Annotated in this window: 54 protein-coding genes and 2 tRNA genes (1 of these 56 running past the window's edge); 39 read left to right on the forward strand and 17 right to left on the reverse strand. The window is 70.6% G+C overall.

From position 1 onward, the window contains the following. The 18 genes from VNR19_RS02975 to VNR19_RS03060 form a co-directional block, all read left to right on the forward strand. Positions 1-138, forward strand: a 138-nt coding sequence (locus tag VNR19_RS02975) for an integrase core domain-containing protein (protein WP_325723455.1), incomplete at its 5' end; no start/stop codon positions are given. 192 nt (positions 139-330) lie between these two features. Further along, positions 331-1089, forward strand: a complete 759-nt coding sequence (locus VNR19_RS02980; RefSeq protein ID WP_325723753.1) for a glucose 1-dehydrogenase — start codon at positions 331-333, stop codon at positions 1087-1089. Beyond that, a complete protein-coding gene (locus VNR19_RS02985; RefSeq protein WP_325723755.1) occupies positions 1086-2537 on the forward strand; it encodes an aldehyde dehydrogenase family protein in 1452 nt (483 codons plus the stop codon). The genes VNR19_RS02980 and VNR19_RS02985 overlap by 4 nt, the downstream gene beginning before the upstream one ends. A 4-nt stretch (positions 2538-2541) precedes the next feature. Then, the gene (locus tag VNR19_RS02990; RefSeq protein WP_325723757.1) at positions 2542-3900 is read left to right on the forward strand and encodes an MmgE/PrpD family protein; all 1359 of its coding nucleotides are present in this window, start codon (positions 2542-2544) and stop codon (positions 3898-3900) included. Between the two features lie 159 nt (positions 3901-4059). Next, positions 4060-5292: an ABC transporter substrate-binding protein gene (locus VNR19_RS02995; protein ID WP_325723759.1), complete on the forward strand. Its 1233-nt coding sequence runs from the start codon at positions 4060-4062 to the stop codon at positions 5290-5292. Positions 5293-5298: 6 nt separating this feature from the next. Next, a complete protein-coding gene (locus VNR19_RS03000) occupies positions 5299-6057 on the forward strand; it encodes an ABC transporter ATP-binding protein (protein WP_325723761.1) in 759 nt (252 codons plus the stop codon). Continuing rightward, positions 6050-6805, forward strand: a complete 756-nt coding sequence (locus tag VNR19_RS03005; RefSeq protein WP_325723763.1) for an ABC transporter ATP-binding protein — start codon at positions 6050-6052, stop codon at positions 6803-6805. The genes VNR19_RS03000 and VNR19_RS03005 overlap by 8 nt, the downstream gene beginning before the upstream one ends. Position 6806: 1 nt before the next feature. Further along, on the forward strand, positions 6807-7685 hold the full coding sequence (locus VNR19_RS03010; protein ID WP_325723765.1) for a branched-chain amino acid ABC transporter permease: 879 nt from the start codon (positions 6807-6809) through the stop codon (positions 7683-7685). A gap of 74 nt (positions 7686-7759) precedes the next feature. Further along, positions 7760-8809 (forward strand): branched-chain amino acid ABC transporter permease, encoded by a 1050-nt coding sequence (locus VNR19_RS03015; protein WP_325723767.1) that lies wholly within the window; start codon positions 7760-7762, stop codon positions 8807-8809. Further along, a complete protein-coding gene (locus tag VNR19_RS03020) occupies positions 8802-9773 on the forward strand; it encodes a cyclase family protein (protein ID WP_325723769.1) in 972 nt (323 codons plus the stop codon). The genes VNR19_RS03015 and VNR19_RS03020 overlap by 8 nt, the downstream gene beginning before the upstream one ends. 40 nt (positions 9774-9813) lie before the next feature. Continuing rightward, positions 9814-10605, forward strand: a complete 792-nt coding sequence (locus VNR19_RS03025; protein WP_325723770.1) for an SDR family NAD(P)-dependent oxidoreductase — start codon at positions 9814-9816, stop codon at positions 10603-10605. A gap of 74 nt (positions 10606-10679) precedes the next feature. Beyond that, positions 10680-11897 carry a CaiB/BaiF CoA transferase family protein gene (locus VNR19_RS03030; RefSeq protein WP_325723771.1) on the forward strand — a complete coding sequence of 406 codons (1218 nt, stop codon included), beginning with the start codon at positions 10680-10682 and terminating at the stop codon, positions 11895-11897. Then, the gene (locus tag VNR19_RS03035; RefSeq protein ID WP_325723773.1) at positions 11894-12778 is read left to right on the forward strand and encodes an amidohydrolase family protein; all 885 of its coding nucleotides are present in this window, start codon (positions 11894-11896) and stop codon (positions 12776-12778) included. Before VNR19_RS03030 ends, VNR19_RS03035 begins: the two co-directional genes overlap by 4 nt. A 50-nt stretch (positions 12779-12828) precedes the next feature. After that, positions 12829-13647, forward strand: a complete 819-nt coding sequence (locus tag VNR19_RS03040) for a GntR family transcriptional regulator (RefSeq protein ID WP_325723775.1) — start codon at positions 12829-12831, stop codon at positions 13645-13647. Then, the gene (locus VNR19_RS03045) at positions 13589-14536 is read left to right on the forward strand and encodes an SDR family NAD(P)-dependent oxidoreductase (RefSeq protein WP_325723777.1); all 948 of its coding nucleotides are present in this window, start codon (positions 13589-13591) and stop codon (positions 14534-14536) included. Before VNR19_RS03040 ends, VNR19_RS03045 begins: the two co-directional genes overlap by 59 nt. Positions 14537-14803: 267 nt before the next feature. After that, positions 14804-14875: transfer RNA gene (locus VNR19_RS03050), tRNA-Glu, on the forward strand. 13 nt (positions 14876-14888) lie between these two features. Next, a tRNA-Glu gene (locus VNR19_RS03055) sits at positions 14889-14965 on the forward strand. A gap of 58 nt (positions 14966-15023) precedes the next feature. Continuing rightward, positions 15024-15332 carry a hypothetical protein gene (locus tag VNR19_RS03060; RefSeq protein WP_325034303.1) on the forward strand — a complete coding sequence of 103 codons (309 nt, stop codon included), beginning with the start codon at positions 15024-15026 and terminating at the stop codon, positions 15330-15332. 73 nt (positions 15333-15405) lie between these two features. Here the strand turns inward: VNR19_RS03060 and VNR19_RS03065 are convergent, their stop codons facing one another. After that, on the reverse strand, positions 15406-15699 hold the full coding sequence (locus VNR19_RS03065) for a DUF4287 domain-containing protein (RefSeq protein ID WP_325723779.1): 294 nt from the start codon (positions 15697-15699) through the stop codon (positions 15406-15408). A gap of 44 nt (positions 15700-15743) precedes the next feature. After that, entirely contained in the window at positions 15744-16139 is a 396-nt protein-coding gene (locus VNR19_RS03070; protein WP_325723781.1) for a cupin domain-containing protein, read from the reverse strand. A 76-nt stretch (positions 16140-16215) separates the two neighbouring features. Between VNR19_RS03070 and VNR19_RS03075 the strand changes: the two genes are divergently transcribed. From VNR19_RS03075 to VNR19_RS03090, 4 genes are all read left to right on the forward strand, one after another. Further along, positions 16216-17205, forward strand: a complete 990-nt coding sequence (locus VNR19_RS03075; RefSeq protein WP_325723783.1) for an ArsR/SmtB family transcription factor — start codon at positions 16216-16218, stop codon at positions 17203-17205. A 181-nt stretch (positions 17206-17386) separates the two neighbouring features. After that, complete coding sequence (locus VNR19_RS03080) at positions 17387-19927, forward strand: ATP-dependent Clp protease ATP-binding subunit (RefSeq protein WP_325723785.1); 2541 nt, start codon at positions 17387-17389, stop codon at positions 19925-19927. Between the two features lie 143 nt (positions 19928-20070). Beyond that, positions 20071-20709: a VOC family protein gene (locus VNR19_RS03085; RefSeq protein ID WP_325723787.1), complete on the forward strand. Its 639-nt coding sequence runs from the start codon at positions 20071-20073 to the stop codon at positions 20707-20709. A gap of 54 nt (positions 20710-20763) precedes the next feature. Next, complete coding sequence (locus VNR19_RS03090; protein WP_325723789.1) at positions 20764-21528, forward strand: LLM class flavin-dependent oxidoreductase; 765 nt, start codon at positions 20764-20766, stop codon at positions 21526-21528. On the opposite strand, the gene VNR19_RS03095 is transcribed toward VNR19_RS03090, so the two are convergent. Beyond that, the gene (locus VNR19_RS03095) at positions 21489-22313 is read right to left on the reverse strand and encodes a DUF2306 domain-containing protein (protein WP_325723791.1); all 825 of its coding nucleotides are present in this window, start codon (positions 22311-22313) and stop codon (positions 21489-21491) included. The two genes, VNR19_RS03090 and VNR19_RS03095, sit on opposite strands and share 40 nt — an antisense overlap. 120 nt (positions 22314-22433) lie before the next feature. Here VNR19_RS03095 and VNR19_RS03100 point away from each other — a divergent pair, with 120 nt between their 5' ends. Further along, complete coding sequence (locus VNR19_RS03100) at positions 22434-23309, forward strand: LLM class flavin-dependent oxidoreductase (RefSeq protein WP_325723793.1); 876 nt, start codon at positions 22434-22436, stop codon at positions 23307-23309. 58 nt (positions 23310-23367) lie between these two features. Continuing rightward, entirely contained in the window at positions 23368-24888 is a 1521-nt protein-coding gene (locus VNR19_RS03105) for an ATP-dependent DNA ligase (RefSeq protein WP_325723795.1), read from the forward strand. A 24-nt stretch (positions 24889-24912) separates the two neighbouring features. On the opposite strand, the gene VNR19_RS03110 is transcribed toward VNR19_RS03105, so the two are convergent. Next, positions 24913-26319: an MDR family MFS transporter gene (locus tag VNR19_RS03110; RefSeq protein WP_325723797.1), complete on the reverse strand. Its 1407-nt coding sequence runs from the start codon at positions 26317-26319 to the stop codon at positions 24913-24915. A 211-nt stretch (positions 26320-26530) separates the two neighbouring features. On the opposite strand from VNR19_RS03110, the gene VNR19_RS03115 reads away from it, so the two are divergent. After that, positions 26531-27397, forward strand: a complete 867-nt coding sequence (locus VNR19_RS03115; RefSeq protein ID WP_325723798.1) for an NAD-dependent deacylase — start codon at positions 26531-26533, stop codon at positions 27395-27397. Positions 27398-27485: 88 nt separating this feature from the next. On the opposite strand, the gene VNR19_RS03120 is transcribed toward VNR19_RS03115, so the two are convergent. The 10 genes from VNR19_RS03120 to VNR19_RS03165 all read right to left on the reverse strand — a co-directional run bounded on the left by VNR19_RS03120 (position 27486) and on the right by VNR19_RS03165 (position 38709). Further along, positions 27486-28757, reverse strand: a complete 1272-nt coding sequence (locus tag VNR19_RS03120; protein ID WP_325723799.1) for a sugar ABC transporter permease — start codon at positions 28755-28757, stop codon at positions 27486-27488. Continuing rightward, entirely contained in the window at positions 28757-29563 is an 807-nt protein-coding gene (locus VNR19_RS03125; RefSeq protein WP_325723801.1) for an ATP-binding cassette domain-containing protein, read from the reverse strand. The genes VNR19_RS03120 and VNR19_RS03125 overlap by 1 nt, the downstream gene beginning before the upstream one ends. 86 nt (positions 29564-29649) lie before the next feature. Beyond that, the gene (locus VNR19_RS03130) at positions 29650-30729 is read right to left on the reverse strand and encodes a sugar ABC transporter substrate-binding protein (RefSeq protein WP_325723803.1); all 1080 of its coding nucleotides are present in this window, start codon (positions 30727-30729) and stop codon (positions 29650-29652) included. Positions 30730-30911: 182 nt separating this feature from the next. After that, positions 30912-32120 (reverse strand): sugar ABC transporter permease, encoded by a 1209-nt coding sequence (locus VNR19_RS03135; RefSeq protein WP_325723805.1) that lies wholly within the window; start codon positions 32118-32120, stop codon positions 30912-30914. Then, the gene (locus tag VNR19_RS03140) at positions 32117-32965 is read right to left on the reverse strand and encodes an ATP-binding cassette domain-containing protein (protein ID WP_325723886.1); all 849 of its coding nucleotides are present in this window, start codon (positions 32963-32965) and stop codon (positions 32117-32119) included. The genes VNR19_RS03135 and VNR19_RS03140 overlap by 4 nt, the downstream gene beginning before the upstream one ends. A gap of 76 nt (positions 32966-33041) precedes the next feature. Beyond that, positions 33042-34088, reverse strand: a complete 1047-nt coding sequence (locus VNR19_RS03145) for a sugar ABC transporter substrate-binding protein (RefSeq protein WP_325723807.1) — start codon at positions 34086-34088, stop codon at positions 33042-33044. A gap of 59 nt (positions 34089-34147) precedes the next feature. Beyond that, positions 34148-35335 (reverse strand): ROK family transcriptional regulator, encoded by a 1188-nt coding sequence (locus VNR19_RS03150; RefSeq protein ID WP_325723809.1) that lies wholly within the window; start codon positions 35333-35335, stop codon positions 34148-34150. A 59-nt stretch (positions 35336-35394) separates the two neighbouring features. After that, complete coding sequence (locus VNR19_RS03155) at positions 35395-36270, reverse strand: NYN domain-containing protein (RefSeq protein ID WP_325723811.1); 876 nt, start codon at positions 36268-36270, stop codon at positions 35395-35397. A gap of 35 nt (positions 36271-36305) precedes the next feature. After that, positions 36306-37304 (reverse strand): Gfo/Idh/MocA family protein, encoded by a 999-nt coding sequence (locus VNR19_RS03160; RefSeq protein WP_325723813.1) that lies wholly within the window; start codon positions 37302-37304, stop codon positions 36306-36308. Between the two features lie 25 nt (positions 37305-37329). Further along, positions 37330-38709: an O-acetylhomoserine aminocarboxypropyltransferase/cysteine synthase family protein gene (locus VNR19_RS03165; RefSeq protein WP_325723815.1), complete on the reverse strand. Its 1380-nt coding sequence runs from the start codon at positions 38707-38709 to the stop codon at positions 37330-37332. A gap of 90 nt (positions 38710-38799) precedes the next feature. Between VNR19_RS03165 and VNR19_RS03170 the strand changes: the two genes are divergently transcribed. Then, a complete protein-coding gene (locus tag VNR19_RS03170; protein ID WP_325723816.1) occupies positions 38800-39648 on the forward strand; it encodes a sulfurtransferase in 849 nt (282 codons plus the stop codon). 5 nt (positions 39649-39653) lie between these two features. Here the strand turns inward: VNR19_RS03170 and VNR19_RS03175 are convergent, their stop codons facing one another. Both VNR19_RS03175 and hrpA read right to left on the reverse strand, forming a co-directional pair. Then, the gene (locus tag VNR19_RS03175; RefSeq protein ID WP_325723818.1) at positions 39654-40595 is read right to left on the reverse strand and encodes a quinone oxidoreductase family protein; all 942 of its coding nucleotides are present in this window, start codon (positions 40593-40595) and stop codon (positions 39654-39656) included. A gap of 10 nt (positions 40596-40605) precedes the next feature. Further along, entirely contained in the window at positions 40606-44601 is a 3996-nt protein-coding gene (hrpA, locus tag VNR19_RS03180; protein ID WP_325723820.1) for an ATP-dependent RNA helicase HrpA, read from the reverse strand. A gap of 82 nt (positions 44602-44683) precedes the next feature. On the opposite strand from hrpA, the gene VNR19_RS03185 reads away from it, so the two are divergent. From VNR19_RS03185 to VNR19_RS03215, 7 genes are read left to right on the forward strand one after another with little or no spacing between them, the layout of a single operon-like run. Further along, positions 44684-45472 (forward strand): CPBP family intramembrane glutamic endopeptidase, encoded by a 789-nt coding sequence (locus tag VNR19_RS03185; protein ID WP_325723822.1) that lies wholly within the window; start codon positions 44684-44686, stop codon positions 45470-45472. 23 nt (positions 45473-45495) lie between these two features. Next, the gene (locus VNR19_RS03190; RefSeq protein WP_325723824.1) at positions 45496-46173 is read left to right on the forward strand and encodes a hypothetical protein; all 678 of its coding nucleotides are present in this window, start codon (positions 45496-45498) and stop codon (positions 46171-46173) included. Continuing rightward, positions 46170-46466: a winged helix-turn-helix domain-containing protein gene (locus VNR19_RS03195; protein WP_325723826.1), complete on the forward strand. Its 297-nt coding sequence runs from the start codon at positions 46170-46172 to the stop codon at positions 46464-46466. Before VNR19_RS03190 ends, VNR19_RS03195 begins: the two co-directional genes overlap by 4 nt. After that, entirely contained in the window at positions 46463-47389 is a 927-nt protein-coding gene (locus VNR19_RS03200; RefSeq protein ID WP_325723828.1) for an ABC transporter ATP-binding protein, read from the forward strand. Before VNR19_RS03195 ends, VNR19_RS03200 begins: the two co-directional genes overlap by 4 nt. Further along, positions 47386-48162 carry an ABC transporter permease gene (locus tag VNR19_RS03205; RefSeq protein ID WP_325723830.1) on the forward strand — a complete coding sequence of 259 codons (777 nt, stop codon included), beginning with the start codon at positions 47386-47388 and terminating at the stop codon, positions 48160-48162. Before VNR19_RS03200 ends, VNR19_RS03205 begins: the two co-directional genes overlap by 4 nt. A 58-nt stretch (positions 48163-48220) precedes the next feature. Then, positions 48221-49057: an aldo/keto reductase gene (locus VNR19_RS03210; protein ID WP_325033185.1), complete on the forward strand. Its 837-nt coding sequence runs from the start codon at positions 48221-48223 to the stop codon at positions 49055-49057. Positions 49058-49077: 20 nt separating this feature from the next. Then, the gene (locus VNR19_RS03215) at positions 49078-50976 is read left to right on the forward strand and encodes a thioredoxin domain-containing protein (RefSeq protein WP_325723832.1); all 1899 of its coding nucleotides are present in this window, start codon (positions 49078-49080) and stop codon (positions 50974-50976) included. 150 nt (positions 50977-51126) lie between these two features. On the opposite strand, the gene VNR19_RS03220 is transcribed toward VNR19_RS03215, so the two are convergent. Continuing rightward, positions 51127-52356, reverse strand: coding sequence for a glutamyl-tRNA reductase (locus tag VNR19_RS03220; RefSeq protein ID WP_325723834.1), 1230 nt, complete (start codon positions 52354-52356; stop codon positions 51127-51129). Between the two features lie 141 nt (positions 52357-52497). On the opposite strand from VNR19_RS03220, the gene VNR19_RS03225 reads away from it, so the two are divergent. The 6 genes from VNR19_RS03225 to hemB form a co-directional block, all read left to right on the forward strand. Beyond that, positions 52498-53046, forward strand: a complete 549-nt coding sequence (locus VNR19_RS03225) for a VOC family protein (RefSeq protein WP_325723836.1) — start codon at positions 52498-52500, stop codon at positions 53044-53046. A gap of 44 nt (positions 53047-53090) precedes the next feature. Further along, a complete protein-coding gene (gene hemE, locus VNR19_RS03230) occupies positions 53091-54158 on the forward strand; it encodes a uroporphyrinogen decarboxylase (protein WP_325723838.1) in 1068 nt (355 codons plus the stop codon). Further along, a complete protein-coding gene (locus VNR19_RS03235; protein ID WP_325723840.1) occupies positions 54151-55425 on the forward strand; it encodes a protoporphyrinogen/coproporphyrinogen oxidase in 1275 nt (424 codons plus the stop codon). Before hemE ends, VNR19_RS03235 begins: the two co-directional genes overlap by 8 nt. Beyond that, positions 55422-56093 carry a hydrogen peroxide-dependent heme synthase gene (hemQ, locus tag VNR19_RS03240; RefSeq protein WP_325723842.1) on the forward strand — a complete coding sequence of 224 codons (672 nt, stop codon included), beginning with the start codon at positions 55422-55424 and terminating at the stop codon, positions 56091-56093. Before VNR19_RS03235 ends, hemQ begins: the two co-directional genes overlap by 4 nt. Before the next feature lie 100 nt (positions 56094-56193). Next, a complete protein-coding gene (gene hemC, locus VNR19_RS03245; RefSeq protein ID WP_325723844.1) occupies positions 56194-57102 on the forward strand; it encodes a hydroxymethylbilane synthase in 909 nt (302 codons plus the stop codon). Positions 57103-57127: 25 nt separating this feature from the next. Beyond that, positions 57128-57134, forward strand: partial view of a porphobilinogen synthase gene (gene hemB / locus VNR19_RS03250; RefSeq protein WP_325723846.1) — the beginning only. It continues 983 nt past the right edge of the window; the window shows 7 of its 990 coding nt (coding positions 1-7); its start codon is at positions 57128-57130; its stop codon lies beyond the right edge, outside the window.

Below are 57134 nucleotides of genomic sequence, written 5' to 3' on the forward strand. Positions count from 1 at the left end.
TACAACAGCGAATCAGCCCGCCGCGCAGCCCTGCCCGCCTGGCTGCACTTCTACAATCACCACAGGCCCCACACTGCGATCGGGAAGCTCCCGCCCATCAGCCGGATCTCAAACAACCTGCCTGGGCAGTACAGCTAGCGCTCGTGCAGAGACCTGGTTGGGTGCCGCTCAGAAGCGGCGACGTGCTGCGCATGGGCGGCTTTGCGTCGACACTTCCGGCGAATCAAACCCCACACACGATCCAGTTTGCGCGTTAAGTCGACACTTTGGCTAGAGTAGGTCGCGGGTGATCGCTTTTGGCACCCGGTGTCACTCGAGGAGGAGTCGCAGATGAGGTTGAACAACGAAGTCGCTCTGATCACCGGAGGCGGATCAGGTATGGGACGCGCCGGCGCAATCCGCTTCGCCGCGGAAGGCGCGCGTGTTGTCGTCGTGGACATCAATCAGCAGGCGGCTGAGGAGACGCGCGACCTCATCGCGCAGGCAGGCGGTGAGGCCATCGCGGTGCGCGCGGACGCCGCGTCTGCGGCCGACAACGAGGCCGCGGTCGCAGCAGCCATCGAGCGTTTCGGCAAGCTGACCATCGTCTGGGCGAACGCGGGCATCCCCGCTCCGGCGACTCCCATCGAGGAGACGGCACCCGAGACCTTCGACCGCCTCTTCGCGGTCAACTCGCGTGGCCCGTGGCTCGCCGCTCGGGCCGCCGCGCCGGCGCTTCGCGAGGCAGGAGGCGGATCCATCGTCATCACCGCGTCACTCTCGGGGCTGAAAGGCCGTCCGGGTAACAGCGCCTACGCGTCCTCCAAGGGCGCCGCGGCCATGCTGACCAAGGCGCTGGCCGTGGAGTTCGCCCCCGATATCCGAGTGAACTCAGTGTGCCCCGTCGCCACGGACACGCCCATGCTCCCCGAGTTCACCAAGACGGCGCCGGACCCCGATGCCGCGCGTGACAAGGTGGTCTCCGGTATCCCGATGAAGCGTCTCGCGACAGCGGATGACATCGCCAACGCGGCGCTCTTCCTCGCCTCGTCGGAGGCCGCAATGATCACGGGCCACAACCTGCCCGTCGACGGAGGCTCGCTCGCATGAGTGGCGTGGAGCTGCTCGAGGCCTACGGGTCCGTCGTCGACGGCGAGCATCGCGTTGGAGGCGACTCCTGGTTCACCACCTACGATCCCGGCACAGGAGAGGCGCTCGCGCGCGTGCACCGCGGTGGCGAGCGCGAGGTGGACATGGCGGTGCGCTCGGCGTACGCCGCATGGCACGCCTGGAAGACTATGCCTGGCGTCGAACGCGGCCGCATCATGCTCAAGGTGTCGGCTGCGCTCCTCGAGAACGCGGAGGGTCTGGCTCGCATAGAGTCCCTCGATAACGGCAAGCCTCTGCGGGGCGCGATGCAGGACATCGCGGTCGCCGCACGCTACTTCGAGTACTACGCAGGCCTCGCCGACAAGCTCCAGGGCGAGACCATCCCGATCGGTGATCAGCACCACTCCTACACGCGGCTCGAGCCGTATGGAGTGACCGGACATGTCGTTCCCTGGAACGCTGCGATGCAGCAGGCGGCGAGGAGTGTCGCTCCCGCGCTCGCGGCCGGCAACACCGCGGTCATCAAGCCCGCCGAGGACACCTCGCTCGCGTGCGTCCATTTCGCTCTGATCGCGGTCGAGGCGGGCCTTCCGGCCGGAGTGATGAACGTTGTGACCGGTCTTGGCGCCGAGGCGGGTGCTGCGCTCGTGCGGCACCGTGACGTCCGCCGCATCACCTTCACCGGCTCGGTCCCGACCGGCCAGGAGGTCATGCGTCAGGCCGCGGCGAACCTCAGCCCGGTCACCCTCGAACTCGGAGGGAAGTCGCCGAACATCGTGTTCGAGGACGCCGACCTCGACGTAGCTGCTGCCGGCTCCGCGATGGCCATCAACGTGAATGCGGGCCAGGTCTGCGCTGCGGGAAGCCGCCTGCTCGCTCACCGCAGCATCCACGACGAGTTGGTGGAGCGCCTCGTGGAGATCGACCGCAAGGTGCGTTTGGGGCACGGGATCGAGGACCCCGACATGGGCCCGATCACGACCGCCGCACAGTTCGCCAAGGTCAAGGACTACCTCGAGCTCGGCGTCTCAGAGGGTGCGCGGGTGGCCGTCGGCGGGGACGTGCCGTCCGATCCGGACCTTCGAGCCGGGCAGTTCATCCTGCCCACGATCTTCACGGGCGTCGACAACGGCATGCGTATCGCACAGGAAGAGATCTTCGGTCCCGTCCTGTGCGTGATCCCCTTCGACACCGAGGAAGAGGCGGTCCGCATAGCCAACGACACCAAGTACGGGCTGACTGCAGGAATCTGGACGAACGACCTCGGGCGTGCACACCGGGTCGCGGCGAGACTCGACGCGGGCCAGGTATCGGTCAACGACTACTTCGCGGGCGGTATCCAGGCTCCCTTCGGCGGGTTCAAGGAAAGCGGATTCGGGCGTGAAAAGGGAGTTGAGGCGATCTATCACTACGTGCAGACCAAGACGGTCAGCATGAAGATCGGGTGACGCGGTGTCTGAGTGGACCGACGGGGCGCTCGACAGCGCACGGCGGCGAGCCCGCTCCTTCGAACGGGGGGCGCTCCCCGCGGACGCCGAACGCGTCGCGAGGCATTGCGTTCTCGACTGGTTCGGGTGTGCGGTGGCCGGGGCGCGCACGGACGCCGCGCGCATCGTGCGGAACGTCACGCCGGCCCACGTCGGCGATGACGCGGCCGGCCTGGTGGGGGTGCGCGGGAGTCGCTCGCTCGCCGACGCCGCCCTCGTGAACGGTGTGGCATCGCACGCCTTGGACTTCGACGACCTCCATCCAGGTATGTCCGCACATGCGGGCGTGGCCATCCTTCCGGCGCTTCTCGCCGTCGGGACTGCCCGCTCGGCGGACCTGGAGGCGGTGCTCGCCGCGCTTGTCGCGGGAGTGGAGTTCGGTGCCGAGGTGGGAAGACTCGTCGGCCAGCGGCATTACGCAGAGGGATGGCATACGACCGGCGCGGTGGGGGCAATCGCGGCGGCCGCGGCGGTCGCACACCTCCTGCGCCTCGATGACGACGGCTGGGGAGCCGCGACAGCGCTCGCGTCGACCATGTCCGGGGGGCTGCGTGCGATGTTCGGCTCGATGGCGAAGCCATTGCACGCCGGTCGTGCGGCCAGCGCCGGTGTTCTCGCCGCACAGCTCGCCGCCGACGGCTTCACAGCTGCCCGCACGGGCCTGACCGGGCCGCTGGGCTTCGTGACCATGTTCGCGTCGGCCCATGCCCTACCGCCGTCCGCCACGACCCCTGCTATCGCACAGACCGTGTTCAAGCTCATGGCGGCCTGCACAGGGACGCACGCCTCGGCGCACAACGCTCGTGAAGCGCTTGCGCGACTGGGTGCCGGGCCTGATGCCGTCTCCCACGTGGAGGTCTTCGTGAGCGCCGAGAACCAGTCGGTGTGCGGCATCGTCGATCCCCGCTCAGGAACCGAGGCGAAGTTCAGTATCCGCACGACGACGGCGCTGGCGTTCCTCGGCTGGGACCTCGCGGACGAATCGACCTATGACCGAAGCGTGAGGGCGGCGGAGGTGAGGGACTACGCGGAACGCATCCACGTCCGGTATACGCCGGAGCTCGAGGGCCGTCCCTTCTTCGCGCGAACGCGGGTGCTCACGGCGAGTGGGGACGAGCTCGTGGTCGAATCCGATGCGAGCCGTCCGAATCCCGACGCGGACGAGCGCGAGGCGGGGCTGCGCCACAAGTTCCACACGCTGGTCGATCCGCTGATCGGATCCGTCGTCGCGGATCGGCTGGACGAGGCGATCTTGACGGGGCGCAACGTCCCTGTTCATGACCTTGTCGCCATGACACGTCCAGAAACGCGCGATAGGACATAGCATCGCTCGCGCAGTTCCTATAGTGTCGACACTATGAGTTGGGGTCGCGGGACGATGCGAAGTGAGAAACGCATCATCACGCGGAAACTCGGGGAAGCGGAGTTGGTCGATAAGGCGGCCTAACTCCTATCTGTACACACAACGCAGGAAGGCTCAATGATGAGAACGCCCAAAATGCTGGCCGCAGGCGCCACGATCCTGGCGATGCTGGCGCTGGCCGGCTGTTCCGGCTCCGCTCAGGCAGGCGGAGCCGAAGAGACTGACGAACCGATCGTCATCGGCGGGGCCATCGGCCTCACTGGTCTCCTCCAGCCCTTCGACGGTCCCACCTGGAACGGCGTGAAGCTCTTCGTCGACCGTCAGAACGAGAAGGGCGGGATCGACGGCCGACTCCTCGAGATCGTCGAGGCCGACACGACCTCCGACCCACAGGGCAGTCGTACGGCGACGCTGGAGGTGCTCGAGAAGGGCGCCGACATCACCTTCCAGAACTGCAACTACGACTTCGGTGCCGCCGGCGGTCAGGCGGCGGTGTCTCAGGGTGTGATCGCGTGGTCGCTCTGCGCCGGCAGCCCGCTGTGGGGTGTGCAGGGTGTCGGCCAGATGGCGTACACCCGCGGACCGCTGACGTACGCCGAGGGCAATGTCGATGCGCGCTTCGCCTCCGAGAACTTCGGGCCCAACGCCTATGTCGTCTGCGACACCTGGCTGGACTACAACATCCAGGTCTGCGAGGGCTTCAAGGACGCGGCCGAGGAATACGGGATCAACATCATCGCGACCTCCGACATCAACACGATGCAGGACGAGAACGTGGCTCCGCTGATCACCGACATCCGGAACACCGCGAACCTCGACTTCGTGCTTCTGGCTGGCGGCCCGCCCTCCTCGGCCGCTGTTGTCCGACAGATCCGGGGCGCCGGCGTTGACGTACCGCTGCTCCTTCCGAGCGCGAACTACGGCCGCTTCTGGTCGGAGAGCCTTCCCGGCATCAACGACGTCTACGTCAGCGCATCCGCTCACACATGGGGGAACGCGGAGGGAGAGGAGTTCGGCGGTGACCCGCGCGACGAAGTGAACGAGCTCGTGCAGCAGTACATCGAGACCTTCGGCTCCAACCCCGACAGCACCAACTTCCTCGAGGGCTACGTCGGCATGGAGATCCTCGCTCAGGCCATCGAGGCGACCGGCGGCACCGACGGTGCGGCGCTCTCCGCCTGGATCGACGAGCAGGGCACGTTCGAGACGGCGTTGGGCACTGTGACGTTCTCGCCCGAGCTGCATTCGGACCCATACCGGGAGTTCGTGTTCATCCAGTACGTCGACGCGTGGCCGACGTTCGTCTCGCTTCTCGCTCCGGCGGGCGAGGTCGACCTCCACCTCGAGGGCTGATTCCCGATGACGAAGCCGTCTTCCTCCACCGGGTATGTCCTTGAGACGCGCGGCGTCAGCGTCGCCTATGCCGGCGTCGCCGCGTTGTCCGATGTCGACCTGGTCCTCGCCCCCGCCGAGATCCTCGGCCTCATCGGGGCGAATGGTGCCGGGAAGACAACCTTCGTCAATGTGATCAGCGGCTTCACCCGGGTGACGTCCGGATCCGTCCTGTTGGACGGGGAGGACGTCACCCGGGCCACCCCGGACAAGCGCGTGCGCAAGGGAATCACGCGCACGTTCCAAGCGGGACGGCTGTTCACCAAGATGACCGTCCGCGAGAACATCGAGGTGGCGGCCCTGGGGGCCGGGTTGCGGTCCGGTGCGGCGCGCGCGAAGGCGCAGGAGCTGATCGCGCTGAGCGGCCTCGCCTCCGTCGCCGACATCCGTGCCGACGTGCTGCCCTACGGATTCGAGCGCAAAGCCGCACTGGCCCGCTCTCTTGCGACGTCGCCCAAGGTGCTGGCCGTCGACGAGCCGGCGGCGGGCCTCAACGAGTCCGAGAGCCAGGAACTCGTCGCCTTCCTGGCGGAGATGCGGGACGCGACTGGCGTCGCCGTCATCATCATCGAGCACGATGTGGGCCTCGTGATGCGCCTCTGCGACCGCGTCCACGTGCTGGCAGAGGGCCGCACCATCTGCGTCGGTGCGCCGGCCGAGGTTCAACAGAGTCCGGAAGTCATCCAGGCCTATCTGGGTACCAGGAGTGTGACTGTCGATGCTTGAGGTGGAAGACCTGACCGTGTCCTATGGCCCGGTCAATGCGGTCCGCGGCGTGAGCTTCACGTTGCAGCCCGGTGAGATCCTCGCCCTGGTCGGACCCAACGGAGCCGGCAAGTCGACGACGCTCATGACCATCGCCGGGGAGAAGCGTGCCGCCGTCCGCCGTGGAAAGGTCCGAGTCGGCGGCCGGGTGCGACTGGACGGGAAGGACATCCTCGATCAGCGCCCCGACCAGATCGTGCGGAGCGGCCTCGCACTGGTGCCCGAACAGCGGCGGATCTTCGGAAGCCTGACCGTCGCCGACAACCTCCTCGTCGCGAGCGCGGTGCGCCGCGACAAGACGGCCGCGCGGCAGGAGACGGACGCCGTGTTCGCGCAATTCCCGGTGCTGGCTCGGGCACGCGACCGGCGCGCGGGACTGCTCTCCGGGGGTCAGCAGCAGCAGCTCGCGATAGCCCGTTCCCTGCTCACGGGCGCGAGAGTCCTCCTGCTCGACGAACCCTCTCTCGGGCTTGCGCCCATCGTGGTGGAAGAGCTGATGGAACTGATCGCGTCGCTCACAGACAACGAGCGAGCTGTGCTCCTCGTCGAGCAGAGCGCGCTGCAGGCACTCGACATCTCATCGCGCGCCCTCCTCCTGCGCAATGGCGAGATCTCGGAAATCGACAACACCCGTGACGGGCAGCAGATGCTCGCCGCCTATTTCGGCATCGACGTCGTCGTTGGCGACGCACCCGCGGATCGGAGCTGATATGGGAGTCCAATACATCATCGACGCCTTGACGGTCGGCGGTCTCTACGCGCTGCTCGCCGTCGGCCTCGCGATGACGTTCGGCGTCGCCCGCCTCATAAACCTGGCCCAGGGCGAGCTCATCATGGTGTCGGCGTACACCATCTACTTGTTCGCTCCGGAGCTGTGGTACCTCGCGATCCCCGCTGCGGTCTGTGTTTCTGTGCTGTTCGCCTTGCTGATGTCGTGGATGCCGTTCAGCTTCCTCCGCGGCGCCGACGAGACGACCTTGCTGGTCGCGTCGTTCGGGGTGTCGCTCGCGCTCCAGGGCGTTGCTGTCGCCATCTTCGGGTCGCGCCCCAAAGGCACCGGATTCGGCAGTGACGTCAGCTCGAGCGTCGAGATACTCGGCCTGTCAGTCTCGCTCCTCGCCCTGATCACTTTCGGGGTCGTCTTGCTCATGCTGCTGCTGCTGACCTTCTTCCTCCGCAACACGGCGGCCGGCGTGTGGATCCGGGCTTCCGCGGAGGACTACGTCATGGCCCAGATGCTGGGGGTCCGCGCGCAGCGGGTGGTCACCATGTCGTTCGTCATCAGCGGCGTCATCGCCGCGCTGACCGGCATCCTGCTTACCGCGCGCAGCGGATCCGTGATGCCCGAGATGGGCGTGCAGCCGCTCCTGCTCGGTCTTGTCGCGGTGGTGCTCGGCGGGCTTCGGAGCCTCCCCGGCGCAGCGGCCGGCGGTTTCCTCCTCGGCGGCCTGACCGTGGCCCTGACCGTTCTGCTTCCGCCTGGCATCGCCGTCTACCGGGACGCGATCCTCTTCACGATCGTCATCCTGGTGCTCCTCGTGAGGCCAGGGGGGATCTTCGTCCGGTCGAGTGCATTGGAGCGAGTGTGATGTCGATCAACATCTCTGCGCGCCTACGGGCTGTTCTTGTCGCGGCCTGGACGCCAGGCGTCCTCCTTGTCGGGGTGGCACTCGCGGCGCTGCTGCTCTCACTGGTTCCGAAGCTCGCCGGCGACGTCGTGCAGGGGTTGATCATGGTCACGCTCGTGGTCGCCATCTACATCTTCGTGGGGAACTCCGGCGTGATCTCCTTCGGGCACGCGGCGTTCATCGCGGTGGGAGCGTACCTCGGCGGAATCCTCGCCATCCCACCGATGCAGCGCGCATTCCTCGTGCCGGGCCTGCCCGACTGGTTGAAGTCGTTCGCCCCCGGGCTGTGGCCGACAGTCATGATTGCCGCGATCGTCGCCGCGGTCGTCGGATACATCGTGGCCCTGCCGCTGGCCAGGCTCGGCGGCATGGCGGCAGCGGTGGCGACGCTCGCGCTGCTGATGATCTCGCAGGTCGTGCTCGTTCACTGGGATGTGCTGTCCAAGGGCGGCGGCACGATCTCGGGCATTCCCGTCGACGTGACGGTGCCGATCGCGCTGGTCGGGGCGGCCGCCGTGATCGTCGCGGCGTGGCTCTTCCAGCGCTCGCCGACCGGCGTGCGCCTCCGTGCCAGCCGGGACGACCAGGTGGCGGCCCGCTCCGTGGGTGTGAAGGTCAGCCGCGAGCGGCGACGGGCGTTCGCGCTCAGCGCGGCGGCCAGCGCCGTCGGCGGGGCCCTCTACGTGCACACGGTGGGAGTCCTGACACCTTCGGACTACTACCTTTCTCTCGGCTTCATCATCCTGGCCTCCCTCGTGATCGGCGGGATGGGGAGCCTCACCGGCGCCGTTGTGGGAGGCGCCCTGCTCGCCGTGCTCGATGTCGGGATGCGACGCATTCAGGTGAGCGGCGGGATCGGGCCGTGGGAGTTCGCCGTTCCCAACGGAATCGCGACGGTCATCATCGCGGCCGTACTCGTCTTCGTCCTGATCCGGCGCCCCGCCGGCATCATGCGCGGGCGCGAGATCAGCGCCCCTGGGTGGCTGTCGACACCCACGAGCATCCGGCCTGACGGCCTCGGGGCAGAGGCCCCGTCCATCCAAGAAGCACCCGTAGAGACAAAGGAGAGTCTGAGCAATGTATGAGGATCTGACTGTCGATGAGTTCGCCGACGTCATCGCCGAGGCCGCGGAGAAGTACCGGAACTGGGGCCGGTGGGGTGAGGACGACCGTGTCGGCACGCTGAACTTCATCGACGATGCGAAGAAGCTGGAGGCGGGCCGCCTGGTAAAGCGTGGTGCGTCGTTCTCTCTGTCCCTCGAACTCGGGCCGAACGGACCGCAGACCGGTTTCATGGGACGTACCAACCCCGTGCACACCTTCACACAGACTGCGGACGACCACATCCACGGCCGGCAGGGGTTCCCGCACGGCGTCGGCGGCTCGGACGACGTGGTGTTCATGGCCCTTCAGTGCGCGACCCACTGGGATGGACTCGGGCACATCTACGACCGTGGCCTGGCCTACAACGGTCGCGTCGCGAACGAGGTGGTGACGCCTGCGGGTGACCTGGTCACGGGCATCGAGCACGCCACCCCGCTCGCCATCTCACGTGGTGTCCTGCTCGACATCGGACGCGCGGTCGGCGGAGGCGAGCTGGAGGACGGCTTCGCGATCACCGAGGAGCACATCCTCGCCACCATCGAGGCGCAGGGCGAGACTTCCCGCGTCGGCCGGGGAGACATCGTCGTGGTGCGCACCGGTCAGCTGGAACGCGCGCGGGCTAACGGCTGGAAGGGATACACCGGGGGAGACGCGCCCGGCTTCTCGTTCTCCACCGCCGACTGGCTGCACCGGAGCGAGATCGCAGCCATCGCGATCGACACGTGGGGCTTCGAAGTGCGTCCTTACGAGGTGCGCGACGCGTTCTCGCCGCTTCACCAGGTCGTCGTCACGAACATGGGGATGATCATCGGCGAGATGTGGGACCCCTCGGAGCTCGCCGAGGACTGCGCCGAGACCGGGGTGTACGACTTCCTCCTCGTTGCCTCACCCCTTCCGTTCACCGGCGCCGTCGGCGCGCCCGTCAGCCCGATCGCGATCAAGTAGCGCGCTGCGTCATCGGTCGGCAGTGAGACAGGAGTCTGCAATGGCAAATGATCTAGAGGGCAAGGTCGTCCTCGTCACAGGGGCTGCCCGCGGCATCGGTGCGGCCATCGTGCAGGAGCTGGCGTGGCGGGGGGCCGACGTGCTGGCCACCGACCGGGTCGCGGAGGCACCGGAGACGCTGAGCCGCGTCGCGGGTGCGCCGGGATCGGCCGTGTTCGAGACACTCGACGTGTCGAAGGACGACGACTGGCAGCGGGTCATCGACGTCGCGAGGGGACGGTTCGGTCGTCTGGACGGCCTCGTGAACAACGTCGGCCTCGTGCTCCGCGACCGCATCGACGTCGTCGAGCCGGAACAATGCGAGCTCGCCTTCTCCGTCACCGTCATGGGCGCACTCCGTGCCATGCGGGCGGCACTTCCGCTCATGGGCGACGGGGGCTCGATCGTCAACATCGGGTCGGTCGCTGCTCTCATCCCCTACCACGCGGTGCCCTACACACTGAGCAAGTGGGCGCTCCGAGGGCTCAGCTCGATCGCCAGCATGGAGTTCGGTGCCCGTGGCATCAGGGTGAACATGGTCCATCCGGGCTACACCGACACCTCCGGAGTGGCCACCGCGCCGGCCGCGTTCCTTGCGGCATCGCTCGACGCCAGCCCGCTGGGACGGGCAGGCCAGCCGTCTGAGATCGCGGCGGTCGTCGCCTTCCTCCTGTCTGATGCCGCGAGCTTCGTCAACGGCGCGGAGATCAGTGTCGACGGCGGCGCCGCGTCGCAGTCCGGTGCCAAGTACCTGTCCGACGCGGTGCGCGCCTCCGCGGGGTCGTCTCCATGACCAGCATGCCCAACCTGCTCAGGCCCGTCGGATCGCCCGCTGGCTCCTCGCTCGATGAAAGGAATCCCCGTCCCATGACGCAGTCAGAACGCGGCCCCCTCGCAGGGGTTCGAGTGCTCGACTTCACACAGTTCCTCTCGGGGCCGTATGCAACCCAGATCCTGGGCGACCTCGGTGCCGAGGTCATCAAGATCGAGCCGCCCGAGGGCGACCTCAGCCGGACCGTGGCGCCGAACTTCGTTCGCGACGACAGCGTCTACTTCCACACCATCAACCGCAACAAGCGCAGCCTCGTGCTCAACCTGAAGCGGCCGGGTGCTCTGGACGTGATCCGCAGGCTCATCGCGGAGAGCGACATCGTGATGGAGAACTTCCGTCCCGGCGTCCTCGATCGCCTGGGGCTGTCGCGCCGGGAGGAGATGGAGCGCGATCCATCGCTCATCTGGTGCTCCATCAGCGGATTCGGTCAGGACGGCCCCGCCCGTGACCTGCCCGCCTATGACATGGTCGTGCAGGCCGCGTCAGGCACGATGAGCCTCACAGGCGAAGAGGGCGGTCGTCCATTGCGTACAGGTGTGCCCGTGGGCGATCTCGCCGCGGGGCTCAACGCGGCGATCGGCGTCCTCGCGGCCCTGGAGCACCGCCGCTCCACCGGTCGGGGCGACTACATCGACGTCTCGATGCTCGACTGCCTCGTTTCAATGCTCAATTATCAGGCGAGCTACTACCTGCACTCAGGTGTGCCGCCCCGCCCGCAGGGCACAGGGCATGATTCGGTACCCACGTATCGCGCCTTCACCTGCGGGGACGGACAGGTGATGGTCACCACCGCGAACACCGAGCGGATGTGGGCGGAGATGGCCCGAGTGCTCGGGCACGAGGAGTTGATCACGGACTCGCGCTTCGTGACCAATGCCGACAGGCTCCGCAACAAGGAAGCGCTGTGGGCGATCATCGAGCCCGCCTTCCTGAGTCACTCGGCTGCAGAGTGGGTGCAACGCTTCAATGCCGCGAGCATCCCGGCCGCCCTGGTGAAGAGCGTTCCCGAAGCGCTGGCCGACCCGCAGGTCGTCCACCGGCAGATGGTCGTCACGCTCGAGGATGGAAAGGGCTCCCGCGTATCGGTGCCGGGCAACCCGATCAAGTTCGAGAAGTCGGCGCGCAAGGAACACGCGTTCCCGCCGCGTCTCGGTGAGGATGGCAAGGACGTCCTCGTCGCAGCGGGACTCGACGACACCGACATCGACCAGTTGGTCGCGGACGGCGCGCTTGTCCCGGGGTGGTCCGCGTGACGGGGGCGATCGACCTCGACTCGATCGTCGCGATCGACGTCCACGTCCACGCGATGCGGCCGGACACGCCAGGAGTTGAGAACGAGGTCAGCCGTCGTACCAGGGAGGACCAAGCGCGACGGTGGAAGTCCGACCTCGTGAACATCACCTTGGACCAGACGGCCGACTACTACCGCGAGCGGCGCATGCTCGCGGTGGTCTTCCCGGTCGACACGGAGCGCCACATGGGCGATTCGCGTGTCCCGAACCTGGACGTGGCGGCCGCCGCGCGTCGGCATCCGGACGTCATGATTCCATTCGCGAGCATCGACCCCAGACGACCCGACGCGATCCGGGAAGCCCGCGATCTCATAGAGAATCACGGCGTCAAGGGCTTCAAGTTCCACCCGAGCATTCAGGGCTTTGCGACGGACGAACCAGCGGCGTATGAACTATATGAAGTCCTGGCCGGCTACGGATCAATCGCGCTCTTCCATTCCGGCCAGACCGGGATCGGGCGCACTTCTCCAGGCGGGGGAGGGGTGCGCCTCAAGCACTCCAACCCCATGCTCCTCGACGACATCGCCGTCGACTTCCCCGAGCTCCGCCTGATCATCGCTCACCCCTCCTTCCCCTGGCAGGCGGAGGCGCTGGCGGTCGCACGCCACAAGCAGAACGTGTTCATCGACTTGTCCGGATGGTCGCCGAAGTACTTCGAAGAGCAACTCGTGCAACACGCGAATTCGCTCATCTCGGACAAGGTCCTCTTCGGCTCGGATTTCCCGGTGCTCACCCCCGACCGGTGGCTGGCCGACGCCGAGACTCGCGGGTTCAAGAGCGAAGTCCTGCCCAAGATCCTCAAATCGAATGCGGCACGGCTCCTCGGATTGGCCGAGGATTGAGACACAGGGGGGCCCGCTTACGAACGCCGATGCTGCGAAGGACGTGACAAATGAGCGTTGACAGGGGAGCACAGGCCACAGCGGTGGGCGCGCAGTACGTAGCGCGCCTCCTTCAGGTGGATGCCGCGAATCCGTCGCTGGTGGACCGGATCGCGATCGATGTCGCGTTGGCCATCGTCGACGGGCGAATCGCGCCCGGAGACAAGGTCGACTCGGTCAGCGTCGCTCGGCGGTACCACTCGAGCCGGACGCCGGCCCGGGAGGCGATGCTGTTGCTCGAGCGCCACGGACTCGTCACAACGGTCCCGCGCCGTCGCCCGCGAGTGACCATCGTGCCGGCGGAGACGATGATGCAGATCTACGACGTCCGTGCGGTGCTCTCCGCTCTGGTGTCGCGCCTCGTGTGCACAAACGCGACCGACGAGGACTTGGAGGAGCTCCGACTCCTGCTCGACGCGATGGGCGAGGCCGCGGCGTCCGGATCCGAGAGCGCGTACTTCTGGGCCAACGTCGCCTACAACGAGCGCTCCGCGGAGATCTCGCGAAACCCGGTCCTCGCGCAGACTCTCGACTCCCTCGGTCTCCGGGTGCTTCGACTGAGGCGGCTGACCTTCAGCATCGAGGGGCAGGTCGAACGGTCGCTCGCGTCGCACCGCCGCATCCAGGACGCATTCGAGGCGCGCGACGCCGATCTGGCTGCGGCGCTCACAAGCTCCGTCATCCGTTCCGCCAAGGAAGCGCTCGCTGCCGACTACGACCGGCACGCGCGGAAGCTCGCCGAACGCGGCCCGTCTCTGCTCGAAGACCGCGATGCCGAGCTCGACGACGGCGAGACGGAGACACGGTCCTCCGAGTCGACGCCGGTATGAGCTGAGGCCGCGGGGCCGGGAAACAAGGGTGCGGCGGTCGCGCAGAGGCGGCGCGCATACATACAGGAAGGGGAGCAGGGTGGTTGATCTTTCGGGGAAGGTAGCGGTCGTGACCGGAGCCGCATCCGGTATCGGTCGTGCGACGGCCGAGCGCCTGTCGCGTGACGGGGCGGCCGTCGTGGCCGTCGACATCAACGGCGAAGCGCTGGATGCCGTGACGGAGTCCCTTCCCGGCGAGTCTCTCGGGGTGGTCGCCGACATCGGCGCGATCGACGGAGTGGACCGGTACATGCAGGAGGGGATCGAACGGTTCGGTCACATTGACCTGTTCCACCTCAACGCCGGCATCGGGGGCACGGTCGGGGCACTCATGCACGACGTGACGCTGGAGGAGTTCGACAAAGTCGTGTCCGTGAACCTCCGCGGCACGTTCCTCGGAACGCAGGCTGCATTGCGGCACCTCACCGCAGCGAAGATCCCCGGATCGGTCGTCATCACCTCTTCCGTGGCGGGCATGCTCGGCAGCGAGCGTCTCGCCGTGTACAACTCCACGAAGCACGCCGTGCTCGGCGTGATGCGGACGGCAGCGGTCCAGGGCGGCCCGGAGGGCATCCGCGTGAACGCCGTCGTCCCAGGCATCATCGAGACTGCTCTGATGCCGGCGATGCTGGCGGCCACGGCCGAAGACCAGCAGGAGAATCCGCTGCTGCGGGCGATCCCGCTCGGACGCGCCGGCAAGCCGGACGAACTCGCGAACCTCGTCGCGTTCCTGTTGAGCGACGAAGCATCGTTCATCACGGGAGCAGCGGTCGTGATCGATGGTGGTGCCAGCGCAGAGAACCCAATGCGGGCGGCCGGCCCGCGGAAGCGGTGGACTCCGCCCAGCTGATTGCTCGGCGCGGTTGCGACGGCGGGCGGTGCATCGATCTCGATCGGCACGCGCCGCCGCCCGCCGGCCCGGTGCTGGCGGCCGCAGGAATATTCGCCCGCCGCCTGGCCTTGTTCATAATGGGTGTCGTCCGCGCGAGGACTCACCCTTCGACGGCAGTCGGCGCGCACCGGCTCCCACGAGGATCGGGCCGTCCTGATCGGGCCATCCGCTCGCGACGAGCGACGAACTCCAGGCGTGAGGGTGGCGCGCCGCGCTGTCACTCAGGGCCCCATCGTCTAGCGGTCAGGACACTGCCCTCTCACGACAGCAGCGCGGGTTCGATTCCCGCTGGGGTCACGATCACAGACTCGGCCGGGTTGCTCTGCTGGTAGGGGCGACTGCGCTTTCACCGCAGGTACGACGCGGGTTCGATTCCCGTCCCGGTCACGATTCGCTCACCGCGAGCGTCTTCCGCAACCGCACATCACGTGAAAGGAGTGACACCATGGCCCACGTCATCACCCTGCCCCGAGAGTTCTTCGGGCGAGCCACGGCCCGCCGGCTGGCGGCCGGCATCAACGACACCGATATCGCGCTGGACGCGGGCAGTGTCCTCCGCCACAACACCCCCGCCCTGGACGAACTGGTCAAGCAGCTCCTCAACGCCGACGTCGAGCGCGTCGTGACGGTGAACGCGAGCCCCACGTTCCAGCGGGCGCTGCAGGTCATCCACCGCGCCCGCACCCGGCCCGAGCGCACGTTCCTGCTCACATTCCGCGACGTGCCCGCCGAGGCGCTGCTGCGCGCCGTGTGAGTCCGGGATGACAACAGACGAAGAGGGGCGGATGCCGCGGCATCCGCCCCCTCTTCACGTCTCCGCGCTCGCGCTAGGTGCGATTCGGATTCGTCGCGGCACCGTCGAGCCACAGCGTGTCGGACTCGTCGCGGTGGACGCCGTCGGTGCCGACGTGCTTCGTGGGGATCTGCGGGCCCTTCGTGATGACGTGCACGAGCGCCATCGCGTGCCCGCGACCGAGGCCGTAGTCGGCCGCGAGCCACTCGATGATCGGCGTCGCCTTCGAGTCGGGGCCGAAGCCCTTCTCGGTGGCGATGTCGACGAGCTGGCGGGGCGTGAGCCCGGTCTTCTTCTCGATCGTGTCGAGGTAGGCCTGGAATGACATGGGTTCCTCCGTGGTGTGTGAGTGGTGCCGGGGGTGGTGCGGGCTTACTCTTCTTCGGCCCAGGTCTGGATGATGACGTCGGATGCGTGGATGCAGAGCACGCGCAGGCGGTCCTCGCCCACGTTCTCGAAGCGGTGCCACACACCGGCCGGACCCGTGACCGTGTCGCCCTCTCGGGCGATCAGCTTGCGGTCGCCGATCGTGATCTCGGCGGTGCCGGCCAACACGACCCACGTCTCGGTGTAGGGGTGCCAGTGCGGGCCGGGGCCTTCGCCGGGCTCGTTGTCGACGAAGAAGTACGAGATGCCGGCGCCGTGATCGCGGCCGACGAACCGGCGCGTGCGCCTCGTGCCGACGCGCAGGGCCTCGGCGGGGATGATCTCCTCGGTGCCGGCGGGTGCGTGCATCGCGGGGGACATGGTGATCTCTGCGGCGTTCATCTGATGTCTCGATTCCTTGCGGTGGTTCGATGTGTAGAGACTGCCGCCGCGGCATCCGCCACCGTAGTCTTTCGATGTGAGTCGAAACTTCGTCGTGTTCCGGCTGGCCGCCGATGACATCTCGGCGATCCGCTTCGGGGTGTCGCCGGGACACGAGCTGTGCCACGCCGTGCGGGTGCTGCAGCGGCCGGCGGAGCATCCGCTGCAATGGGGCTGGTTGCGCAGCGTTCGCTCGAAGGTGCCGCGCGAAGCGTTCGAGCTCTTCGCGGTGCTCGTGCGCGAGCGCGGATACTTCCCCGACTTCCTCACGACGACGCCGACGTGGGACCTCGAGCCCGCCGACGAGGCCGAAAGGCTGCGGGACGTACCCGACGAGCTCATGCGCGTCGACCTCAGCAAGGTCGCTGTGCGCTCGGAGGGGTCACGCAGACGGGCCGTCGAAGCGATGCTCGACAACCTGCCGCGCGCCCGCGCGATGATCGCCGACGCGTGGCTCGAACTGTGGACGGCGCTTCTCGAGCCGGTGTGGCCGCAACTCGAGCGCATGCTGCGTGCCGACATCACCGTCCGTTCGCGCCGCGTCGCGACCGAGGGGCTCGCGAGCATGGTCGAGGGCCTCCATCGCACGGTCGACTGGAGCGCGGGCGGATTGCGCGTCGAGCTCGGATTCCATTCCGAAGTGCTCGACTGCCGCGGATCCGGCATCGTCCTCGTGCCGTCGGTGTTCGCCCAGCAGGGTTGCGCGGTGCTGACCGAACCGCCCGCGCAGCCGACGCTCTTCTATCCGGCGCAGGGCGTAACCGAGCGGTGGGCGGCGGATGCCACGGCTCGCGACGATGCGCTCGCGGCGCTTCTCGGACCGGCGCGCGCCGGCATCCTACTCACCGCGCACGAATCGCGTACGACATCGCAGATCGCCGCCGACGCGGGGCTCGCGCTCTCGACCGCATCGCATCACCTCACCGTGCTGCGCGCCGCCGGTCTCATCGCTAGCCGGCGCGATGGACATCGCGTGCTGCACCTGCGCACTCCGCTCGGCGAGGCGCTCGTGGGCGCCGGGCTCTGACACCCCTCCTCGCGTCGGAAGGGATTCTTCCCGGTGCGGCGTCGCTGCGCCGAGCGTCCGGCATCTCAGCGCTGTTTCGCGTGGTCGGGAATACCGAGGGCGGGGGTGCGTTGAACTTGATACGAATCTGCTCAAGTTTGTAAACTTGACAGCGCAAGACTCAAGTCCAGGAGACCGATTAATGCCTGAAGACACCACTCCCACCGGCGGCTCGTTCGACGAGTTCCTCGCGCGGTACCTCGCGGGTGAGCGGGCACGCGCGGAGCGGTCGATCGACCTCAGCCGCTTCCTGAGCGCACGCACGCAGGAGATCCTGCAGCGCGCCGGCCAGTACGCGCTCTCGCGCGGTCAGCGCGAGCTGGACGCTCTGCACGTGCTGCGCGTGATCGTGGGGGAGTCTCCCGCGCGCGACGCCGTCGAGCGCATCGGCGCCGACCCGCGCGCGATCGCTCGCGCTGCGGACGACCGACTTCCCGCCGCCGGGGCCCCGGCCGACGTCGACGGCGCCGTCGTGACTCCGTCCGTTCAGCGCGCGCTGTTCCACGCGTTCCAGGTCGCCCGTTCGTCCGGCTCGACGTACGTCGACCCCGAGCACCTCTTCTTCGCCCTCGTCCTCGCGCAGGACACTCCGGCCGGCCGCGTGCTGGCCGACGCCGGCGTGACGGCCGAGGCCCTCACGCAGGGCGTCCGCGAGACGGTCGCCCCGAACGGCGCGCCTGCCGGCGACGAGCAGGAGGATGAGGCATCCGAGACGCCCATGCTCGACAAGTACGGCACCGACCTCACCGCGCTCGCCGCGGCGGGCGAGCTCGACCCGGTCATCGGCCGTGCCGATGAGATCGAGCAGACCATCGAGATCCTCAGCCGACGCACCAAGAACAACCCGGTGCTGATCGGCGAGGCGGGCGTCGGCAAGACCGCGATCGTCGAGGGCCTCGCGGCCGCGATCGTGGCGGATGCCGTGCCCGAGCAGCTGCGCGGCAAGCGCGTCATCGCGCTCGATCTTCCCGCGATGCTCGCCGGCACGCGGTTCCGCGGCGACTTCGAGGAGCGCCTCACCAAGACGATGGACGAGATCGCCTCGCTCAAGGGCGAGCTGATCGTGTTCGTCGACGAGGTGCACACCGTCGTCGGCGCGGGCGCCGGCGGCGAGGGCGCGATGGACGCGGGCAACATCCTCAAGCCCCGCCTCGCGCGCGGTGAGCTGCATCTCGTGGGTGCGACGACGCTCAAGGAGTACCGCGTGATCGAGAAGGATCCCGCGCTCGAGCGCCGCTTCCAGCCCGTGAAGGTCGGCGAGCCGTCGATCGAGGACGCGGTGCTGATCCTGCGCGGCCTGAAGCCCGCGTACGAGGAGCACCACGCCGTCACCTACACCGACGAGGCCCTGCGCGCCGCCGTCGAGCTGAGCGACCGGTACCTCACCGAGCGCGTGCTGCCCGACAAGGCGATCGACCTCATCGACCAGGCCGGAGCGCGGCTGCGCCTGCGGCTCGGCGCCAAGGTCGACGTGTCGGAGCTCATGGAGCGTCTGGCGGCCCTCGAGGCCGACAAGAACGCGGCCGTCTCGGCGGAGCACTACGAGGAGGCTTCGCGCATCCGCGATGAGATCGCGACGGTGCAGGCCAAGATCGAGGAGGCGACGGCGACCGGTGGCGGTGCTCTCGAAGCGGTCGTCGACGAGGCCGAGATCGCCGCGGTGATCAGCCGCGCGACGGGCATCCCGGTGAGCCGACTCACCGAGACCGAGCGCGAGCGCCTCGCGAACCTCGAGTCCGAGCTGCACGAGCGTGTCGTCGGGCAGGACGAGGCCGTCGCCGCGGTCGCGAAGGCCGTGCGCCGCAACCGCACCGGCATGGGCGACGCGCGTCGTCCGGTCGGGTCGTTCCTGTTCCTCGGCCCCACCGGCGTCGGCAAGACCGAGCTGGCAAAGGCCCTCGCGGCATCGCTGTTCGACGACGAGAACGCCGTGATCCGGTTCGACATGAGCGAGTTCGGCGAGCGTCACACCGTGTCGCGCCTGGTCGGCGCCCCTCCGGGATACGTCGGCTACGACGAGGCCGGTCAGCTCACCGAGCGCGTGCGTCGCAACCCGTACTCGATCGTGCTGTTCGACGAGATCGAGAAGGCGCACCCCGACGTGTTCAACCTGCTGCTGCAGGTGCTCGACGACGGGCGCCTCACCGACGGCCAGGGTCGCACTGTCGACTTCCGCAACACGGTCGTCGTCATGACGTCGAACCTCGGCAGCGAGTTCCTCGCGTCGCGCGCCGGCGCGATCGGATTCGTCGCCGACGGGGGCGGTGAGACCGGGTTCGGGTCCGAGAAGGATCTGCGCGACCGCGTGTTCGCGAAGCTCCGCGAGGCGATGCGGCCCGAGTTCCTCAACCGCATCGACGAGATCGTGCTGTTCCGCAAGCTCGACCGCGAGCAGCTGCGCGAGATCGTGGCGCTCATGATCCGCGCGACGGCCGACCGCCTCGCGCGTCGCGAGGTCACGATCGATGTGACGGATGCCGCGGTGGACTGGCTGGCCGAGCACGGGTACGAGCCCGAGTACGGTGCTCGTCCGCTCCGCCGGCTGATCCAGCGCGAGGTCGACGACCGCGTGGCCGACCTGTTCGTGACGGGTGCGCTCGCCGACGGCGGGTCGGTGACGGTCGACGTGGCGGGCGACGAGCTCGCGGTGACATCGAACACGGCGGTGCCGCAGGCCGCGTAAGACCGGTCGACACAGGTTCCCGCTCGCAGCGGAACGAGGCCGCCGCCCACTCCGGGTGGCGGCCTTCGTCGCATCCGGACGATCTTGCACATCGAGCAGGAATCGAGAAGTGTGCGACGAGCCACCCGCGTAGCGTCGCCGGTATGAACACGACGGACAACACGACCATCACCTCCATCGATGCGGTGACTCTCGAAGCGCCCGACCCCGAAGCGGCTGCCGCGTTCTACCGGACCGCATTCGGCCTCGACTCGCAGGTGCGCACCCGCGCGGCGCAGTCGGAGACGGGCGGATTCCGCGGCTTCACACTGTCGCTCGTCACGGCTCAGCCGGCGAACGTGCAGGCGCTCTTCGACGCCGCCGTCGCGGCCGGGGCGACGGTCGTGAAGCCGACCGAGAAGTCGCTGTGGGGCTTCGGTGGAGTCGTGCAGGCGCCGGACGGCGCCATCTGGAACCTCGCGAGCTCGACGAAGAAGGACTCGGCACCGGCGACGCGCGAGTTCGAGAGCATCGTGCTGCTGCTCGGGGCCGACGACGTCTCGGCGAGCAAGAAGTTCTACACCGCACGCGGTCTGTCGGTCGCGAAGGGCTTCGGCAGCTACGTCGACTTCGCGCTGCCCTCGAGCCGCATCGGTCTCGGTCTCTACAAGCGGCGTGCGCTCGCGAAGTCGGTCGACGTCGATCCCGCGGGAACGGGTTCGCACCGCTTGCTCATCCACTCCGACGGCGGATCGTTCACCGACCCTGACGGCTTCGAGTGGGCGCCGTCGTCCGCGGGGTGAGGCCGCCCCCGCCCCGGGTGGCGGGGCTTGCCGCATCCGGGGCATGCTCGAAGCATGCCTGAAGCTCTCGTCTCGATCGGCGTCGCCGCGGCCCTCGGCCCCGACACGATCGCCGCGATCGCCCCCGCCGTGGAATCGGCGGGGTTCCACGCCCTCTGGGTCAACGACACTCCGGGCGCCGACGCGCTCGCGGCGGTCGCGGCGGCGGCAGCCGTCACCGACCGGCTCACTCTCGCGACCGGCGTCGTGCCGATGGACCGCCGCCCGCCCCAGTCGATCGCCGACGCGGTGCGTGCGCTCCCGCAGGACCGGCTCGTGCTAGGCATCGGGTCGGGCGCAGCGCGCTCCGGCGTGCTCGCGCTCATGCGCGAGTCTGTGCGGCGACTGCGCGAGGTGACGTCGGCGCGCGTGCTCATCGGGGCGCTGGGGCCACGGATGCGCCGCCTCGGCGCCGCGGAGGCGGACGGCGTGCTGCTGAGCTGGCTCACTGCCGAAGCCGCGAAGGCGCAGGCGGCCGAGGCGCGCGCCGCGGGCCCGGACGCGCACGTCGCACTGTACGTGCGCACGGCGCTCGACCCGGACGCCGTGCAGCGGCTCGAGGAGGAGGCGGGCCGCTACGGGGCGTTCCCGCAGTACCGGGCGAACTTCGAGCGGCTCGGCATCGCCCCGGGGGCGACGGTGCTCCGTCCGGACGACTTCGGACGCGGCATCCGCGAATACCGATCGGCCGTCGACGAGGTCGTGTTGCGCGCGATCGTCGCGGAAGACGACGTCGCGGCCTACACGCGGTTCATCGAGACGGCGGCGTCGAGCGTCTGACGCGGTGCCCGAACCGACTCTCGGGCGTTGGGCGGCGCGATCCGGTACGAGGGCAGTCCGCGGCGGCGGATGAGCCACTCGGCGACGAGGAGGTTGGGGATCCACGCCAGGAACGGCACCACACCGTAGGCGTTGTCGAACGCCGCCTCGAAGTCGAAGCCGTCAGGGCCGGCGAACGGGATCTGCGCGAAGATGAGGGCGAACAGCCAGAGCCGCAGCGTCACCGCGCTGTAGGTGACGGCGAAGGTGCGCATCATCCACGCGCGGTGGTTCGCGACGTCGCCGCGCCGGATCGCGCGGTACGCGCGCCATCCGGCGTACAGCCACACCATTCCCAGCCCGCCGAACCCGAAGAGGCCCACGAGACCCGCGGAGTTGAACGGCGCGATGACGAGGGCTCCGACGGCGCCGACCGCGAGGCCGACGAGCGCGACGCGGCCGATCCAGCGGTGCACCTTCGGAGCGCGTTCGCGCAGCATCCGCACGAACTGCAGCGGCATCAGTGCGAGCGCGACGCCTCCGCCGACGATGTGCGCGTAGAAGCCGCCGACGACGACGGGGGACTGGGTCGCGTAGTGGTCCGCGAGACCCGCGGTTCCTCCACCTGTCTCGGCGAGATCGGAGAGTGCGGCTGTGAGGTACGGGACCACCGCGTAGGCGACGATCGCGAGTGACGAGAGCAGCACCCAGGTCCATCCGATGCGGGTGCCGAGTCGACCGGGGCTCGGTGAGGGGCCGGTCGAGGCGGGTCGGGTCGTGGTCGCGACCCCGTTGTGCACGCTCATGCGCTCAAGCTAGGACCGGCGTGCGGCCGGGGCGATGCCGCCAGCCCCCGAATCGACCGGGGGGTGACCCCCGCATCCGGCGATGTCGCGGATGTCGGCGATCGGCGGCAGAGTAGCCGCATGACCCGCGTCGGCGCCATCTTCAGTCCGTACCCGAACCCGCCCGAAGCCTTCCGCGCCGCGGTCGAAGCCGCCGAGGAGGCGGGCGTTCCCGAGCTCTGGATCTGGGAGGACTGCTTCCGCCAGTCGGCGTTCGCGACGGCATCCGCCGCTCTCGCGTGGACGGAGCGGCTGCGCATCGGGATCGGCATCGCGCCCATGCCGCTGCGCAACGTCGCGGCGACCGCGATGGAGATAGCGACGATCGAGCGCATGTGCCCGGGGCGGCTTCTGCCGGGCGTCGGGCACGGCGTGCTGCCGTGGATGGCGCAGGTCGGCGCGCGGGCCGCGTCGCCGCTGACGCTCATGCGAGAGTACGTGCCCGCGCTGCGCGCACTGCTCGCCGGCGAAGAGGTCACGGTGGACGGGCGCTATGTGACGCTCGACCACGTGCGGCTCGACTGGCCGCCCGCCGCCGCGCCGCGCGTGTACTGCGCCGCCGAGGGGCCGAAGACGCTGCGGCTCGCGGGAGCCGTCGCCGACGGCGTGCTCCTCAACAGCGGGTACGCGCCCGATGCGATCGCGCGCTCGGTCGAGGCGGTGCGAGCAGGTCACGCCGAAGCGGGGCGCGATGACCGGTTCGACGTCGCGGCGTACGTCGTCGCCGCCTTCGAGCCGGACGCCGCAGCCCGCGCCGCCGCCGAGGTGGAGGAGATCTTGCCGGGCTCGGATCCGCGTGCCGCGGTGCTTGCGGGCGCGCCGGATGAGGTCGCGGCCGAGATCGCCCGCTTCGCCGACGCCGGGATCGACGACATCGTGTTGCAGCCGCCGCGCGAGGAGCCCGACCTCGCGGCCTACTTCCGAAACGTCGGCGAGGTGGCGCGGCTGATCGCGTGATCCCGGGGAGCGCGCGGTGAGCGCCGACCGTGTCGGACGGCGGTGCGAGAATGCGGGGATGCTGCTGTCCCAGGTGGTCGACACCGTCGACGCGGTCGCCGCGACGCGCTCGCGACTCGCCAAGATCGACGCACTCGCGACGCTTCTGGGCGGGCTGACGCCCGACGAGCTGCCCATCGCGGTGGGCTTGCTGACGGCGAGTCCCCGCCAGGGGCGACTGGGCGTCGGATGGCGTGGGTTCGCGAACCTCGCTGTCGAGCACGCCACCGGGCCGACGCTCACGGTGCTCGATGCCGACGCCGCATTCGAGACGCTCGCGAGGACCGCCGGAGCGGGCTCGGTCGCCGCGCGGCGCGATGCCCTCGAGGCGCTCGCGCGGCGGGCGACCGAGCGCGAGTGGGACTTCCTCGTGCGGGTCGTGCTCGGTGAGCTGCGCACGGGAGCGCTCGAGGGAGTGCTCCTCGATGCGATCGCGAAGGCGTCGGATCGTCCTGCGGCGGCCGTGCGACGGGCCGCGATGCTGGCGGGCGATCTCGGCGAGACCGCCCGCATCGCCCTCGCCGAGCCGCCCGCCGCCCTCGACGCGGTCGGGCTGCGCGTCGGACGCCCCGTGCTGCCGATGCTCGCCTCCACCGCGGCGTCGGCGGCCGAAGCCGTTGAGACGGTGGGTGAGGCATCCGTCGAATACAAGCTCGACGGCGCCCGCATCCAGGTGCACCGTGACGGCGACGACGTGCGCGTGTTCACGCGCAACCTCGCCGACATCACGCACCGCGTGCCCGAGATCGTCGAGACGGTGCGGTCGCTGCCCGCCGAGCGGCTCATCCTCGACGGCGAGACGCTCTCGCTCGACGAGGACGGAGGGCCGCGGCTCTTCCAAGACACGATGGCGCGGTTCGGCTCCGAGACGGCGCCGCAGTTCGTGCTGCGCCCGTGGTTCTTCGACGTGCTGCACGCGGACGGCCGCGACCTCATCGACGAGCCTCTCGTCGATCGGCAGAGGGTGCTCGAGCAGGTCGCGGGGCGGTGGCGGATCCCCGGCACCGTCACCGCCGATCCGGCGGCGGCCGACGAGCTCTCGCGCGAGGCGCTCGCCGCCGGCCACGAGGGCGTCGTCGTGAAGGCCATCGACTCGCCGTATGCGGCCGGCCGCCGCGGCAAGAGCTGGATCAAAGTCAAACCCGTGCTCACCTACGACCTCGTCGTGCTCGCCGTCGAGTGGGGGTCCGGCAGACGCACGGGGCAGCTGTCGAATCTTCACCTCGGTGCCTACGACCCCGAGGGGGAGTTCGGGCCCGAGGGCGGGTTCGTCATGGTCGGGAAGACCTTCAAGGGGCTCACCGACGAGCTGCTGCGTTGGCAGACCGAGTACTTCCCGACGATCGAGACCCACCGCTCGGCGTACGCGGTGCACGTGCATCCGGTCACAGTGGTCGAGATCGCGATCGACGGAGTGCAGCGGTCGACCCGCTACCCGGGCGGGATCGCTCTGCGCTTCGCGCGCGTCAAGGCGTACCGCCCCGACAAGAACCCCACCGAAGCCGACACGATCCAGACGCTGCGCGCGCTGCTGCGCTGACCCCGGATGCGGCCGCGCGGCAGATCAGCGCGACTGCTCCTCGTGGATCGGCACGTGCGGGATCGCCGTGCACGCGAAGAGCATCGCGATCGACACGATCGCGACGCCGATGTACACGCCGATCGCACCGGCCTGCACGGCCGCCGCGGTCTCGTGGCCGCCTCGGTCGTCGATGAGGCTGTTCGCCACCGCGCCGAACACCGCCACTCCGAGCGAACTGCCGATGGAGCGCGCGAGCGCGTTGGTGCCCGAAACGACGCCGCGCTGACGCAGCTCCACGGATGACTGGGCGGCGATGAGCGACGGGTTCGCGACGAATCCCAGGCCGAAGCCGACGATGAAGCATCCGACGCCCGTCAGCAGGGCCGATGGAGCGAACGCGAAGCCGGCGAGCCACACGGCGCCCGCGATCACGATGCTCGCACCGACGAGGGTCGTCGAGCGGAACCCGATGCGGAGATAGACGTGCCCCGCGAGCGCTCCGCTGATCGGCCACCCGATCATGAGGCCCGCGACCGCGAGGCCCGCGACGATCGGAGATGCGCCCGTCGTCGCCTCGAGGAACGTGGGCGTGTACGACACGAGGCCGATGAGCACGACCCCGATGAGCAGCCCGACGAGCGCGGTCGCGCTCACGAGGCGACTGCGGAAGACCCACGGCGCGAGGATCGGATCGTCGGCGCGGCGCTCGACGAGCACGAACGCCACGAGCAGCACGAATCCGCCGCCGAGCACGGCGAACGACTGCCATGACAGCCAGTCCCAGTCGACGCCGCCCTCCAGCACCCCGAGCACGAGCAGCACGAGAGCAGCCGTCAACAGCACGGCTCCCGCATAGTCGATGCGCCGGCGGTGGCGTTCGAACGCGGGGCGGTAGTTGCGCCACAGCAGGAAGAGCGCGAAGAGGCCGAGGGGCAGGTTGATCCAGAAGATCCACCGCCACGACGCGAACTGCGCGAGCACGCCGCCCAGCGTCGGCCCGACCACGGCCGAGATCGCCCACACGCTCGACAGATACGCCTGCGCGCGGGCGCGCTCACGCACCGTGTAGATGTCGCCCGCGATCGTGAGGACGGTGGGCATGATCGCGCCGGCGCCGATGCCCTGAAGCCCCCGGAACGCGATGAGGGTAGGCATGTCCCACGCGGTCGCGCACAGCACGGACCCGAGGAGGAACACACCGACACCCACGAGCATGATCGGCTTGCGGCCGAACGTGTCGGCGAGTTTCGCGTACACCGGGACGGTCGCCGCCTGCGCGAGCAGGTAGATCGAGAACAGCCACGGGAAGAGCGCGAACCCGCCCAGATCGCGCACGATCGTCGGCACCGCGGTCGACAGGATCGTGGAGTCGATCGCGATGAGGAACATCGACAGCATGAGCGCGAGCAGGATGGGCCCGCGTTCGGATCGCAGGCCGATGTCGCTCATCGTGAATCAGGGAACCACATGGGGGAGGGCGTCGTGCAACCCGACCCGCTGAGTGGGGCGTGCACGGAGCATCCGTCGGCGCGCCTTTCGTGCCGTTTCTCGAGTTCGCACCGCTTTTCGAGTTCGCACCGCTTTTCGAGATCAGGACATCTGGCGGATGCCGGAGGATCCGACGCCGATCGTCCTGCATCCGCCAGATGTCCTGATCCCGGTGAGCAAGGGCCCGGTGAGCAAGGGCGGGGTGAGCAGGGGCGGGGCGGGGTGGGCGGGCTGGCCCGGAGCGGGCGCGGAGCAGGTGGGGGAGGCGGATGCGCCGACGGGCGCGGAGCAGGTGGGGGAGGCGGATGCGCCGACGGGCGCGGCGCGCGCGACAATGGAGCCCATGCGCATCGTCGTGCTCACCGGCGCCGGCATCTCGGCCGAGAGCGGCGTGCCGACGTTCCGCGACGCGGGAGGGCTGTGGGAGGGCCACCGTGTCGAGGACGTCGCGACGCCCGAGGCGTTCGAGCGCGACCCCGACACGGTGCAGGCTTTCTACGACGCGCGGCGGCGGGCCGCGGCATCCGTCGAGCCGAATGACGCGCATCGCGCCCTCGCGCGCCTCGAAGGAGCGCTCGGCGACGACGTGCTCGTCGTGACGCAGAACGTCGACGACCTGCACGAGCGGGCCGGAAGCCGAAACCTCGTGCACATGCACGGTGAGCTCAACCGCGCGCTGTGCACCGAATGCGGGGCGCGGCCCGAGTGGCGTGACGACCTCATCCATCGGCCGCCGTGTCCGGCGTGCGGCGCACGGGCGCTGCGGCCGGATGTCGTATGGTTCGGCGAGATGCCCTATGACCTGGACCGCATCGAGCGGGCGGTCGTCGCGTGCGACGTGTTCGTGTCGATCGGGACGTCGGGGAGCGTGTATCCGGCCGCCGGGTACGCGGCCCTCGCATCGGCGTTCGGCGCACGGACGGTCGAGCTGAACCTCGAGGCGACCGACGGGCTCGTCCCGTTCGACGTCGCGCGCACGGGACCCGCGAGCGTGCTCGTGCCCGCGTGGGTCGACGAGGTGCTCGCCGTCACGGAGTGACGCGCCGGCTGCGAGCGCCGGACGAAGACGCGACAGGCGCCGGTCGACTCGACCGACGCCTGTCGCGGAGTGAGCACGGAGGTGCGAGCTAGGTTCGCGTGCCGCCCGACCGCAGACGCGAAACCGCGTCGACGGTCGCCGCCAGGATCAGCACGCCGCCCGTGACGAGCAGGTTGACGCCCGCCGGAAGGCGCAGCAGCGCGAGGCCGTTGGTGATCGTCGCGATGACGAGGGCACCGATGGCGGCGTGCATGAGGCGTCCGCGGCCGCCGAAGAGGCTCACGCCGCCGACGACCGCCGCCGCGACACCCGAGAGCACGATGTCACGACCCACCGTGGCGTCGACCGAGCCCACGCGCGCGACGCTGAGCAGCGCCGAGAGCACTGCGAGGCTCGAACAGATGACGAACGCCCACCACTTGATCCAGCGCACCTTGACGCCGGAGCGGCGAGCCGCCTCGGCGTTGCCGCCGATCGCGTAGATGTAGCGGCCGAACTTCGTGCGGTCGAGCACGAAGGTGCCGATCCACAGGATCGCGAGGACGACGGGGACGACGATCGGCACGCCCGACACCTCGACGACGGACTGGCCGCGGTTCTGGTTGAGCACGTACACGACGATGCCGCCGATGATCGCAATGCTCGCGAGCTTGATCCACACGAGCGAGATCGCGCGGTTCGGCACGCCCGCACGCGTGCGGCGTGCACGGTCCCAGAACGACGTGGCCGCGGAGATGGCGACCATGATCGCGAGCATGAGCCACCCGCCCCATACGGGGAGGTTGCCGTTCTGGATCGCGATCAGCTCGGGAACCTGCAGGCGGTACAGGCCGCCGGGCCCGATGATCACGAGCGCGAGGCCCTGGAAGCCCAGGAACAGGCCCAGTGTCACGACGAAGGATGGAATCCCGACGCGTGCCACGAAGAAGCCTATGAAGGCGCCGGTCAGGAATCCGAATCCGAACCCGAGGAGGAGCGCGATCGGCCACGCGATCCCGACCACGGCGTTGAGCACGACGAACAGCGCCATGCCGACGCCGCCGGTCACGCCGGCCGACAGGTCGATCTCGCCCAGCAGCAGCACGAACACGAGCGCCATGCCGAGCACGACGAGCGTCGCCGCCTGGTTGAGCAGGTTCGCGAAGTTGCGCTCCGTGAGGAAGAACGGGCTCAGGAACGAGAAGAGGACACCGAGCACGAGGAGCCCCGCGACGGCCGGAAGGGCGCCCATGTCGCCGCTGCGCACGCGCTGCCACCACGCCCGCACCTGGTCGCCGAGGCCGCCCTCGACGCCGCTGCCGATGAGGTCCCCGGCGACGGGATCTGGCGCGGCTTCGGTACGAGTCGCGTTGCTGCTCATCACACGTCCCCTTCGGTGTTGATGCTCGACGTCTCGACGATGTCGACGCCTTCCATGGTCTTCGTGCCGGTGATGTAGCCCACGACGTCGTCGCGCGTCGTCTCGCTCGTCGGCACCTGGGCGACCATCTGCCCGAGGTACAGCACGGCGATGTCGTCGGCCACGGCGAAGACGTCGGCGAGGTTGTGGCTGATGAGGATCACGGCCACGCCCTGGTCGGAGAGCCGGCGCACGAGGTTGAGCACTTGCTCGGTCTGCGCGACGCCAAGGGCCGCGGTCGGCTCGTCGAGGATCACGACGCGGGCCTTCTTGAGCACGGCACGCGCGATCGCGACGGTCTGGCGCTGACCGCCCGAGAGCGACGACACCTTCTGACGCACCGACTTGACCGTGCGAACGGAGAGCGATCGAAGGGTGTCGGATGCCTCGCGCTCCATGACGCCCTCGTCGAAGGTGCCGAACGAGAGCTCCTCGCGTCCGAGGAACATGTTCTGCACGATGTCGAGGTTGTCGCACAGTGCGAGGTCCTGGTACACGACCTCGATGCCGAGTTCGGCGGCCGCGCGCGGGCTGTGCAGATCACGGTGCTCCCCGTCGATGCGCACCTCGCCCTCGTCGTACGGCTGGACGCCGGCGAGGCCCTTGATGAGCGTGGACTTGCCGGCACCGTTGTCGCCGACGAGGGCGGTGACCTTGCCGGGGTAGACCTTGAGATCGACCCCCTTGAGGACGTTGACGGGGCCGAACGATTTCTTGACGCCGATCAACTCGATGATCGGCTCAGTCGCGGTGAGGGTCTGAGACATACTCGCTTCCTTGCGGTGTCGGACTCAGCGCGCGAGGGGCGCCGCGCCTCGTTGACGCGACGCCCCCGCGGCTTCTGACCGTTACGTTACGGCGTGACTCCGAACTCTTCACAGGCCGCCATGACGTCGGGCGTGCAGACGTCGTCGTACGACGCGTCGCCCGCGGCGATGACGTCCTTGACCTCGTTCGGGCCGACGAGCAGCGGCGTCACCTGGACGTACGGCGTGCCGTCCTCGAGCTCGGCGTCGGTCTCGACCGTCTCGCCGCTCAGCAGCGCGATGGCGACCTCGACGGCGGCCTCGGCCTCGTCCTTGACCGGCTTGTAGACCGTGGCGGTCTGCCAGCCGAGCAGGATGTTCTGCAGACCCGCGACGTTCGCGTCCTGGCCGGAAACGGCAACGCCCTGGAGGTTGTTGTCCTGCAGGACCTTGATGACGCCCGCGGCGTTCGTGTCGTTCGCGGCCCAGACGCCGTGGACCACGCCGTTCAGGCTCGTGAGGGCCTGCTCGAAGTTGGTCTGCGACTTGGCCTGGTCCCATGCCCCCGGCGGCTCGGCGGCCGGGGTGATGCCCGCCGCGGACAGCACCTCGTCGGCGCCGTCGTGGAACATCTTCGCGTTGCCGTCGGTCGGGTCTCCGCCGATGTAGACCACGACGGCCTCTGCGGGGTCGACGCCCGCGGCCTCGAGGCCGTTGAGCACCGTCTGGCCCTGCAGGCGGCCGACCTCGACGTTGTCGAACGACACGTAGTAGTCGGCGCCCGCGAACGGACGGTCGTAGGCGATGACCGGGATGCCCTCGGCCTTGGCCTTCGCGGCCACGGCCTCGGCGGCGCCCTGGTAGTCGACGAGCAGCATGACGCCGCAGCCCTGCGTGAGCTGCTGGTCGGCGATCGTGGAGAACTTGTTGACGTCGCCCTGCGCGTTCTGGATGTCGACTTCGAACCCGGCTTCTTCCAGACCCTCCTGGAGGTACTTGCGGTCGAAGTTCTCCCAGCGGGGCGACGACGCGGCGTCGGGCAGGATCACGCACGCACGGCCCGCGGCCTCGCCGCCGCCGTCGCCGCCATCCGTGGGGGTGCCTCCGCCGCTGCCGGCACACGCCGTGAGCAGCAAGGCCGCCGCGCCGCTGAGAGCGGCCGCGGCGAGGAGTGATGATTTCTTCATCATTCGCCTTTCGTCGTTGAATTCGCGATCGCGAGGTTGGTGCAGTTCGCGCTGGGTCGATACTTCCGGGCCGACCCCTTGGCGTCAAGTCTTGAACATAACGCTTTTGCAACCTGCGATCGGCGTTCGGCGCGTGAATTCAGAAACGAAACGATTCGATCGGATGCCGCGACGGCGAAGGCCTACGCGCGGCCTGTCGCGGCCCGCGTGCGGCGCGAGATCGAGTCGACGATGACCGCCAGCACGAGCACGGCGCCGGTCACCATGAACTGCACCGATGAGTTCAAGTTCAGGAGCGTGAGTCCCGACGAGATCGACTGGATCACGATGACACCGAGCAGCGCGGCGAACGCCGTGCCGCGGCCGCCGAACAGCGATGCGCCGCCGATGATCGCGGCAGCGATGGCGTTGAGGTTCGTGTCGCCGCCGCCCGAGCTCTGGTTCGCCGCGGCCAGGCGCGCGGCGGCGAGGATGCCGCCCACGGCCGCGAGACTCGAGCACAGCGCGAACACCGACAGGTAGATGCGGTCGACGCGGATGCCGGCGCGCCGCGCCGCCTCGACCGAACCGCCCACCGCGTAGACGGCGCGTCCCCAGCGCGTGCGCGTCAGCATGATGTGCATCGCCACCACGAGCGCGACGAAGAACAGGAACATCATTCCGACGCCGCGCGCGAGGTTGAGGTACCACGCGGCCGCGAGGAGGAAGGCGAGGAGTGCACCCGCGCGCAGCGCGATCTCGCGGTAGCTCTGGCTTTCGAGGTTCGCCGCCGCACGGCGGCGCGCTCGCCGCATGAGGGACCACGCGTACGCGGCGACCGACACGACGACCACGACGTACGAGGCCCACTCGGGGAGGAACCACTGCTGCGCGAATTCCACGATCCACGAGTCGAACGGCAGGTTGATCGAGCCCGTCTCGCCGAGGACCCACAGCTGGAGCCCGAGGAACCCGAGGAGTCCCGCGAGCGTCACCACGAAGCTCGGCAGCCCGAAGCGCGCGTGCAGCCAGCCGTAGAGCAGGCCCACGAGGCATCCGGTCGCCACCGCCGCCACGATGGCGAGGATCAGCGGCCACCGCAGCTGCACGAACCCGACAGCGAGGATCGCCGCCGCGAGCCCCGAGACCGACCCGACCGACAGATCGATCTCGCCGAGCAGCAGCACGACGACGACCCCGAGCGAGATGATGCCGATCGACGCGCACTGCATCGTGAGGTCGACGAGATTGCGGCTCGACAGGAACACCGGGTTGAGCGCCTGGAACACCGTCCAGATCACGACGAGCCCGACGATGACCGGGAGCGGGCCGAGATCGCCGCCGCGGATGCGCGCCCACAGGCGCTCGGCGGAGCCGCGCACCCCCGTGGAGTCGATCGCCTCGTCCGTCACGACGCGCCGCCCCGTCGCCGTCCGCGACGCGGTTCGCGCGAGGTCAGCGGGATGACGTCGGCGTTCGGGCGGTCGTCGGTCTTGTCCGCCGGCACGGTCGGCGTGCGCCCCGTGGGCGTGCGGCGGGTGCCGGTGTTGTCGATCGCGCCCGTGATCGCCGCGATGAGCGTCTCGCTCGTGACATCCGCCGCGTTGTACTCGCCGTTGTTGCGACCGAGCCGCAGCACGACGATGCGGTCGGCCACCGCCATCACCTCGGCCATGTTGTGACTGATGAGCACGACGCCGTGGCCCCGCTCGCGCAGGCGCTCGATGAGGTTGAGCACCTCGGCCGTCTGCGCGACGCCGAGGGCGGCGGTCGGCTCGTCGAGGATGACGACCCGCGGCTCGCCGATGAGCGAGCGTGCGATCGCGACCGTCTGGCGCTGGCCGCCCGACAGCGACGCGACCGGGATCCGCACCGACGGGATCTTCGCGGCGAGTTCGCGCAGCAGCGCCCACGTGCGCTGCTCCATGTCGACCTCGTCGAGCTTGCCCTCGCTGACCAGCTCGCGCCCGAGCCAGAGGTTCGCGACGACGTCGAGGTTGTCGCACAGCGCGAGGTCCTGGAAGACGGTCGCGATGCCGAGCTCCTGCGCGTCGGCCGGGCTGGAGATCGTGACCTCGTCGCCGTCGAACTCGATGGTTCCGGCATCCGGCGGATGCACCCCCGCCAGCACCTTCACGAGCGTCGACTTGCCCGCGCCGTTGTCGCCCACGAGCGCGACGACCTCGCCCTCGTTGACCCAGAAGTCGACGTCGGTGAGCGCCCGGACGGCGCCGAAGTGCTTGCCGATCCCACGCATCGTCAGCACGCGCTCGCGCGGGCGGCCCGCGCGGGAGGGGTTCACGGCAGTCACGCGTCAATCCTCCCAGAGCGGTTCAGAGAATGCCCGCCGCTTCGCACGCGGCCTCGTACTCGGGCGTGCAGATGTCGTGGACCGTCCAGAACCCGTCCGCGACGACCGTGTCGAGGATGTCGTCGATCGTGACGGCGACCGGGTCGAGGAGCGTCGCGGGGGTGCCGTCGACCTCGAGGTCTCCCTCCACCGTGCGCCCGTTGATCAGGTCGACGGCGACGTCGGCGGCGCGCGTCGCCTGCTGCTTGAGAGCCTTGTAGACCGTCATGTGCTGGTCGCCCGCGACGATGCGCTGGAGGGCCGTGAGCTCCGCGTCCTGCCCGGTCACGACCGGGAACGGCGACACGTTCGCGGCGCGGAGTGCGGCGACGGCGCCGCTCGCCGTGCCGTCGTTCGCGGCGTACACCCCCGCGATCTCGTCGCCGAACTGCGAGATCTGGCCGGCGACCCACGCCTGCGCCTTGTCGGGGCTCCAATCGGGCGTGTCGTACTCGGCGAGCACGCGCAGGCCGCTCTCGCGGATGACCTCGAGCGCGCCGTCGCGGAAGCTGGCCGCGTTGTTGTCGGTGGGCGAGCCGTTGACCATGAGGATGCCGCCGTCGGGCTTGCCGCGCTCCTCGAGCTCTTCGACGAGGGCGGTCGCCTGCAGGCGACCCACGCGCGTGTTGTCGAACGACACGTAGTACGCGAGCTCGCCGCCTGCGACCATGCGGTCGTACGCGACGACCGGCACGTCCTGCGCGTTGGCGGCGTTCACGATCGTCACGGCCGCCCGTGCGTCGACGGGGTCGAGCACGAGCACGTCGACGCCGGCCGTGAGCATCGACTCGGCCTGCTGCTGCTGTTTCGCGGCGTCCTGATCGGCGTTCGCGTACAGCACCTCGTAGTCGCCCAGCTCCTTGACACGGGCCTCGAAGACGGGGCGGTCGAACGTCTCGTACCGGGCGGTCTTCTTGTCGGGCAGGAGCAGTGCGATCGTCCCCTCCGACGACCCGGCCTGCGGCACGCACGCGCTGAGCAGCCCGGCGAGCAGGGCGACGGCGACGACGATGGCGAAGGTTCTTCTCACGGGCGGCTCTCGTACGGGACGCGGGAGCGGGTGGGAGGTGCTGTGCGTGTGGGTCGAGCCTACGCGGTGAACTGGATGACGTCGGCGTCGAGCGTCACGTGATCGAGCGCCATCGCGATCGCCCCGCGCGTCTCGGCCCACTCGCCGAAGGACGCGCCGACGATCTCGGGCAGTCCGCCGACGGCGGCGAGCGCCGAACGCTCGAGGGCGTGGCGCATCGGCGCCATGAGGATCTCGCCCGCCTGCGCGAGCTCGCCGCCCACGATGATGAGCTCGGGGTCGAAGAGGTTGCACAGACTCGCCGCGGCGATGCCGATGTGGCGCCCGGCGTCCGCGATCACGCGCATCGCGCCGCCGACACCCGCATCCGCAGCAGCGAGCAGATCGCCGAGGCGCTGCATGCCCTCGCTCTCGGGGAAGAGGGCGAGCAGCGCGGGTGCGGATGCGTAGGTCTCGAGGCATCCGCGGTTGCCGCAGCGGCAGATCGGGCCGTTCTCGTCGATCGTCATGTGGCCGATCTGGCCGGTCTTGCCGCTCACTCCGCGGAAGAGGTCTCCGTCGACGATGAGGCCGGCGCTGATCGTGTGGCCGACGCGGATGTAGACGGACGACGACGCCGCGCGGCCGCTGCCTTCGCGGGCCTCGGCCAGGCCGCCGAGGTTCGCCTCGCTGTCGACGTACACGGGCCGCTCGATGCGCGCGCTGAGACTCTCTGCGACGTCGATGCCCTCCCAGCCGGGGAGGAGCCCGGGGGTCGACACCATGCCGGTGCGCGGGTCGATGGGCGCGGGGAGCGCGACGCCGACCGACAGCAGGTCGCCGAGCGACCCGCCGAGGTTCTCCATCATCTCGGACAGCAGGATGCTCAGCCGGTCGAGCTCGGCGTCGTGACGGTGACCCGGCGCGAGCGGGATCGCGGTTTCTGCGACCGTCGTGCGCGTGGCGTCCGCGATCGCGATGTGGAGCTGGCGCGTCGAGAAGTGCGCGCCCGCGACGAGGCCCACCTTGCGGGCGAGCGAGACGAGGGTCGCGCGACGGCCGCTTCGGGATGTGAAGGACGTGTGGAGGATGCCGGAGGCGGTGAGCTCCTTGACGATGTTCGACACCGTCGCGGGCGACAGACCCGTGCTGCCGGCGAGCTCGATCTGCGTCAGGCGCCCATGGCGCTTGAGCGACTCGACCAGGCGCGCCCGGTTCGCTTCCCGGAGCGAGGACTGCGAGCCGGGTGGAGTGTTCCGGCGTACCACGGTGGACACTGTACCGGACGGGGTGGAATAGGTGCCGGGAACCACCCGCTCCGTGGGCGTCAGCGTTTGCCGGGTGCGAGGCGGATGAGGACGACGTTGCCCGATTCGTCGACCTCGGCGACGTCGGTGTGCGCCTTGACGAACTCCGAGAAGCTCTTGTGCCCGTACGCCCGCTCGCTGAAGGAGGGGTCGAGCCTCTTGATGAGGCTCTTGACGGCCGACGCGTGCTGCCACTCGTCGCCCTCCTTGTCGCTCTCGAGGCGAAGAGCGCGCTCGAGCAGGTCGGCCCCCGGATCGGTCGTCTTCTTGCGGCCCCTGCGACGCGCGGGTGCCGCGTCCTTCTTCTCCGACGGCTCCGGAGCCTCGACGGGAGCGACACCGGGCAGGGCGTCGTACGAGTCGAACTGGTCGCATGCGGCGGCGAGCGCCTTCGCCGTCGAGCCCGCGACCCCGACGCCCACGACGAAGCGCCCGAGGCGCTTGCAGCGCTGCGCGAGCGGCACGTAGTCCGAGTCGCCCGCGACGATCACGACGTGCGTGAGATCGGGGAGGCGGAACATGTCCTCGACGGCGTCGACGGCGAGCCGGATGTCGGCGCCGTTCTTCGCGTATGCGGCCGTCGGGAACAGCTGCACGAGGTCGACCGCACGCGCGACGAGCTGCGTCCGGTACTCCGCGTTGACCGGGGAGGACCAGTCCGCGTACGCGCGCGTGAGCACGAGCGTCCCGAACGACGCGGCGTAGTCGATGATCGCGCCGACGTCGACCGTCGCCCGCTGCAGGCGCTCGGCGACCTCGGGCGCGATCGGGGTCTCGGCGATGCGCGTGCGATCGCGCGAGTACGCGTTGCGGCCGTGGACGCGGTCGTACCACGACATCACGATGTTGTCGAAGTCCAGGTAGACGGCGACGCGGGCGTTCTGCGAGTCCGGCATGGCTTCAGTGTGCCAGCGGACCGCGCTCTCCGTCGCTATTCCGTCTCGCTGGGGTAGCGCACGCCGATCTGCCGGCGGATCTCGTCGAGGGCGCCCATGATCGCGATCGTCTCGTCGATCGGCAGCACATCGCTGTCGGTCCGGCCCGCCGCGACGAACCGTTCGGCGGCGAGCGCCTGGTACTGCATGCCGCGGCCCTCGACCTGCGAGACGTAGTCCTCCAGCACCGCGCCGTCGGGAGCGATGAGCCGGAACGACGTCGGGGTGTACCAGACGCGGTCGATGTCGATGCGCGCCTCGGTGCCGACGATGTGCGCCGTGTTCGGGCCCGCGGACCGCGACGCCGAGATCGAGGTGGAGATCGCGCCGTCCTCGTGCGTGAAGATCGTCGCGACCTCGGTGTCGGCGCCCGTCTCGCCGAGCCGCGCGGACGACACGATGGCGCGCGGCGCGCCGAGCACGTCCCACGCGAACGAGATCGGGTAGACGCCGAGGTCGAGGAGGGCCCCGCCGCCCAGATCGAGGGCGTTCAGGCGGTGGTTCGGATCGGTCGAGATCCGCTGCGTGTGGTCGGCGAACACGGCCCGCACGTCGCCGAGTGCGCCGGCGGCGAGCAGCTCGCGCACGCGCACCATGTGCGGCAGGTAGCGGGTCCACATCGCCTCCATCGCGAGCAGGGCGTGGTCGCGCGCGACGTCGCGCACGCGCGTCGCCTCGGCCGCGTTGATCGTGAAGGGCTTCTCGACGAGCACGTGCTTGCCGTGCTCGAGCGCGAGGATCGCGTTGTCGGCGTGCATCGGATGCGGCGTCGCGATGTACACGATGTCGACATCGACGTCTTCGACGAGCGCCTCGTACGTCTCGTGCGCGTGCGGGATCCCGTACTTCTCGGCGAACGCCTGCGCGGCGCCCGGGCGGCGGGCGCCGACGGCCCTGACGTCGAGTCCCGCTGTGCGGAGGTCGTTCGTGAACGCGTTGGCGATGCCGCCCGCGGCGAGGATGCCCCACCGCAGGCCGGAGGTCGAGTCGGTCATGACCCGAGCGTAGCGATGCGCGCGGTCACCGGGCGACGGCGGGGACGGCGGATGCGGCATCCGTCGTCGCCTCGTCCGCATCCGACCCCGTCGGCACCGCGACCGCCAGCGCGCGATCGAGATCGGCGATGATGTCGGCGGCGTCTTCGAGGCCGATCGACAGGCGCAGCGTCGTCCACGCGATGCCCGCCTCGGCGAGCTGCGCGGGGGAGAGGTGACTGTGGGTCATCGAGGCGGGGTGCGCGATGAGGCTTCGTGCGTCGCCGATGTTCGCGACGAGCCGCACGACGCGCAGGCGCTCCACGACCCGCTCGGCGAGTGCGAAGTCCTGCTCGGGGTCGCCGGTCGAGTGCAGGTCGAACGAGAAGACGGACCCCGCCCCGCGCGGGAGGTACTCGGCCGCGGCGGCCCGCCACGGGCTCGACTCGAGGCCCGGGTGGTGCACGCGCTCGACGGCGGGGTGCTGCTCGAGGAAGCGCGCGACCGCGAGCGCCGACGACGAGTGGCGCTCCATGCGCAGGTCGAGCGTCTCGAGGCCTTGCAGCAGCTGGAAGGCGTTGAACGCCGAGAGCGAGGGCCCGAGGTCGTGGACGTACTTCGTCTTGACGAGCGCGATGTACGGCGACCCGTGCGCGCCGAAGCGCTCGACGAGGCTGCCGCCGGGCGCGCGACGGTACGGCTCGGTGACCTGCGGCCATCGGGAGGGCTCTCGCGTGAAGTCGAATGTGCCGAGGTCGACGACGACGCCGCCCAGCGACGTGCCGTGGCCGCCGAGGAACTTCGTCGCCGAGTGCACGACGATGTCGGCGCCGAAGTCCTTCGCGCGCTGCAGGTACGGGGTCGCGAGTGTCGCGTCCACGACGAGGGGCACGCCGGCGTCGTGCGCGACGGCGGCGACGCGGCGCAGGTCGAGCACCTGCGCGTTCGGGTTGGTGATCGACTCCGCGAACACGGCGCGCGTCTCGGGGCGGACGGCGGCGGCCCAGGCATCCGCATCGTCTTGGTCGACGAAGGTCACGTCGATGCCCCAGTCCGCGAAGGTCTCGCCGAGCAGATCGACCGTGCCGCCGTAGAGCTGACGGGCGGCGACGATGTGCTCTCCGTGTCGGGCGAGCGCGAGCAGGGCGACGGCGACAGCGGCCTGACCGGATGCCACGCCCGCCGCCGCGATGCCGCCCTCGAGCGCGGCGACGCGCTCCTCGAGCACGAGCACGGTGGGGTTCGCGGCCCGGCTGTAGATGTCTCCGTCGCGGCGCAGCGCGAACAGCTCGCGCGCCTCGGTGAGCGACGAGAAGGCGAAGGCGTTCGACTGGTGGATCGGCGGGACGGCCGTGCTGTGGACGACACCGGGCTCGTACCCGGCCTGGACCTGAGCCGTCGCGAAGCCGCTGGAAGGCTCGGACATGCCGTCCATTCTCGCGGCGGGCGCACACGGTCTCGAAGAACGTGTCGAACTGTTGCGCCCGCGGGTCGCGAGCCCGCCCATGATGGAAGCATGCATCCCCTGATCACGGCCCGCGAGCTCGCGGCGCTGCTCGACGGCGGGCGGACCGCCCGGCTGCTCGATGTGCGCTGGCGGCTCGATCGTCCCGACGGCCGGTCCGAGTACCTCGAAGCGCACCTCCCCGGCGCGGTGTACGTCGACCTCGACCACGAGCTCGCGTCGCACGGACGCCCGGAGGACGGACGCCACCCGCTCCCGACGCGCGACGCGCTCGAGAGCGCGGCACGGAGGTGGGGGCTCCGCGCCGGCGACACGGTCGTCGCGTACGACGACGCGGGAGGGCTCGCGGCGGCGCGCGCCTGGTGGCTGCTGTCGCGCGCAGGCGTCGCCGACGTGCGAGTTCTCGACGGCGGGCTGTCGGCGTGGACGCGAGAGGGACTGCCGCTCGAGGAGGGAGACGTCGTGCCGCAGTCGGGCGACATCGTGCTGCACGACGCGACCGAGGGCATCGCCGACATCGACGACGCGGCGGCATGGCCCGGCAGAGGCGTGCTGCTCGATGTGCGGGCGGCGGAGCGCTACCGCGGCCAGGTCGAACCGCTGGACCCGATCGCGGGGCACATCCCCGGCGCGGTGAACCTCCCGATCTCGGCCCTCCTCTCCGACGGGCTGCTCCGGTCGCCGGATGAGCTGCGGGCGGCCTTCGAGGCGGCCGGCGCGACGCAGAACACGCCCGTGGCCGCGTACTGCGGCTCGGGCATCACGGCCGCGCACGCGGCCCTCGCGGGCGTGGTCGCCGGCATCGACGTGACGGTGTACCCGGGCTCGTGGAGCCAGTGGTCGAACTCGCCGGGGCGTCCGGTCGCGACGGGCGCGGAGCCCGGCGACCTCTCGGCGTAGGCGCGTCAGGGCACGAGCACGATCTTGCCGTCGGTGCCCTTCTCGAGAAGCCGGTGGGCCTGGACGGCCTCGGACAGCGGCAGCGTGGGCCCGAGCTCGACCGTGAAACGGCCCGCCGCCATGAGGGCGAGCGTCACGGGCATCGCCTCGGCGCGCCACGCGAGCTGCTGCGGGGTCATGGGCACCGGCGAGCCGCCCGAGAAGGCGCGGATGCCGCGCCCCGCCGCGTCCCGTCCGCGCACGAGCGTCGCGATGCGGTTCCTGTCCGCCACGAGCGCCTCCGACACGTCGAGCGCTTCGTCGGTGCCGGCGGCGTCGATCGCGACGGTGACGCCGTCGGGTGCCGCCTCGCGCACGCGGTCGAGGAGCCCGTCGCCGTACTCGACCGGTGTGGCGCCGAGCTCGCGCACGCGATCGGCCCGTCTCCGAGACGACGTGGCCACGACCCGTGCGCCCCACAGCACGGCGTACTGGATGACCGCCTGGCCGACCGCCCCCGACCCGGCGTGGAGGAGCAGCGTGTCGCCCTCGCCGACGGTGAGCGAGCGCAGCGTCTGGTACGCCGTCCCGACCGGCACGCCGAGCGCCGCGCCTTCGGCGGCCGACACCGCGGGCGGCCGCGGCACGACGTGCGACGCGGGCATCACGAGCTCCGTCGCATACGACCCGGGCGCGGCGAACGCGATGACGTGCTCGCCGACGCGAAGGCCCTCGACGCCCTCCCCGACCGCGGTCACGACACCCGCCGCGTCGGCACCCACGCGGCGGGGGCTCGTGATCTCGCCTGAGGCGCGCGCGCCGCTGCGCAGCTTCGCATCGATGGGATTGACCCCGGCCGCCTCGATGCGGATGGCGACCTCACCCGCCGCAGGCGGCGGCACGTCGATGTCGACCAGCGTGAGCACGTCGGGTGATCCGAACTCCGTGTAGACGATCGCCTGAGCCATACCGAAAACGCTAGCGCCGCGGCGCGCCCGCGGGGGCCGTCGTCCCGACATCGCGCAGGGCTTTCGCGATGCGCTGCGGCGAGACGGGCTCGGCCGTGCCGAGACGCTGCGCGAACAGGCTCACGCGGTACTCCTCGAGCAGCCACCGCACGTGCACGAGCCCCTGCGGGGCATCCGGCGCGGGCGGAATCGTGCCGCCCGCTTCGGTGTACAGCGCGGTCGCGCGCTCGATCTCGGTCATGCGCTGCCGGTCGCGTCCGGCGTTGTCGGCGAGGCCCTGCACGCGCTCCAGCGCACCCTGGAGGAAGCGCGGCACGTGCGCGAGGCGCGCGAGCCCCGTGCGCGACACGAACTCCGGGAACACGAGTCCGGCGAGCTGCGCCTTGACGTCGTTCAGCGCCCCGAGAAGCGTGAGCGAGTTCTGCGACCGCAGCGAGCGCTCGACCTCGCGGGCGGTCGTGAGGATGCGCGCGGTGAGCGACACCGCCGCGAACAGCTCGTCGACGACCGCCGCCGAGAACGCGTCGCGCACCCGCTCGAACTGGGCGCGCGAGCGCACGACTCCCGACGCGGTGCGCCCGATGACGGCATCCGCGACCGCGACGCGCGCGTCTTCGATGAGCGCCTTCGCGGACGGGTAGGGCGACGCCGCGAGGGCGAGCTTCTCGGCCGACGTGAGGTGCTCGAGCACGTAGGCCGTGGGGGAGGGCACCGCGAGCAGCATGAGGCGCCGAACGCCGGCATGCGTGGCCGCTTCGGCGGCCTCGGGCGTCGCCTCGATGCGCGTCGCGACAGACGCGCCTTCGTCGACGAGCGCCGGGTAGCCGCGGACGACGCCGCCCGCGACTTTGGTGTCGACGACCTCGGGGATGTCGCCGAAGGACCACTCGGCGAGTCCGGACGCCTCGGTGAAGCCGGTGCCGCCCGTCCCACCCGGACGCTGAGCGATGGAGCGAGGCGACGGAGACGAAGCGCGTGCCTCAGCTCGCTTCGCCTCGCTCGCTCCGCTCGCCCGCTCGGCGTCCGGGGAGGAGAGCGACCGGGTGAGCGACGTCGCCACGGCGCCGCGCGCCTTCCCCGCGAGCCGCTGCTGCAGCGCCGTCAGGTCGCGATCCGACCCGGCAGCGCGCCCTCGCTCGTCGACGGCGCGGAACGACATGCGCAGGTGAGCGGGGACGCGTTCGAGGTCGAAGTCGTCCGCGGTCACGGGCTGGTTCGCGATGCGCTGGATGCGGGCCGCGAGCGCGTCGCGCAGCGTCGTCGGCGGGAGTCCGTCGTGCGACTCGGGCCCCTGACCCTCGAGCTCCTCCGAGAATCGTGCCGCCCAGTCCGCAGCCGGGACGACGTGCCGACGGATCGCCTTCGGCAGCGACCGGATGAGCGCGGCGATGAGCTCGTCGCGCATGCCCGGCACCTGCCAGTCGAAGCCGTCGGGCCGCAGCTGCGCGAGCAGCGCGAGCGGCACGACGACCGTGACGCCGTCGTCGGGTGCGCCGGGCTCGAAGCGGTACGCGAGCGACAGCACCTGGTCACCCTGCCGCCAGCGCGCGGGGAAGTCGCGCTCGTCGGACCGCGCCGCCTCGTCGAGCAGGTCGGATTCGCTCATGTCGAGAAGGCGCGGCGTGCGGACCGACGTCTCCTTCCACCACGCCGCGAACGATCGCGCATCGAAGACGTCGCGCGGAATCCGCGCGTCGTAGAACGCGAACACGGCCTCGTCGCCCGCGAGGATGTCGCGGCGCCGTTCGCGCTCCTCGACCTTCTCGAGTCGGCGGCGCAGCTCGAGGTTGCGGCGCTCGAACGCGGTGAGCTTCTTGTCGCCGCCGAGGAACGCCGACGAGTCCCACTCGCGCTCGACGAGCGCGTGCCGCACGAAGAGCTCGCGGGCGAGGGGGCGGTCGAAGCGCGCGAGCTGGACACGTCGTCGCGGCACGATCTCGACGCCGAAGAGTGTGACCTTCTCATACGCGGATGCCGCGCCCGCCGTCTTCGACCAGTGCGGTTCGCTCAGCTGCCGTCGAGCGAGGTCACCCGCGAGATCCTCGGCCCACGCGGGGTCGATCGCGGCCACCGTGCGGGCGAACAGCCGTGATGTCTCGACGAGCTCCGCCGCCATCACCGCCGACGGGCTCTTCTTGCGCAGCGCAGATCCGGGGAAGATCGCGAAGCGAGCACCGCGCGCACCGACGTACTCGCCCCGCCCCGGGCGTCCGCCGCCCGGACCGCGCCGGTCCTTGGGCGGGTTGAGCGTGCGCGCGTCGAGGATGCCGATGTGCGACAGCAGGCCCGACAGGATCGCGCGGTGGATCGCGTCGGGGTCGGCGACGCCGTCGTCTCCCGTGCGCGGTGCCCGCAGGAGGCTGCTGAGCTGGCGGTGCACGTCGACCCATTCCCGGACGCGCACATAGTTGAGGTGCTCCGAGCGACACAGCCGCCGGAATGCGCTCGAGCCGAGCGACGCCTGCTGCTCCTGCAGGTGGTTCCACAGATTCAGGAGCGTGAGGAAGTCGCTCGTCGGGTCGACGAAGCGCGCGTGCATCCGGTCCGCTTCGTCGCGGCGCTCTTCGGGATGCTCGCGCACGTCCTGGATCGACATGCCCGCGACGATCGCGAGCACGTCGCGCAGCACCCCCGTGCGACGTGCCTCGAGGAGCATGCGGGCGAAGCGCGGATCGATCGGCAGTCGCGCGAGCTCGCGACCGAGGTCGGTCAGGCGCGGGCCGGATGCCTCGCCGTCGCGTGACGGGGCGCGCGGCATCCGCACCGCCCCCAGTTCCACGAGCAGGTCGAACGCCGCCTTGACGCCGCGGGAGTCGGGCGGGGTGAGGAACGGGAACGACGAGATGTCGCCGAACCCCAGCGCGAGCATCTGGAGGATGACGCTCGCGAGGCTCGTGCGCAGGATCTCCGGCTCGGTGAACTCGGGCCGGCGCTGGAAGTCCTCCTCGGAGTACAGCCGGATCGCGATGCCCGGGGCCGTGCGGCCCGCGCGCCCGGAGCGCTGCTGCGCCGACGCCTGCGAGATCGCCTCGATGGGCAGCCGTTGGACCTTGCTGCGGTTGCTGTAGCGCGAGATGCGCGCGGTGCCGGTGTCGACGACGTAGCGGATGCCGGGGACCGTGAGGCTCGTCTCGGCGACGTTCGTCGCGAGGATGACCCGCCGGCGCACACCCGCGACCGTCGAGGGCTCGAACACGCGGTGCTGCTCGGCCGAGCTCAGGCGGCCGAAGAGGGGCAGGACCTCGGTGGGGGCGGCGTCACGCGCATACATGCCGCGAACGGCATCCATCGCGTCGCGGATCTCGGCCTCGCCCGGCAGGAACACGAGGACATCGCCCGCCGGCTCGCGGTCGAGCTCGCGCAGTGCGGCGACGATGCCGTCGACGTCGTCGTCGGCATCGTGCGGGCGGTACCGGATCTCGACGGGGTAGGTGCGGCCGGACACCTCGATGATGGGGGCGGGCGCGCCGTCGCGCTGCGCGAAGTGCTTCGCGAAGCTCTCGGGGTCGATCGTCGCGCTCGTGATGATGACCTTGAGGTCGGGGCGCTTCGGCAGGATGCGCGTGAGGTAGCCGAGCAGGAAGTCGACGTTGAGCGACCGCTCATGCGCTTCGTCGACGATGATCGTGTCGTACCGGCGCAGCAGCCGGTCGCGATGGATCTCGTTGAGGAGGATCCCGTCGGTCATGAGCGCGATGGTCGTGTCGGGGGAGACCTTGTCGGTGAAGCGCACCTTGTAGCCGACCGCCGAGCCGAGAGGGACCTGCAGCTCCTCCGCGACGCGCTCGGCGATCGTGCGCGCGGCGATGCGCCGTGGCTGCGTGTGCGCGATGCTCGTGCGGCCGAGTTCGAGGCAGATCTTCGGCAGCTGCGTCGTCTTCCCCGAACCCGTCGCGCCCGCGACGATCACGACCTGGTGGTCGCGGATGGCGCGCGCGATCTCGTCCCGCGCGGCGCTGACGGGCAGCTCCGGCGGGTAGGAGATGACGGGGGAGGGCGCAGACACAGCCCTCCATCGTACGACGGGGACCGGTAGGGGTCGCCGCTGTGCGTTGACACGCAGAGTGGTTTGCGTTACAAAGTAGTTCATGACCGATCAGACGCAGATCCGGCGAGACGTCGAGGTGTCGCCCTCCGCCGCGAAGGCGACCGGGCTGCTCGTCGGCCGCGTGGCGCTCGTGGGCGCGGCATCCGTCGCCGTGTGGCTCGTGTTCGTGCCGACCGGCGCGACCGCCTTCCCGCCCTCGCCCCTGTTCGGCGCGCTCGCGATGCTGCCCGTCAACCTCATGTGCCTGTGGTGGGTGCGGCGACTCGTGCACGGAGAGGGGCGTCGGCTGAACGACCTCATCGGGTACTCGCGCGCACGCCTCGGCCGCGACGTGCTGTGGGGGCTGCTCTGGCTCGTGGTGCTCTACGTGCCCTTCGTGCTCACGATCATGGGCGTGATGGCGCTGCAGTACGGCAGTGCGATGTTCGGGGCCTTCGAGACGGTCTTCTTCGACCCGGCATCCGTGCCCGATCTGCCGCAGGCGCTGATGGCGACCCTCGCCGTCGTCGCGGTGCTCACGTTCGCGCCGCTCAACGCCCCCGTCGAGGAGCTCGTCTACCGCGGCTACGGCCAGCAGGGACTCACCGAGCGCATGCCGGTCGCACTCGCGATCGGGGCCTCGGCGGCGATCTTCGGACTGCAGCACGTCTTCTACGCGCCGACCCCCGCGGCGGCTCTCGTCTACGCGTGCGCGTTCTTCGTGTGGGGCATCGGGTCGGGCATCATCGCCCATCGCCAGGGGCGCCTCATGCCGATCATCGTCGCCCACTTCATCGTGAACCTCTTCAGCACCGCTCCGGCGCTCGCGATCGTGTGGCTGCCGCAATGACCGAAACGGGAAAGGAACCGTCGATGACACCCGATGAACCGGCCGACGAGGGCCTCGACGCGGCCATGGATCCGGCGGCCGCGCTCGAACTGCTCACGAACGAGCAGAACCGGATGCAGCGCCGCATGGCCGCGGGGCTCCCCGTGATCCTCGGGGCGTGGGGAATCGCGTGGAGCGTCGGCTTCACGATGCTGTGGCTGATCGACGGGCTTGCGCCGGGATTCCGGATGCCGCTGGCGATCGCCGTCGCCGCGTTCATCGTGCTCATGGCGGGGGCGGTCGTCGTGAGCGCCGTCGCGGGCGCGCGCATGGGGCGCGGCATCCGTGCCGGTGCCTCGGCGGCCTGGACGGGAGCCGTCTTCGGCCTCACGTGGCCGATCGGATTCGTCGCGATCTTCGTGCTCGGCAGCGCACTGCTGTCGGCGGGCATGAGCCGCGAGGTGGCGAACATCTACTACCCGACGGCGTCGGTGATGTTCGTCGGCATCATGTACTTCATCGCAGGCGGGGTATGGCAGAACTGGGGCTCGATCGTCATGGGCGGATGGATCGTGCTCGTCGCGTGCGTCGCGCCGTTCTTCGGGTACCCCACGCACTACCTCGTGTTCGCGGTCGCCGGAGGCGGGGTGTTCCTCGTCGCGACGGTCGTGACCGCGATCTGGGCGTACGGCAGGCGAGACTCCGGGACGGGGCGCCGATGACCGATCTCGACCCCGTCATCCACGCGCAGGGGCGACTGCGGATCACCGCGGCACTCGCCACGCTCGACCCCGACGAGAGCATCTCGTTCCCGCGGCTCCAGGAGCTGCTCGGGATGACAGCGGGCAACCTCTCGACCCACCTGCGCAAGCTCGAGGACGCCGGCTACGTCGACGTCGCGAAGAGCTTCAGAGGTCGCACACCCGTGACCTACCTCTCCCTCACAAAAGCAGGGCGCCGTGCGTTCGAGGACTACACGGAGACCCTGCGCTCATTCCTCGGAGGCGTTTCATGAGCTCCACCTCTCTCGCACGCTTCGACCGCGTGACGCGCCGCTTCGGCGACCTCGTCGCCGTCGACGACGTGACCCTCGACATCGAGCCCGGGGCCATCCTCGGGCTGCTCGGACCGAACGGGGCCGGCAAGACGACGCTGCTCTCGATGCTCCAAGGGCTGCGCCGCCCGACGTCCGGCACCGTGACGCTCTTCGGCGGCGACCCGCGCGATGCGCGCTCGCGCCGATACCTCGGCACCACCCCGCAGGAGACGGCTCTGCCCGAGACGCTGCGGGTCGGCGAGGTCATCGACTACGTCGGCGGGCACTTCGCCGACCGGATCGGGACGGATGCGCTCGCCGAGGAGTTCGGGCTCACCGACCTCCTGCGCCGCCAGAGCGGCTCGCTGTCGGGCGGGCAGAAGCGCCGGCTCGCCGTCGCGCTCGCGTTCGTCGGTCGACCGCGACTCGTGCTGCTCGACGAGCCGACGACGGGACTCGACGTCGACGCACGGCGCGTCCTGTGGGACGCGATCCGGCACCAGCACGAGCTCGGCGCGACCGTCGTCGTCACGAGCCACTACCTCGAGGAGATCGAGGCGCTCGCGCAGCGCGTGATCGTGCTCGGCGAGGGTCGCGTTCTCGCCGACGACTCCGTCGCGCGCATCGTCGCCCAGGTCGGCGTGAGCCAGGTGCGGCTCGAGACCGACGAGCCCGAGGCCCTCGACACGATGGCCGGCGTCGTGCGCCGCGAGAGCGCCGACGGCGTCCAGCTCCTCACGGTGGCCGACTCGGACGCGTTCGTGCGCGCGCTCGTCGGCTCCGGCATCCGGTTCCGCAATCTGGGTGTGCGCGGCGCGACCCTCGAGGAGGCGTTCCTCGCACTGACCGCGCACCGTCCTGCGGACGAACTCGTCTCAGCCGTTGGAAAGGAACACCGATGAGCACCCTCGCTCAGACCGGTCCGTCGCTCGCGCGCCTGACGCTGCTGCACACCCGGTATCAGTTCATCGAGACGATCCGCGTGCCGATGGCGGTCATCGGAACGCTCGTCTTCCCCGCGCTCGCACTCGTGTTCTTCGTCGTGCCCCAGCGGGCCGTCGCGGAGAACCCCGTGTACGCGACGCAGGCCGTCATCTCGCTGGCGGTGTTCGCCGTCATGGTGAACGCCCTCTTCGGCTTCGGCCTCGCGATCGCGGAGAGTCGCGGCAAGCCGTGGGATCCGTACCTGCGCACGCTCCCCGCGCCGGGCCTGGCCCGCGTGCTCGCGCTGATGCTGTCGACGGGCACGCTCGGACTCCTCGCGGTGATCCCGGTGATCGCCGTCGGCGGGCTGCTGACGGCGGCCGAGGCGTCGCCCGCGCGGATCGTCGCGGGGTTCATCGCGCTCGCGATCGCCGCGATCCCGTTCATGCTGATCGGCATCGCGATCGGGTACGCGATGTCGTTCACGGTGGCGATGGCCGTCATCCAGATCGCGATGTTCGCGCTCGCGTTCATCGGCGGGCTCTTCCTGCCCCCGCTCCTGTTCCCGGAGTGGCTCGACGTCATCTCGAGGTTCACCCCGGCGCGGCAGGCGCGCGAGCTGGTCATCTGGGCGGTCGAGGGCGGCACGCTCCAGTGGTGGGTGTGGGTCGGCATCATCGCGTGGACCGCGGTCTCGCTCGCGCTCGCCCTCGTGCTGTTCCGGCGCGACGAAGGGCGTCGCTACCACTGAGTCGGATGTTGCGAGCGGGCCGGTCCGCGAAGGGCCGGCCCGCTCGTAGGCTTGTGGCATGACGATCCCCAGCGTGACCCTCAACGACGGCAATCTCATTCCCCAGCTCGGCTACGGGGTGTTCCGTGTTCCGCCCGCCGACACGGAGCGCGCCGTCAGCGAGGCCCTCGAGCTCGGCTACCGCCACATCGACACCGCCGCGATCTACGGCAACGAGGAGGGCGTCGGCGCCGCGATCGCCGCGAGCGGCATCGCGCGCGACGAGCTGTTCGTCACGACGAAGCTCTGGAACGACCGCCACGACGGCGACGAGCCGAACAAGGCGATCGCCGAGAGCCTCGAGAAGCTCGGCCTCGACTTCGTCGACCTGTACCTCGTGCACTGGCCGACCCCCGCCGCCGACAACTACGTGCACGCATGGCAGAAGCTCATCGAGCTGCGCGACGCGGGCCTCACGCGCAGCATCGGCGTCTCGAACCACCTCGTGCCCCACCTCGAGCGCATCGTCGCCGAGACCGGCGTCGTCCCCGCGGTCGACCAGATCGAGCTGCACCCCGCCTACCAGCAGCGCGACGTGACGACGTGGGCGGCCGAGCACGACGTGAAGATCGAATCGTGGGGGCCGCTCGGTCAGGGCAAGTACGACCTCTTCGGCGCCGCTCCCGTCGCGGCCGCCGCGATGGACCACGGCAAGACCCCCGCGCAGGTCGTCATCCGCTGGCACCTGCAGAAGGGCTACATCGTCTTCCCGAAGTCGGTGCGCCGCGAGCGCCTCGCCGAGAACCTCGACGTGTTCGACTTCGAGCTCACGGCGCCGCAGATGGCCGCGATCGACGCGATGGACCCGGGCGACGGCTCGGGTCGCGTGAGCGCCCACCCCGACGAGGTGAACTGACCCGAGGGTAGCCTGGGGCTGTGCCCCCAGGGACGGATGCTCCGGACCGAGGCGATTCGGGAGTCTCCCGCCTCGCCGCCTCGACGAGCCCGTACCTGAGGGCACATGCCGGCAATCCCGTCGCCTGGTACCCGTGGGGCGACGCCGCGTTCGCCGAGGCGGCGCGCCGCGGCGTGCCCGTGCTCGTGTCGATCGGCTACTCGACCTGCCATTGGTGCCACGTCATGGCGCGCGAGTCGTTCGAGGACCCCGAGCTCGCCGCCGTCCTCAACGACGGCTTCGTGAGCATCAAGGTCGATCGCGAAGAGCACCCGGAGGTCGACGCGGCGTACATGGCCGCGGCATCCGCCTTCAGCCGGAACCTCGGGTGGCCCCTCACCGTCTTCACGACGCCGACCGGCCGCCCGTTCTTCGCGGGCACGTACTTCCCGCCCGAGCCGCGTGTCGGGCTGCCGTCGTTCCGCCAGGTGCTCGACGCCGTGCGCGAGGCGTGGCTGATGCGCCGCGGCGAGGTCGAGCAGACGGGTGCGGCGATCGTCCAGGCGCTCGCGGTCGCTCGCGAACCGGAGACACCGGACGGCGCCGCGGTCCCGACCGCGGACGAGCTCGCGCGCGCCGCCCGCGCGCTCGCCGACCAGGAGGACCCGGAGTACGGCGGCTTCGGCGGCGGCAACCCGGCGGCTCCGAAGTTCCCCGTCGCGACGGCGCTTCGGTTCCTGCAGACTCCGCTTGTGCGAGAGGCGGCGGGCGGGGCATCCGCCGTGGCCGACCGCGCGCTCGCGGCGATGGCGGCGTCGGAGCTGCGCGACCCCGTCGAAGGCGGGTTCTTCCGGTATGCGACGCGCCGCGACTGGACTGTGCCGCACTACGAGCGCATGCTCACCGACAACGCGCAGCTGCTCGACGTCGCGCTCGACGCGGGCGACGATGAGACGGCGCGCGGCGTCGCGGGCTTCCTCATCGGCGTGCTGCAGCAGCCGTCGGGGGGCTTCGGCGCAGCCCAGGACTCGGAGTCGTGGATCGACGGCGCGCGCAGCGAGGGCGGCTACTACGCGCGCGACGCCGCGGGACGGACAGAGCTCGAGCCGCCGGCCGTCGACGGCAAGGTCGTCACCGGGTGGAACGGTCTCGCGATCGCGGCGCTCGCCCGGGCGGGATCGCGGCTCGGCGAGCCCGCGTGGATCGAGGCCGCACGGTGGGCGGCCGACGCCGTGCTCACGACGAACGTCGACGCGGACGGCCGCCTCGTGCGCGCCTCGCTCGACGAGATTCCGTCGCGCGCGCCGGCGACGCTCGCAGACTACGGCCAGTTCGCGGGGGGACTCCTTGCGCTCGCGGCGGCGACCGGCGACGTCGTGTACGCCGTGCGGGCGCGCGACGTCGTCGCGGCGTGCGTCGAGGAGGATCGGATGCCGCGCCCTCCGACCGGCGGAGACCCCGTGCTCTCGGCACAGGGCGTCGAGGCACCCGCCGAGGCGAGCGACGGCGACGAGCCGTCGGGCCCGGCGTCGATCGCGCTCGCAGCGCTCGACCTGTGGCGGCTCGGTGCGGGGGAGCGGTGGCGCAGGGTCGCGGAGCGGATCGTCGCCGCGCACGCGCCGAGGGCGCTGGCTCAGCCGCTCGCGCACGGAGCCCTGGTGCGCGCCGCCACCGGGCTCGTCGAGGCGCCGCGGCAGTTGGTCATCGTCGCCGAGAGCGTCGACGATCCGCTGGCGGACGCGGGACGCGGCATCCGCGCCGACGTCTTCGCGATCGTGACGCCTGCGCAATCCGAGGCGTTCGCGAGCGCCGGGTTCGAGCTGTTCGAGGGCAAGGCCGCGCTCGACGGCAGGGCGACGGCCTACGACTGCGCGGACTTCGCGTGCCGCCTCCCGGTGACGGATGCCGCGGAGCTCGTGTCTTCGGCTTCCGGTCGCTGAGCGAGCCAACCCCCGGGCGCTGAGCGAGCGAAACGAGACGAAGCGCGCCACGGACGTGCGCGTTTCGTCTCAGGCGTGCGCGCCCTCGCTGAGCGTCCGGGGAGGGAGGACCGTGCGCTTGCTCGGCGTCCGGGTGGCGAGGGCTCGACGTCAGCCGATCGCGCGCAGCCCGCCGCGCTCTTCGCGGTCGACGCGGATGCCGAACACCAGCTCGATCGCGCGCTCGAACTCGTCGAGCCGGCCCTCGGCCGCCGCCTCGCGCGCCCGTACCGACGGCGTATGCGAGAGCACGCCGGCGAGGTGCCGCAGGGCGGCCTCGGTGCGTCCGTCGTCGTCGCCGCGAAGCCGGCCGAGCTCTGCCTCGAGGGCCGCCTGGATGTGCGATCGCACCGCGACGACCGCGGCGGCCGCGTCGCGCTGCGCCGTGAACGACGCCGCTGCCGAGCCGACGACCTCGTGCGCCCCGTGGCCGAGCTCGGGCACGGATGCGTGCTTGCCGAGCAGCTCGAGGTCGACGAGGGTGGCGCCGTCGATGTCGGCGACGGCCGGATCGACGTTCCGCGGCAGGCCGAGGTCCACGATGATGCGTTCGCGATCCGACGGGACGTCGTCGGCGGTCACGGTGTAGCGCGCCGTGCACGTGATGACGACGTCGGCTTCGCGGATGCCGCGCCGCAGATCGCTCTCGGCGCGCACGCCGTACTTCGCGGCGAACTTCTGCGCGCGGCCCGTGGCCGAGTACACGCGCACGTCGCCCGCCGCGCGCGCCTGCAGCGCGGCGATCGTGGTGGCCGCATAGCTTCCGGTGCCGACGAGCAGCACGGCGGTGTCGCTCCAGTCGGTGATGCGCGACGCGACGAGGTCGAGAGCGAGACGCGCGAGCGAGCGGCCCTCGCCGACGAGGTTCGCCCGCGCGCGCACTTCGCGCGATGCGTGGGCGGCGCGCTGGAACGCCTGTTCGAGCAGCGGGCTCGTGACCCCGGCGTCGCGGGCCGAGCGCAGCGCGCGCTGCACCTGTCCGCTGATCTCCTCCTCGCCGACGACCATCGACTCGAGACCCGAGCTCACCGCGAAGAGGTGACGCACGACGTCGTCGCCGCTGAGCGTCACGGCGGAACGGCGCAGCGCCTCGGCATCCGCGCCGACGCGAGCCTCGAGCAGCTCGAGCACGGCCTCGTGCGCGAGTGCCGCGGCACCTGTCACCGGCTCATCGAGCTCGAGATACGCCTCGAATCGGTTGCACGTGGAGAGCACGACGGCGCCGCGCACGAAGTCGTGCGCGGCGAGAACGTCGGGCCCGGCAGCATCCGCCGCCTGCGAGATCCGCTCGAGGACCTCGAAGTCGGTGTTCCGGTGATTCGCCGTGAGGCAGAAAAGCACGCCGCGAGTTTACCCGCCCCGTCCAGGGCGGGCGGAATCCGCGCGGCGGTGTCGCTGTCGCCGCGGCGATTCCCCGCACACGACGAGGACAGGCGAAGTCCTGGACCGGTCGTACCGTGAGCCGTGCCGAAAGGAGCCGCCATGGCCACCACCTCTTCCTCTTCCGCTCGAGCCCACGTGCCCGCCGGGTACACCGCGGTCGCACCGTGGGTCGTCACCGACGACACCGGCGCGCTGCTCGAGTTCATCGCGTACACCTTCGACGGCGAAGAGCTCGCGCGCGTGCGCACCGAGGACGGCTCGATCGGCCACGGTGAGATCCGCGTGGGCGACACCGTGGTGCTCGCGTTCGATCGTCGCCCGGACTGGCCGGTGATGCCGAGCCTTCTGCGCGTGTGGGTGGCGGATGCGGATGCCGCGGTCGCGCGCGCCGTCGAACGCGGCGCCGCGGTTGTCACGGACGTGGGGACGAACGCATTCGGGCAGCGCGGGGGGCGCGTGCGAGACCCGTTCGGCAACATCTGGTGGGTGACCGCCCATGTGGAGGACGTCCCCGAAGAGGTGATGTGGCAGCGGCTCCAGGAGCAGGAATACGCGGAGAACATGCGGTACGCGCAGGAGTCCCTCGACATGGCTCTGCGGGGCGGCGGGGCGGGCTGGAGCAGCGCTCCTGTGCAGGCCGGGTCCTGAACCGCACGCCGGGTGCTCCCAGACACGCGAACTAGCCTGGACGGGTGACGTTCGCCACCGCCGCCCTCCCCGCAGACCACCCGCTCACCGACGGACGAACCGCCGAATCGCCTCTCTTGCGCGCTGCACGCGGCGATCGCCCGGCGATCCCGCCCGTGTGGTTCATGCGGCAGGCGGGACGCTCCCTTCCTGAGTACCGAGAGAGCCGCGCGGGCACCGAGATGCTCGACGCGTGCCTCGACCCGGCGCTCGCCGCCGAGATCACGCTGCAGCCCGTGCGCCGTCACGGCGTCGACGCAGCGGTGTTCTTCAGCGACATCGTCGTGCCGGTCCTGCTTGCCGGAGTCGGCGTGAAGATCGTGCCCGGGCGCGGTCCCGTGCTCGACGAGCCGGTGCGGACGGCATCCGATGTCCTGAAGCTCCGTCCGATCGACCCGGCGGCACTCGACCCGATCCGCGAGGCGGTGCGCATCGTCGTCGGCGAACTGGGCAGCACGCCCCTCGTGGGCTTCGGCGGCGCCCCCTACACGCTCGCGAGCTACCTCGTCGAAGGCGGTCCGTCGAAGGAGCAGCTGCGTACGCGCGCCCTCATGCGCACCGACCCGCACACGTGGGCGACGCTCCTCAACTGGTGCGCCGACGTGACGGGCGCATTCCTGCGCGCGCAGGTCGAGGCCGGTGCGAGCGTCGTGCAGCTGTTCGATTCGTGGGCGGGATCGCTGTCGCGCAGCGACTACCAGCGGCGCGTCTCGCCGCACTCGCGCCGCGCGTTCGACGCGCTCCGCGGGCTCGACGTGCCGCGCATCCACTTCGGCCTCGGCATGGGCGAGATGCTCGACCTGCTGCCCGGGATCGGCGCGGACGTCGTCGGCATCGACTGGCGACTGCCGCTCGACGTCGCGAACGAGCGGCTCGGCGGCCGCGTCCCCCTCCAGGGCAACATCGACCCGGCGCTGCTGCAGGCGCCCTGGCCCGTGCTCGCGGCGCACGTCGAGGACGTCATCGATCGCGGTGCGGCGGCACCCGCGCACATCGTGAACCTCGGCCACGGCGTGCCGCCCGAGACCGACCCGACGGTGCTCACGCGCATCGTGGAGTTCGTGCATGCCTGACGACGTCCTCGTCGTCGGCGGGGGAGTCGGCGGGCTCGTGCTCGCGCGCCGCCTCGCCCTCGCCGGCAGACACGTCGTCGTGCTCGAGCGGTCTGACCGCTTCGGCGGCCAGGTCGCGCGGCAGACGGTCGCGGGCGTGCCGCTCGACGCGGCCGCCGAGTCGTTCGCGACGCGGGGCGGCACGATGGCGGCGCTCCTGGCCGAACTGGGTCTCGTCGACGACATCGAGACCCCGTTGCCCAAGCCCGCGTGGCTGCACCGGGCCGACGGGTCTGCGGTGCCGCTGCCCGCGACGGGAGTGCTCGGCATCCCGGGCGATCCGGCGGCCTCCGATGTCGTGCGCGCGATCGGCCGCCGCGCGGCGTTGCGCGCGCGATTCGACGCGCTCCTGCCGGCACGCGTGGGGGCGGATGCCCCGTCCCTGGGCGAGCTCGTCCGCCGACGCATGGGCCGGGGAGTCGTCGAGGGCCTCGTGGCACCGGTCGTCCGCGGCGTTCACTCGAGCGACCCCTACTCCCTCCCGGTCGGGACCGCGTCGCCGCGTCTGCGCGACGAGCTGCGCGCGGCGGGTTCCCTCGCGGCGGCGGTGCAGCGCATCCGCGCCGCGGCACCCGCGGGATCGCAGGTCGCCGGCATCCGCGGCGGCATGTTCCGGCTCGTCGACGCGCTCGTGGCCGAGTGCGAGCGACTGGGCGTGCGGCTCGAGACCGGCGCCGAAGCAGACGACATCACCCCCGACGCGGTCACCGTGAACGGACGACGCCGCGCGGGCGAGGTCGTCCGTGCGGCGCCTCCGACCCGGGCCCCCGCCGGCCGGCGCGTCACGCTCGCGACGCTCGTGGTCGAGGCATCCGGTCTCGATCCAGCCCCCCGCGGTACGGGCGTCCTCGTGGCGGCCGGTGCTCCCGACGTCTCGGCGCGCGCGCTCACGCACGTCTCGGCGAAGTGGGCATCGGTCGGCGCGCGCCTTCCGGGACTGCATGCGCTGCGGCTCTCGTACGACGGCGATGTCCCCGACGCGATCGAGCAGGCGACTGCGGATGCCGAGACGCTCACGGGTGCGCGCATCGATCGCGTCGTCGACGCGACGTGCGCGGTGTGGCAGCGGCGGCCGGGGGGCGCATGGGCCGACACCCCCGAGCCCGCGGTCGGGGAGGGGCCCGCAGGCACGGGGCTGGCGGCGGTCGTCGCCCATGCGGAGCGGGTCGCCGCGCGACTGGGCGCGGATTCGCCGGAACCCGCATCCGGGGGGAGGATGGAACGGTGACCGACACCGCCCCCGCCGTCGAACCCCGGTACTACACGCTGTTCGCCGTCCTCCGCCGCGACCCGCACCCCGCCGACGCCCCGCTCGGCGCACCTCCGATCGAGGACGCGTCGGCCGAGGTGGGCGACTCCCTGCGCGGCGTGTACGACGTGTCGGGGCTCCGCGCCGACGCCGACGTGCTGCTGTGGCTCACCGGTCACTCGGCCGAGGAGCTGCAGAGCCGCCTTCGCACGCTCCGGCGCAGCCGCGAGCTCGCGCCGCTTCTGCCGACCTGGAACGCGATGGGCGTGCACCGCGATGCGGAGTTCAGCCGCGACCACGCGCCCGCGTTCTCGCGGGGCCTCGCGCCGAAGGACTGGCTCACGGTGTACCCGTTCGTGCGCAGTTACGAGTGGTACCTCCTGCCGCCCGAGGAGCGGGGGCGGATGCTGGGCGACCACGGCCGCAAGGGCCGCGAGTTCCCGCAGGTGCAGAGCAACACCGTCGCCAGCTTCGCGCTCGGCGACTACGAGTGGCTCCTCGCTCTCGAGGCCGATGACCCGACCGACCTCGTCGACCTCATGCGCCACCTGCGCGCGACGGATGCCCGACTGCACGTGCGCGAAGAGGTGCCGTTCTTCACCGGGCGCCGCATCGCGCCGTCCGAAGTGCGCGAGGTGATCGAGTGACAGCCGTGCGTGTCCTTTCTGTCGTCGAGATTGCGCGAACGACGAACACCGGACCGCGCCGCCGGTGTTTCGCGCGATCTCGACAGGGGTCGGCCGACGCATGACCCTCCGCATCGGAACCCGCGCCAGCGCGCTCGCGATGGCGCAGTCGGGCACGATCGCCGAGCAGCTCGGCGGTGAGCTCGTGCCGATCGTGTCCGAGGGAGACACCTCCACCGCGTCGCTCTCGACGCTCGGCGGGCGAGGGGTGTTCGCGAACGCGCTGCGCGAGGCGCTGCTCGCCGGCGAGGTCGATGTGCTCGTGCACTCGTACAAGGACCTCCCGACGACCACCGTCGATGGGCTCGCGATCGCAGCCGTCCCCGAGCGGGCCGACGCGCGCGACGCGCTGTGCGCGCGCAACGGGCTCACGCTCGAGACGCTTCCCGAGGGCGCGCGCGTCGGCACCGGCTCGCCGCGCCGCCGTGCGCAGCTCGCCGCGCGGCGTCCCGACCTCGAGCTCGTCGATCTGCGCGGCAACGTCGACACGCGCCTCGGCCGCGTGGCCTCCGCCGATCCCGAGCGCGCGCTCGACGCCGTGATGCTCGCCGCCGCGGGGCTCGGGCGCATCGGCCGACTCGACGCCGTGACCCAGTACCTCCCGCTCGAGGAGTGGCCCACCGCCCCCGCGCAGGCGGCGCTCGCCGTCGAGACGCGCGTCGGAGACGAACACCTCGCCGCGGCGATCGACCACCGGCCGACGCGGCTCGCGGCCGATGCCGAGCGCGGCGTGCTCGCGCTCCTCGGTGCCGGATGCGCCGCCCCGATCGGCGCGCATGCGTTCGTCGAAGACGGCCTGCTGTTCCTCACCGCGGTCGTCTACCGGCCGGACGGCACCGCGCAGCTCTCGAGCTCGCACGCGGCGGCCCTCGAAGACGACGGCGCGGAGGCGGCGGCATCCGTGGCCCGCAACGTGACCGACGAACTCCTCCAGCAGGGCGCCGCCGATCTCGCGCCCCTCGGCGACTGACGCGCCGAACCCACGAAGGACCCTCATGACCG

The sequence above is a fragment of the Microbacterium sp. genome, assembly GCF_035556355.1.
Taxonomy (GTDB): domain Bacteria; phylum Actinomycetota; class Actinomycetes; order Actinomycetales; family Microbacteriaceae; genus Microbacterium.

Excerpts from the sequence above, each read along its gene's own strand:
- VNR19_RS02980 (WP_325723753.1), top strand. The coding sequence starts at position 331 with ATGAGGTTGAACAACGAAGTCGCTCTGATCACCGGAGGCGGATCAGGT.
- VNR19_RS02985 (WP_325723755.1), top strand. The coding sequence starts at position 1,086 with ATGAGTGGCGTGGAGCTGCTCGAGGCCTACGGGTCCGTCGTCGACGGC.
- VNR19_RS02995 (WP_325723759.1), top strand. The coding sequence starts at position 4,060 with ATGAGAACGCCCAAAATGCTGGCCGCAGGCGCCACGATCCTGGCGATG.
- VNR19_RS03000 (WP_325723761.1), top strand. The coding sequence starts at position 5,299 with ATGACGAAGCCGTCTTCCTCCACCGGGTATGTCCTTGAGACGCGCGGC.
- VNR19_RS03005 (WP_325723763.1), top strand. The coding sequence starts at position 6,050 with ATGCTTGAGGTGGAAGACCTGACCGTGTCCTATGGCCCGGTCAATGCG.
- VNR19_RS03010 (WP_325723765.1), top strand. The coding sequence starts at position 6,807 with ATGGGAGTCCAATACATCATCGACGCCTTGACGGTCGGCGGTCTCTAC.
- VNR19_RS03020 (WP_325723769.1), top strand. The coding sequence starts at position 8,802 with ATGTATGAGGATCTGACTGTCGATGAGTTCGCCGACGTCATCGCCGAG.
- VNR19_RS03025 (WP_325723770.1), top strand. The coding sequence starts at position 9,814 with ATGGCAAATGATCTAGAGGGCAAGGTCGTCCTCGTCACAGGGGCTGCC.
- VNR19_RS03030 (WP_325723771.1), top strand. The coding sequence starts at position 10,680 with ATGACGCAGTCAGAACGCGGCCCCCTCGCAGGGGTTCGAGTGCTCGAC.
- VNR19_RS03040 (WP_325723775.1), top strand. The coding sequence starts at position 12,829 with ATGAGCGTTGACAGGGGAGCACAGGCCACAGCGGTGGGCGCGCAGTAC.
- VNR19_RS03045 (WP_325723777.1), top strand. The coding sequence starts at position 13,589 with ATGCCGAGCTCGACGACGGCGAGACGGAGACACGGTCCTCCGAGTCGA.
- VNR19_RS03060 (WP_325034303.1), top strand. The coding sequence starts at position 15,024 with ATGGCCCACGTCATCACCCTGCCCCGAGAGTTCTTCGGGCGAGCCACG.
- VNR19_RS03065 (WP_325723779.1), bottom strand. The coding sequence starts at position 15,699 with ATGTCATTCCAGGCCTACCTCGACACGATCGAGAAGAAGACCGGGCTC.
- VNR19_RS03070 (WP_325723781.1), bottom strand. The coding sequence starts at position 16,139 with ATGAACGCCGCAGAGATCACCATGTCCCCCGCGATGCACGCACCCGCC.
- VNR19_RS03080 (WP_325723785.1), top strand. The coding sequence starts at position 17,387 with ATGCCTGAAGACACCACTCCCACCGGCGGCTCGTTCGACGAGTTCCTC.
- VNR19_RS03085 (WP_325723787.1), top strand. The coding sequence starts at position 20,071 with ATGAACACGACGGACAACACGACCATCACCTCCATCGATGCGGTGACT.
- VNR19_RS03090 (WP_325723789.1), top strand. The coding sequence starts at position 20,764 with ATGCCTGAAGCTCTCGTCTCGATCGGCGTCGCCGCGGCCCTCGGCCCC.
- VNR19_RS03095 (WP_325723791.1), bottom strand. The coding sequence starts at position 22,313 with ATGAGCGTGCACAACGGGGTCGCGACCACGACCCGACCCGCCTCGACC.
- VNR19_RS03100 (WP_325723793.1), top strand. The coding sequence starts at position 22,434 with ATGACCCGCGTCGGCGCCATCTTCAGTCCGTACCCGAACCCGCCCGAA.
- VNR19_RS03105 (WP_325723795.1), top strand. The coding sequence starts at position 23,368 with ATGCTGCTGTCCCAGGTGGTCGACACCGTCGACGCGGTCGCCGCGACG.
- VNR19_RS03110 (WP_325723797.1), bottom strand. The coding sequence starts at position 26,319 with ATGAGCGACATCGGCCTGCGATCCGAACGCGGGCCCATCCTGCTCGCG.
- VNR19_RS03120 (WP_325723799.1), bottom strand. The coding sequence starts at position 28,757 with ATGAGCAGCAACGCGACTCGTACCGAAGCCGCGCCAGATCCCGTCGCC.
- VNR19_RS03125 (WP_325723801.1), bottom strand. The coding sequence starts at position 29,563 with ATGTCTCAGACCCTCACCGCGACTGAGCCGATCATCGAGTTGATCGGC.
- VNR19_RS03130 (WP_325723803.1), bottom strand. The coding sequence starts at position 30,729 with ATGAAGAAATCATCACTCCTCGCCGCGGCCGCTCTCAGCGGCGCGGCG.
- VNR19_RS03140 (WP_325723886.1), bottom strand. The coding sequence starts at position 32,965 with ATGCGTGGGATCGGCAAGCACTTCGGCGCCGTCCGGGCGCTCACCGAC.
- VNR19_RS03155 (WP_325723811.1), bottom strand. The coding sequence starts at position 36,270 with ATGCCGGACTCGCAGAACGCCCGCGTCGCCGTCTACCTGGACTTCGAC.
- VNR19_RS03160 (WP_325723813.1), bottom strand. The coding sequence starts at position 37,304 with ATGACCGACTCGACCTCCGGCCTGCGGTGGGGCATCCTCGCCGCGGGC.
- VNR19_RS03165 (WP_325723815.1), bottom strand. The coding sequence starts at position 38,709 with ATGTCCGAGCCTTCCAGCGGCTTCGCGACGGCTCAGGTCCAGGCCGGG.
- VNR19_RS03170 (WP_325723816.1), top strand. The coding sequence starts at position 38,800 with ATGCATCCCCTGATCACGGCCCGCGAGCTCGCGGCGCTGCTCGACGGC.
- VNR19_RS03175 (WP_325723818.1), bottom strand. The coding sequence starts at position 40,595 with ATGGCTCAGGCGATCGTCTACACGGAGTTCGGATCACCCGACGTGCTC.
- VNR19_RS03185 (WP_325723822.1), top strand. The coding sequence starts at position 44,684 with ATGACCGATCAGACGCAGATCCGGCGAGACGTCGAGGTGTCGCCCTCC.
- VNR19_RS03190 (WP_325723824.1), top strand. The coding sequence starts at position 45,496 with ATGACACCCGATGAACCGGCCGACGAGGGCCTCGACGCGGCCATGGAT.
- VNR19_RS03195 (WP_325723826.1), top strand. The coding sequence starts at position 46,170 with ATGACCGATCTCGACCCCGTCATCCACGCGCAGGGGCGACTGCGGATC.
- VNR19_RS03200 (WP_325723828.1), top strand. The coding sequence starts at position 46,463 with ATGAGCTCCACCTCTCTCGCACGCTTCGACCGCGTGACGCGCCGCTTC.
- VNR19_RS03205 (WP_325723830.1), top strand. The coding sequence starts at position 47,386 with ATGAGCACCCTCGCTCAGACCGGTCCGTCGCTCGCGCGCCTGACGCTG.
- VNR19_RS03210 (WP_325033185.1), top strand. The coding sequence starts at position 48,221 with ATGACGATCCCCAGCGTGACCCTCAACGACGGCAATCTCATTCCCCAG.
- VNR19_RS03225 (WP_325723836.1), top strand. The coding sequence starts at position 52,498 with ATGGCCACCACCTCTTCCTCTTCCGCTCGAGCCCACGTGCCCGCCGGG.
- VNR19_RS03235 (WP_325723840.1), top strand. The coding sequence starts at position 54,151 with ATGCCTGACGACGTCCTCGTCGTCGGCGGGGGAGTCGGCGGGCTCGTG.
- hemC (WP_325723844.1), top strand. The coding sequence starts at position 56,194 with ATGACCCTCCGCATCGGAACCCGCGCCAGCGCGCTCGCGATGGCGCAG.